This window comes from Bacillus sp. EKM501B, from assembly GCF_011800505.1.
GTDB classification, from domain to species: Bacteria; Bacillota; Bacilli; order Bacillales; family Bacillaceae_G; genus Bacillus_A; species Bacillus_A cereus.
Genome location: NZ_JAALFZ010000002.1, coordinates 400,280 through 456,427, shown reverse-complemented (window position 1 = coordinate 456,427; position 56,148 = coordinate 400,280). Strand labels below are relative to the sequence as shown.

Below are 56,148 nucleotides of genomic sequence, written 5' to 3'. Positions count from 1 at the left end.
TCAATACGACCACAAGTTGGACAAGAGATAAGTGTTGCTGCGTTAGACGCAAGACCGAATGATTTTAATAGTTCACGAGCAACTTTTACTTCTTCAACTGGATCAGCACTTAATGAAATACGTAGTGTATTTCCGATGCCTTTATTTAAGATTGCTCCAAGACCAGCAGCACTTTTTACAGTTCCGGCAAACAATGTTCCAGATTCTGTAATACCTAAATGTAATGGATAATCAAAAGCACGAGCAGCTTTCTCGTATGCTTCAATTGCTAAGTTAACATCAGAGGCTTTCATAGATACGATAATATCGTGGAAATCTAGGTCCTCTAAAATTTTAATATGATGTAGCGCGCTCTCAACCATACCATCTGCAGTTGGGTACCCGTACTTTTCTAAAATATGACGCTCTAATGAACCAGCGTTTACACCAATACGGATTGGAATACCGCGCTCTTTTGCTGCATTTACAACAGCTTCTACTTTATGGCGACGACCAATGTTACCTGGATTGATACGTACTTTATCAATGCCGCCTTCAATTGCTTTTAAAGCAAGGCGATAATCAAAATGAATATCAGCAACAAGTGGAATGTTGATTTGTTTTTTTATATCAGCAATAGCATCTGCTGCGCGTTCATCTGGAACGGCAACGCGGACGACTTGACAGCCGGCTTCTTCTAAACGCTTAATTTCAGCAACTGTTGCTTCAACATCATGTGTTTTTGTTGTTGTCATACTTTGTATAATTAATTCATTATTACCGCCGATTGTTAAATTACCGACTTTAACTGGACGTGTTTTTGTACGATGAGTCATTTCATTCACGAATAGATCGCTCTCCTTATAAAAGAAGTTTCTTATTTAGTCCCTCATATCAATGATAGTATACGTGATATAGGGCTATAGAAACCGAAGTACTCGGTTTCACTTTTACTATTGTATCAGCGCCTTTATGTAATTGACAAGGATTAAGTGATAGCTTATTGATATAAGGGGAATTTATAAGACTTTCCAATTTGTATTTTTGTAGCAGATGTACTTTTGTTTAATTGTTTAAAGTCGTCAATGACTTTTTCTATGGAAGGAATTTTTTTCTTGTTAATTTGTTCTGTAATAGAAAGAACTGTCTCACCAGTTTTTACTTCAATTGTTTTATAAGATACATCCGTTTCTTTTTCTGTTTTGTTCTCTTTATTTTGTTGAATGTCTGTGTTTTCTTTTTTAATCGTTTGAGCAGCAGTTGTTTTTTTATATGAACTTAACATCGGTAAAGTACCGATTTTTATATCGTAATAAAATATATAACCGAGAACAAGCACGAATAGGAATATACCTAATCTCTTCATATTCTTCACTCCTTTGCTAGGAATATATGCTTGTCCAAAAAAAAAATGCCTATTTAGGCATTTTTTTTTGTTCTTATTTTTCTTTCGGTTTTGGAACTTCTTTAATCGTTAAGTACAGAACAATTAAAACAACTGCGATATAGATGAATGTTGATCCAGGTACGACAATCTTACATGCATCCATAATCATAAAGAAGATTGTTGGGATTGTGTAGCTGTATGCAGTTAGTGTCCAAACTTGTTTATAGGATAGTTTACGTTGACCGCTCATAGCAGAACCGATGAACGCAAGTAAAGTCACACCTACAAAAGTGATGAATAATTGGAATAGGTACACTAAGAATCCAATAACAAATAATAAAATTGGATAAATATTATCGAATAAAGAAATAAATTCTTGTAGATCTTTTTTCTCAAGAGATGCACCTAACAAATCGTTATAAGAATACGTTTGTATTTGACCATTTCCCATAGAGACTACTTTATCTTTTAAAACAAATAAACCTGTTTTATTTTGATATTTTTCTAGGTCTGTTGAATTTGGATCAAATACGAAAAGTGCATTTCCTTCTTCTTTTTCAATAGGTTGATCAATATCGGCTTTTAGTTCGCCATTTTCAATTTTAAAATCAGGTAAATCTTTATCGATGACTTGATTTACCATGCTTACACCATCTTGGATAAAACTACCGTACAAAAAAGTTCTTGGAATAGTAGTAATTAAGCAAAGTAGCATAATATACAAAATGGTTTTACCGATTTTTTGAAAACGGAATAGCGCCATATCTTTAGGCGAGTATATGCTTTTTACGAATTGGGTAAATATGGACATAGATTCACTTCCTTTATGTATGTATAAAATCATTGTAACGTAGTAATCTAGAGAATCTCAAGATATATTATATTTACATATAGTGGAGATAACTAAATTTCTTTTATTAACTTTCTTCTTTTAAATAAGAAAAATACAATTGACACTTTTCTTTTCTATATGGTAAATTTATCTTACATTTCTTAAAGAGCATATCCGATAGGAATTCCTTTATTTGATATGTTGTTACATACATAATTGTGGACCCTTAGCTCAGCTGGTTAGAGCAGACGGCTCATAACCGTCCGGTCGTAGGTTCGAGTCCTACAGGGTCCATATCCATTTCACATGTTTATTATGTTAGCAGGAAGCTTCCTTGTAGAAGGAAGCTTTTTTTACGGAATATATGAGCATTTTAATTGAAAAGAAGTGGGAATTTTGCTACTTTAATGATAGCAAGACAATGTGATTTATTTGTTTGCACCCTATGGCAATTAGGGTAGAATGAAGTTGTATGTCACTTAAGTGGCAATACATAAACTGGGAGGAATATAACAATGGCAAAACACGAATTACCAAATTTACCTTATGCGTATGATGCTTTAGAGCCTCACTTTGACAAAGAAACAATGAACATCCATCATACAAAACATCACAACACGTACATTACAAACTTAAACGCTGCTTTAGAAGGTCATGCAGAATTAGCTGACAAAAGCGTAGAAGAATTAGTTGCAAACTTAAACGAAGTACCAGAAGCAATCCGTACAGCAGTACGTAACAATGGTGGCGGACATGCTAACCATACATTCTTCTGGACAATCCTATCTCCAAACGGCGGAGGACAACCTGTAGGTGAACTTGCAACTGCAATTGAAGCAAAATTCGGTAGCTTCGATGCATTCAAAGAAGAATTCGCAAAAGCTGGCGCAACTCGCTTCGGTTCTGGTTGGGCTTGGTTAGTAGTAAACAATGGTGAGTTAGAAGTAACAAGCACTCCAAACCAAGATTCTCCTTTAACTGAAGGTAAAACGCCAGTTATCGGTTTAGATGTTTGGGAGCATGCTTACTACTTAAACTACCAAAACCGTCGTCCAGACTACATCGGTGCATTCTGGAACGTTGTAGATTGGAACGCTGCTGAAAAACGTTACCAAGAAGCAAAATAATTGTAACAAATATAGAAAAAGCTAGGGGAGAGCCCCTAGCTTTTTTCTATGCTTTCCTTTTACATAATTGGGCTTGTCTTTGGAAGACTAGAACATGAAGTAAAGGAGAGTTGTGTATGAAATGGAAACATATAATTGGTGACGTTGAAGTGAATCGGGATTTAGTGTTATTGCTCCTTATAGGAGGTTTATACACGCTCGCAATTTCTTTATCGAATACGTTTGTAAATATTTATTTATGGAAACAAACACAAAATTATGTGAATCTTGGCTTGTATAATTTAGCCAGCGTGGTATTACAGCCTCTCACATTTCTTGTAGGGGGGAAATTAGCGAAACGTATCGATCGCTCGATTTTATTACGAATAGGGGTAGGAACGCTCGCAATTTTTTTTATCGTTGTCTTAGTAGCAGGGAAAAGTGCTTCTCAGTATATTCTATTAATGGGGGCTCTTTTAGGAGTAGGATACGGTTTTTACTGGTTGGCTTTTAACTTATTGACATTTGAAATTACAGAACCAGAAACAAGAGATTTCTTTAATGGGTTTCTTGGACTTCTTACATCCTTCTCTGGGATGATTGGACCAATAGCAGCAGGATACACAATTTCACGTATGGAGAAATGGAGTGGCTATACTGTTATATTCTTTCTTTCATTAGTTCTATTTGCAATTGCTGTCGTCTTAAGCTTCTTTTTATCTAAAAGAGAATGTGAAGGGCGTTATGAAATCGTGCAAGTATTGAAAGAACGACGGATTGATAAAAATTGGGGAAAGATTACACGAGCTCATTTTTTCCAAGGATTGAGAGAAGGGACGTTTATTTTTGTCATTTCAGTATATGTTTATTTAGCAACTAATAGTGAGTTCGCATTAGGGAAATACAGTTTAGTGAACTCTGCTGTATCCTTTGTATGTTATTACTTAGTTGCTCGTATGTTAAAGAAGGAGTGGCGAAAAAAAGCAATTTTACTTGGGGGCATTATTTTATATGCTGTCGTCTTTTTAGTTATTTTCAATGTTACATACACGAAATTACTTATTTATGCGGCATGTATTGCGATTGCATATCCTATTTTACTTGTTCCGTACGGATCAATGACATATGACGTAATTGGTAGAGCGAAAAATGCGAGAGAATGGCGTGTGGAATATGTCGTTGTTCGGGAGTTATGGTTAAACGCCGGAAGAATCTGTTCCATTTTAAGTTTTTTATGTGCTGTACTATTCTTTCCACCTGAAAAAAGTTTACCTTACTTATTATGTATTTTAGGTGCTGGACATTTTCTTATTTATTTTGCAGTTAAAAATGTCAAATATGATGAGGGAAATGCGAGTAAAACAAGTGTTGTAACGCAAGAGAACGCGCAAAACCAAACTGAACCAGAAGGTTAACTTCTCGTTTGTTTTATGCTAGAATAGAAAAAGATGTAAGACAGCAGTGAGGACACCTGTATGAGGGTGTCCCTTTCACATTACATAGCTGTTGGTAGAGGGGGTTTGTATGAGCAAGAAGCAGAAGCAAAATAAGAAAAAGACCCACGTTCCTTTTCGATTAAACGTGTTGTTTTTCTGCGTGTTTTTAATGTTCTCCGCGGTTATTGTAAGGCTCGGGTATGTACAAATTGTTCGCGGTGAAGAATATAAGAATGAAGTGGAGAAGAAAGAAAACTCAACGATAAGTAATCCTGTACCGCGTGGGAAAATATTTGACCGTTATGGGCGACCTGTAGTAGATAATGCAGCCATTCGTACTATTACATTTACAAAAATGAAGGGATCAACTGCAGAGGATCGCTTAGAAACAGCGAAAAAGCTAGCAGATTTGATTGAAGTACCGACAGATAAATTAACAGATCGCGATAAAAAAGATTATTGGCTTGCTATGCATAAAGAGGAAGCTAAAGAAAAAATTACGAATAAAGATCGTCAAGAGTTTAAAGATAAAAAAATTGATGATAAAGAATTAGACGAGCGTCAGCGAAGTCGTGTAACAGAAGAAGAGATTAATCAATTATCCGCCAAAGATCTAGAAATACTAGCGATTAAGAGTAAGATGGACGGCGGATATGCAATGACACCTCAAGTTATTAAAAAGGATGCTACAGAAAAGGAATATTCGATTATTAGTGAAAACCTAGCAGCATTACCAGGTGTAGATACGAATGTTGATTGGGAGCGAAAATATACGTACGATGATTTATTCCGAAGTGTACTTGGTGGGGTGTCGACATCTGATGAAGGCTTACCGAGAGAAAGACTAGATTACTATCTTGTTCGTGATTACAATCGAAATGACCGAGTAGGAAAAAGTTATCTTGAACAACAGTATGAAGATAGCCTGCATGGTACGAAAGCAGAAGTTAGAAATGTTACAGATAAAAACGGTAATATTTTAGAAACGATTAATGTATCAAAAGGACAAAGTGGTAATGACCTGAACTTAACAATTGATATGGAATTACAAAAGCGCGTGGAAGATATTCTTGCGAAGAATTTAATGAGGTTTAAAGGAAGTGAACCTCTTTTAGATCGCGCATTTGTTGTAATGATGAACCCAAAAAATGGTGAAGTTTTATCTATGGCGGGGAAACAATTAGTTAACGAAGATGGTCAAACGAAAGTAAATGACTTTGCATTAGGTACCATGACAAGTTCTTATCCGATGGGGTCAACTGTAAAAGGTGCAACAGTACTTACTGGATATCAAACTGGTGCGATTCAACCAGGGGCAGTACAATTGGATGAACCAATTAAATTAAAAGGTACACCTACGAAGTCGTCTTGGAAAACGATGGGATACATTAATGACCTTACAGCTTTAAAAATGTCTTCTAACGTTTATATGTTTAAAACAGCGATGAATATCGCCGGTGTTCCATATGTGAGAGGTGGTACGTTAGATATACCTCAAAAAGCATTTGATACGATGCGTTATTATTTCGGACAGTTTGGACTTGGTGTAAAAACAGGAATTGATTTACCGAATGAATCTGCTGGTCAGATGGGTAAGAGTAGTCAACCAGGTTTCTTACTAGATTTATCAATTGGACAGTATGATACGTATACACCGCTTCAATTAGCGCAATATATTTCGACGATTGCCAATGGTGGATATCGTATGCAACCACAAGTTGTAAAAGAAATTCGTCAACCGGCAGTGAAACCAGATGAAGTTGGGAAAGTTGTTCAATCTATGGAACCGAAAGTATTAAATCGTATTGATATGCCAGAATCGCAAATTAAACGTGTTCAAGAAGGATTTAGACAAGTGTATAATGATTCAGGTGGTACAGCTACAAAGTACTTTACAGGTGCAAAATATAAAGCTGCTGGGAAAACTGGTACAGCTCAAACTGTGTATGGTGGAGATAAAGAGATTGGTAGAAATGCAAAAGGTGAACGTGTGGAAACATATAACTTAACATTAGTAGGTTATGCGCCACTTGAAGATCCAGAAGTAGCATTCTCTGTTGTCGTTCCATGGGTACATGATGATAAGACTGGTATTAATGGATATATTGGTCGTGAAATTATGGACGCTTACTTTGATTTGAAAAACAAAGAAGTAAATGGTGAAGCTCCAAAAGATGATAAAGACAATAAAAACAAAGATCAAGATGATGAATAAAAAAGTTGTAAAAAAGCACACTATATGAAAAGATAGTGTGCTTTTTTTTATGGTTTATGCATATCGTGTAATAAATGTGGACAAGTATACAACATTTAAAAAACGCGGCCCTATAAATGATACTTGTATATGGTGGGATAGGGGATAAATATTTTATAGGGAAATCATCAGAGGAAATGAATAGCTACTACTGAATTAAAATTGTATCGTATGTTGATTTTTGTGGAACTTTACAAAACTTTTACAAACAATTAAAACCGAATTAATAGTTTAGCAGTATTCTTATATCTGTAATCCTGTTATTTTCGGTTACTTCTAGGAGGAAGAACACGTGAAATGGATGCGTACACCGATTAAGATTTTCGTATTATCAATATGGTTCCTCTGTTTTGAAATGTCTACTGCATTTGCTTTAAATGATAAGGGAGAAGTGAGAGTTGATGGATCCTCAACGGTTTTTCCTATTATAGAAGCAGTAGCGGAGGAATATACAAAGGTGCATCCAGACGTGAAAATTTCCATCAGTATTTCTGGAACTGGGGGAGGATTTAATCGTTTCAGTAAAGGAGAAGTAGATATAAATAATGCTTCGAGAGTAATGAAACAAGTCGAGAAAAATGAAATGAAGAAAAACTCTATTCAGTTCACACCTTTTGAGGTTGCTAACGACGGTCTTACGATTGTTGTGAATCGCCATAATACATGGGTAGACGATATGTCAGTAGACGAGTTACGACTACTTTGGAGTGAAGATGGAAGAGAGAAGCGATGGTCACAAATTCATTCAACATGGCCACGTGAACAAGTGAAGTTTTATGCACCAGGCGTAGACTCTGGTACGTATGATTATTTTCAAAATGTCATCTTACAAAATCATCGCATTGTAAAAAAAGTCTCTTTGTCTGAAGATGATCAAGTTATTATGCAAGGGGTAATGAATGATAAACATGCCATTGCTTTTGTAGGATATGCTTATTATATGGCTAATCGAGATAAGGTGAAAGCAATAAAAGTAAATGGTGTATTTCCGACGAAAGAGACCATTCAATCAGGTAAGTATAAGCCGTTATCTAGGCCGCTACTTGCTTATGTGAATAATGCATCTATCCGAAATAAAATGAATGTAGCAAACTATGTTGAGTTTATGATTCAGCATGTCGGTAACCTCGCTGAAGAGGTCGGGTATGTAAAATTACGAAAAGAAAAATACAATGAACAGCTGCGTATGTTAACAGAAATAAAAAGGTAATGTCAGGGTGGAAAGGGGTTTTCATCTTTGGCTCATAATGACAAAAGTCAAATTACATTTTCTGTACAACATTTGATTGAAAGAAATACAAAACAAAGAAAAAAAACGCAGCGAATCAATCGAATAGTGCCTTTATTACTAAAAATAATTGCTAGCGTTTCTATTGTGACGACACTTGGAATTGTTTTTACGCTCTCTAATGAAACAATCATGTTTTTTCAAAAAATATCATTATACTCCTTTTTGACGGAGAAAGAATGGTTACCATTTTTTGAAGACCCTAAATTCGGTATATTACCACTCATATGTGGAACGTTCCTTATAACTGCAATTGCTATGTTTGTAGCAATTCCTATCGGTTTAGCGTGTGCCGTATTTTTAAGCGAATATGCTTCAAATAGTGCACGGAAAATATTAAAGCCGATGTTAGAGCTATTAGCAGGTATCCCGACAATTGTATATGGTTTTTTTGCATTAACAATTGTTACGCCGCTTTTACAAAGGCTTATACCAGATTTACAGTTTTTTAATGCGATTAGTCCAGGAATCGTTATCGGATTTATGATGATGCCTACAGTTGCATCTCTATCTGAAGACGCGATGAGAGCTGTGGCGAAAGGGACGAAAGAAGCTTCATTAGCACTCGGAGCGACGCGGTTTGAAATGGTAAAACAAGTGGTGTTTCCGTCCGCTTTTACAGGGATTATGGCAGCAATTATATTAGCGGCTTCTCGTGCAATTGGTGAAACGATGATTGTTGTAATTGCAGCAGGATCCACACCGAATGTATCGCTTGATCCGACACATTCTATTCAAACGTTAACAGCCTATATTGTGCAAGTAAGTTTAGGTGATGCTCCGCATGGAACGATTACGTATTACAGCATGTATGCTGTAGGTGCAACGTTATTTTTGTTTACCTTTATTATGAACATCATTTCGCAGTCTATTATGCGCCGTTTTAGGAGGATGACATAATATGCGAATGTTGAATCATAAAAAAATACAAAAAAACATGGCATCACGCTTTTTAAAAGATCGAATTTACAAATTGTTATTTTATATAGCAATTTTATTTTCAATGGTAATTTTGTTTTTGTTACTGTTTCAAATTGTTGAAAAAGGTATAAGTTATCTTTCAATAAATTTCTTTACAAATTTCGCTTCACGTAATCCGAAAGAAGCTGGTATTGCTGCAGCTTTGTCAGGGACAATATTATTTATGAGTATTGTTATACCTGTTTCTTTTATATTTGGAGTTGGAACAGCACTTTATTTAGAGCAATATGCGAAGGAATCTCTATTTAAAAAAATAATAGAGATTAATAATCAAACGTTAGCAGGAGTACCATCCGTTGTATTTGGATTGCTTGGTTTAACTATTTTTGTATATGCTCTTCATTTAGGAGAGAGTATAGTTGCAGCAGCACTGACGATGAGTCTACTCGTTTTACCAACAGTTGTTGTGGCGAGTCAAGAAGCAATTCGATCAGTACCAAGTGTATTATTAGAGGGTTCTTACGGATTAGGTGCTACGAAGTGGCAAACGATGTATCAAATTGTATTGCCATATGCTTTCCCAGGGATTATAACGGGCTGTACGTTAGCGATATCAAGAGCAATTGGAGAAGCTGCACCACTATTAGTTATTGGGGCACTTGCGTTTGCAAATTATGTTCCATTTAGTATGTTTGATAGATTTACAGTTCTACCAATTCAAATTTTTAATTGGATGAGTAGGCCACAAGAAGAATTTCAGTATGTAGCAGCAGCTGGGATGATTGTTTTGTTAGGTTTGTTGCTATTTATTAATATATTTGTTTTATGGTTACGAAATCGAAAATAAGTTGGAAGTGGATGAAAGGGGAATTCAAATGGTAGCAACAGTAGTAAATGTACAGGTGAAAAACGAAGAGAAAATCGAGACTGCGCCAAAGAAGGTAGTATTTGATACGAAAAACTTAAATTTATGGTATGGGGAAGACCATGCTTTAAAAGATATTAATTTAAGTATTCATGAGAATGAAGTTACAGCCATTATCGGTCCAAGTGGCTGTGGTAAATCAACTTACTTAAAAACATTAAATCGCATGGTAGAATTAGTACCGATTGTTCGAACTACAGGTGTAATTGAATATAGAGAACGCAATATATTTGATAAATCATATCCAGTTGAAGAATTAAGAACGCATGTAGGAATGGTGTTCCAAAAGCCAAATCCATTTCCAAAATCTATTTATGAGAATGTAGCATACGGTCCAAAAATCCATGGTATTCGTGACAAAAAGACATTAGATGAAATTGTTGAAAAAAGTTTACGTGGAGCAGCGATTTGGGATGAGTTAAAAGATCGTTTGCACGATAATGCATACGGTTTATCTGGTGGACAGCAACAGCGTCTATGCATCGCACGCTGCTTAGCTATTGAGCCAGACGTTATTTTAATGGATGAGCCAACATCGGCATTAGACCCAATTTCAACATTAAAAGTAGAAGAATTAATTCAAGAGCTAAAGAAAGATTTTAGTATTGTTATCGTAACGCATAATATGCAACAAGCAGCGCGTATTTCAGACAAAACAGCTTTCTTCTTAAGCGGGGAAGTTGTGGAGTATACAGATACAAACAAATTATTTACGACTCCTTCAGATAAGCGTACAGAAGATTATATTACAGGTCGCTTTGGTTGATATCGTTTCAAAGCTAAGAGCAAATGCCCTCTTAACAGAGGGCATTTCTTATTTTATCTTACTGTTAATAGAGAACTAATACTTCTCCTTATCTTAAGGTTTATTACAAGCGCAAGAGGCTATGTAGGAGATTTACCCCGCTATTTGCGGGCAGTAAGACCCCCACCTTAAAATTTAGCGAAAGCAAAGAAGTTAGGGAGGGGATCTTGCTGCCTATCAAATCCCGATTGATGAGGGTTGATTAAAGTTTCACTTTTATATAATGGCACATAATATTGAGGGGGAAGAAAAATGGTAAGAGAACAGTTTCAAGGTGATTTAAAAGCGTTACAGCAAAAGGTGATCGAGCTTGGAGAATTAGCAAATGCGGCTTTATTGATGGCTATGGAAGGTCTGCATACAAGGGATGTAGAGAAAGCGTTAGAGGTCATTGATGGTGATTACCGCATGGATAATTTAGAAGAGGAAATAAACGATCTTGCGCTTATGCTCATTACGAAGCAGCAACCTGTAGCAAGTGACTTAAGAAGGATTTTTATTTCAATTAAAACAGCGACAGATTTAGAGCGTATTGCAGATCATGCTGTTAATATTGCAAAGGCTACAATTCGTCTTGGGGAAAAAGAAGTGGCTGTTAGTTTGCACAACCTGGATGAAATGTTTGCGGTTGCAAATGAGATGTTGCATTTAGCGTTAGAAGCATATGAACAAGAAAATTTAACTTTTGCGAAACAAATTGCTGAAATGGATGATTCGGTTGATGAAATATATGGAAAAGCAATTCGTGAGTTTATATCGTCGGTTCCGGAACAACCAGAAGCAATTACGCAAATTACACAATTATCATTTGTCGCGAGATATATTGAGCGTGTAGCAGATCATATTACAAATATTGCTGAAAATGTCTTTTATTTAGTAAAAGGAAAGCATTATTTATTGAATGAGTAGGAATAAAAGCAGGTGATGAGAAATCACCTGCTTTTTTTAGTCAAAACATGACAAAAAAAGCTCGTTGTTTCCTTTAGTTTATGATGATAAGATGTATCATAATGTAATGGAAAAATTAGTATATATGTTTGTCGTTAATAAGTATTATTTACCAATTTATAGTAAGCGCTTTCTTGTTGTTTGAAACATACGTTTTTATAGGTGAGAAATTTAATTATATGGTCTTCTAAATGAGGATTTGTTTAACTAATCAAGTTTATGCTGCTAGTTCATGTGGGATAGGGAATATACATATGGTATATGGAGTTACTGAACATTATATAAGTGGAGGCTGAAGTATATGAAGGGGGTTATTTTAGCTGGAGGAAAAGGAAGACGCCTTAGACCATTAACATGTAATACTCCAAAGCCGATGTTACCATTATTAGAAAAACCAGTTTTAGAATATAATATTGAGTTATTACGTCAGCATGGTATTCGTGAAATTGCAATTACTGTTCAATATATGAGTACGACCATTAAGCAATATTTTGGTGACGGTAGTAAATGGGGAGTTAACTTGTATTATTTTGAAGACTCTCCTCCGCTTGGCACAGCAGGGAGTATTAAACAAGCAGAACAATTTTTAGATGAAACATTTGTTGTGATAAGCGGGGATGCATTAACTGACTTTCAATTATCAGAAGGAATTAGGTTTCATGAACAAAAGAAAAGAATGGTAACAATGTTTGTGAAAGAAGTAGAAAATCCACTCTCATTTGGATTGGTTGTAATGAATAAAAACCAGGAGGTTACACGATATATAGAAAAGCCGGGCTGGAATGAGGTAGTATCTAATGTTGTGAATACAGGCATATATATTATGGAGCCAGAAATCTTTTCTTACATACCGCCTAGGCAATTTTTTGATTTCAGTCATGATGTGTTTCCATTATTGGCAAACAAAAATTTGTTATTCGCATATTTGTCAGAAGGTTATTGGTTAGATATCGGCACATTTAATCAATATCGACAAGCACAATTTGATTTGTTAACGAAAAAGTTACAAGTACCTATTCCTTATACAGAAGTATTACCTATGGTATGGATGGGGGAAGGGGTGACGATTGGTAAAGGGACGAAAATTCATGGCCCCTCTTTTATTGGAGAAGGAGCAAAGATTGGTACAGGAGCTGTAATTGAGCCATATTCTATTATTGGGAAAAATAGTATCGTTTCAAGTTATTCTCATCTTCAAAAAAGTATTGTTTTTGCGAATGCCCACATTGGGAAGTATTGTGAACTATTAGAAACGACAATAGGAGAGCGTACAATAGTTGAAGATGATGTTACACTGTTTCAAAAAAGTGTTGTAGCGGATCACTGTCATATCGGGAGAAGTACGGTAATTAAGCAAAAAGGAAAACTATGGCCTTATAAGGAGATTGATAGTCATTCGATAGTAGGAGCGGCTGGTATTCAAGAGAGTGAAATGAGTGCAGGGTGGTTACAAAAAAGCCGCATTGTAGGAAGAGGGAATGTTGAAATTACTCCCCAGTTTATCGTGAAGATTGCGATGGCGTATGGTTCTCTTTTTGAAAAAGGAGAAAGTATATTAATTGGAAGTCAAGAAAATATAGAAACAACCTCTTATAAAAATTTATTTTTACATGCTATTCATGGTATAGGGATTCATACGATGGAATGTAAAGAAATGAACGAGTCACTTTTTCAATATAGTGTTCATCATTTGCAATGTGCAGGTGGTGTTTTCATTCAAGTGGAGAATGAGAATGAGATTGTTATAAAGTTATACGGTCAAGCTGGCATGCCGTTAACGTATAAGCAGCAAAAAGAGATAGAACAAATATATATGTCCGAATTGTTTTATTACGTGCAGGAGAAAGAAATGGGGCGTAATAAGCTCGTTCATGTTTCTATGAATGAGTATATAGAAGTTATATTGGAGCATATTGATATCGAGAAAATACAGATGCAGAAGTTTCATCTTCTTATTAATAAGAGAAATGATACGTTGCAACATTTACTTATGCTCTTTCTGCAAAGACTTGGTTGTACAGTTACATGGATTTATGCAAGTGAACAAAAAGATCATGTGAAAGCTTTGATGAAATCAAGTAAAGCGAATATGGCTCTTATGTTTTCGGAGAAAGGAAATCATTTCGAGTTATACGATAAACATAGTAATATTTACCAAGGTACAGATTTTGAAGAGGTAGATATTCCAGATTTCTTGCTCGAATCGACAGGAAATATTTACCCAATGTCTTTGAAGTTAGGAGAATGTTATCTTCTATTTTATACGCAGGATGAAAGAAAATCGTTTCAAGTGAGGTGGAAGCGAGATATTTTATATCGGATTGGAAAATTATTCGAGCTAATAGCATTGCAAGGAAAAACGTTTCTCAGCATAGTAGAGCAATCACCTCCGCTCTATTTACTTTATGATGAAGTGGTATGTTCATGGAATGAAAAAGGGGAAATTATGAGGAAATTATTGGATGATATAGAAAGGAAGGGAGAAGGGATATTTGAAGGAGTGCAGTTCAAATATACTGAAAAAGAGTGGTCTTATATCGTTTCTGACATAAAACAACCAAAATTTTTGGTGTATTCACATGCTAGAAACCCAGTAATAGCAAGGGAAAATATGAAAAATCTTATAGAAAAAATTAGACAATATCAAAAGGTGTAGAATTTTTATTTTAAAAGTGGTATTATAGTATAGTCTGATTTAAGTTATTAGTACTGGAGGGAAATAAGAATGCGTGTGAATATTACTCTAGCATGTACAGAATGCGGAGATCGTAACTATATCTCAAAGAAAAATAAACGTAACAACGCTGAGCGTATCGAGCTTAAAAAGTATTGCAAGCGTGACAAGAAGTCTACGTTACACCGTGAAACAAAGTAAGCAGTAGGAATATTTTCCTACTGTTTCTTTTTTTATTCGATTCCTATGTTAAAAGTGATACACTATCAGCATAGAGTAAAGTGTCACTGTAAGGGGGAGAATGTGTGAAAGCAGAGAAAGTACGTTTGCGTAAACAAATAATAGAACACATGAATTCTTTATCAGAAGAACAGTATACAACTTTATCAGAACAGATTGCATTTTCGTTGTATGCGCAAAAAGAGTGGGTTGAAGCTAAAACAATTGGAATTACTCTTTCAATGGAAAATGAAGTGAATACATATCCTATTATCGAAAAAGCTTGGGAAGAAGGAAAGAAAGTTGTAGTTCCTAAGTGTAATAAAGGAACAAGAACGATGTCCTTCCGGCAAATTAATAATTTTGATCAATTAGAAACGGTGTATATGAATTTACGTGAACCGATTCCCGGGCTTACGGAAGAAGTGAATATGGATGAAATTGATCTTCAAATTGTCCCAGGCGTAGCTTATACAGAACGAGGAGAGCGAATTGGGTACGGCGGTGGCTATTATGATCGTTATCTCGTGCATTATAAAGGGAAAACGCTGTCATTAGCGTATGATTTTCAAATGGTAAAACACATTCCGGTAGAGCCATTTGATAAAAACATAGAAAAAATTATTACAGAAAAAGGAACACTGCTTACAAATAAGCTTGTATAGACAAATAAAAATTGACGAGACTTTTTCTTCTTGATTATAATAAAATATGTGAACGTTTTCTTATTATAATTTTTTATAGTAAGTGAGCATAGAGGGTGATGAAATGGTATCTATTTATGATATTCAGCAATTGCTAAAGAAATTTGGTACGATTATTTATACGGGAGATCGAATTGCAGATTTACAATTAATGCAAGATGAATTGCGTGAATTAAATCAATCACAGCTAATCGATCCACAAGACTATCAAACAGCTTTATTTTTATTGAAGCAAGAAATTCAAAAAGAGCTAAATAAGAATTAGATAAAGGTAGGTAAGCAACATGGAAGAGAAATGGTTAGTTGGTGTTGACCTTGGTGGTACAACGATTAAATTAGCATTTATTAATGTGTACGGTGAAATTTTACATAAGTGGGAAACCCCTACGAATACAGGTGAGCAAGGAAAACATATTACACTTGATGTTGCGAAAGCAATTGATAAAAAGCTAGAAGAATTAGGCGAATTGAAGAGCAAGTTAATTGGTATTGGTATGGGAGCTCCTGGTCCTGTACATGTGGCGTCTGGAATGATTTATGAAGCGGTTAATTTAGGATGGAAAAACTATCCGCTAAAAGATTTATTAGAAGTAGAAACAGGATTACCTGTTGTTATTGATAATGATGCAAACTTAGCAGCGCTTGGTGAAATGTGGAAAGGTGCTGGTGAAGGTGCAAAAGATTTAATCTGTATGACACTTGGTACGGGCGTTGGTGGTGGTGTAATCGCCAATGGTGAGATTGTACACGGCGTGAGTGGTGCTGCTGGTGAGATTGGACATATTACAGTCGTTACAGAAAATGCTTTCCCATGTAATTGCGGGAAGTCTGGTTGCTTAGAAACAGTAGCATCTGCGACAGGTATTGTACGTGTTGCTATGCAAAAAATACAAGAGACTAATAAAGAGAGCATGTTGCGTTCTATGTTAGCTGAAGAAGGACGTATTACATCAAAAGATGTCTTTGAAGCACTTGGACAAGGTGATGAATTAGCAGGTGAAGTAGTAGAAAAAGTAGCCTCTTATTTAGGATTAGCTGTAGCGAACCTTTCTAGTACATTGAACCCAGAGAAAATTGTTATTGGTGGAGGCGTGTCTAAAGCTGGAGATGCGCTATTAGAACCAATTCAACGCTATTTCGAGCAATATGCTTTCTCACGTGCTGTAAAGAGCACGAAGTTAGCTATTGCAACACTTGGTAATGATGCAGGTGTTATCGGAGGAGCTTGGCTTGTAAAAAAGCACAAATACGAAGCGAAGATGATATAAGTTGTGAAATATGAAAAGAGGAAGGGGGAACCCTTCCTCTTTTTGTGTGAAATCTCGATGAAGAATAAAGTGTAAACGAATTAAGCTGCTGGTGGATACCCGTTATATAGAACAGTCATGATCGTAAACCATCCGAAAACGAGTACAGTTGCAATTGCAAAGCCGCTCGCGAAAAAGTTTTTTTCACGAAGTGTTCTAAGCGTAGCAAATACAGCTAACAGAGTGACAAGTGTAAAAATAATAACAAGGCCCATACAATATCCTCCTCTGTCTACCCATTTCTTATTATGAGTTTTTGGAATATTTACTCTTTTATATTGTACATGTTTTAAAAATGATTGTCGAGATAGCATCCTTTCTTTTCCTCAGAGAAAGAAATGTTGTATCATTAAAAGTAAGTTTAATAACTGGAGGAGATTTTCATATGAAATGGATACAAATGCCGTTAGGCCCATTACAAACAAATGCTTATATTTTAATGAACGATCAAAAAGAGTGCATTATCTTTGACCCTGGTCATGAAGGTGAAAAGCTCGTTACATATTTACAAGAAGAACAATTAAAACCATTAGCTGTTTTATTAACACATGCTCACTTTGATCATATCGGTGCTGTTGATGCGGTAAGAGACACTTTTCATATTCCTGTGTACGTACATAAAGAAGAAGCAGATTGGTTAGGAGATGCAACTGTAAACGGCTCTCAAATTTTTATGATGAACCGCAGTATTACAGCAAAACCAGCGGATCATATTATTGATGCAGAAGGTACATTAACAATTGGATCATTTAATTTTGAAATTTTTGAGACACCAGGACATTCTCCAGGAAGTATTTCTTATTATAGTAAAGAGGCGAATGCTGTATTCTCAGGAGATGTATTGTTCCAAATGAGCATTGGAAGAACAGATTTACCTGGTGGAAGTTTCGCTGAATTAATTGGAAGTATTGAAGAGAAATTATTTGTATTACCAGATGAAACAGCGGTTTTATGTGGACATGGTCCAGAAACAAGCATTGGCTTTGAAAAAGAAAATAATCCGTTTTTACAATAAGGAGTCATTATGGGAATGGAGCTCATTTTAAGAGAATGGATGGGGAAAGAAAAGGATTATTCAATTTCATATAGTACGTATATGAACCTTGTATTGTATACAGAAGGTCATGGATATTATATGAAAGAACGTGAAAAGATTGGAAGACAAGGGGATTTTTTTACAAGTAGCAACGTATCCTCTGTGTTTGCAAAAACTTTTGCTAAACTTTTTATTCGTCTTGTTGAAAATGGTGAAGTTGCTACGAATATTTGTGAAATTGGCGGAGGAACAGGGAAGTTTGCCTATGATGTTTTACAAGAATGGAAGCAATTATCTCCAAAAACCTTTATTGATTTAAACTATTCAATGATTGAAGTGAGCCCTTTTCATAGAAAATTACAGCAGGAGCACCTTGGCTCATTTTCTAATGTATCGTACTATACCTCCTATAGTGAAATGGGAGATTCTTTCGAGGGAATTCTTTTTTCGAATGAGTTGTTTGATGCATTTCCTGTTGAAATAATTGAGAAAAGAAATGGTATGTTGTATGAAGTACGTATTACATATACAGAGGAAGGAAACCTTTCAGAAGTATGTAGGCCGTTAGATAAAAGAATTGGTCGCTATTTATTGAAATATAATATTCATATTGCTGAAGGGCAACGTTTTGAAGTACCAATTGTGATGGAGGAGTATATAAAAGAAATTGCGAAATGGTTTCAAAAAGGTATATGTATTACAGTTGATTATGGATACACAAAAGAAGAATGGATGCATCCAGCACACCGTGAAGGAAGTTTGCGAGGGTATTATCAGCATAAGCTAATACGTAACCCACTAGCGCATCCAGGTGAAATGGATCTTACTACTCATATTCATTGGGACGAGCTAAAGGAGATGTTTAGTATGCAAGGAATGAGTGCAGTATGGCATAAGAAACAATCTGAGTTCTTGTTAGCTGCAGGGATATTAGAACAGCTTACGAGCCATCAAGATACGAATCCTTTTTCTGAAACGCAAAAACAAAATCGAGCAGTTCGTTCTATGATTTTGAATGGAGGAGTAGGGAGTGCATTTGATGTTGTTATACATACAAAAGATATGCAACATTTACATTTGGATCGGTATGTAACAATATAAAAAACAAGACACAGTATATACTGTGTCTTGTTTTTTAATACGACTTATGTAGTATTATATATTTCCTCTCATGATATATATTTATATTAAAGATATGAGATGAAAAATATAGAATACGTTCTTTTTCTTCGATTATTAGTCCCTAACCTAATAATACGCGAACGAGTTGAATGATTGTTTCATTCTCTACTTTGTAATAAATTTCCAATCCTTTTCTTTCACTAGAAACGATTTTAGCGCTTTTTAATTTTGCTAAATGCTGTGAAATTGTAGATTGTGGCATGTTTAAGCCAGTATACATTGTAGAAACGTTGCTTGGACCGCGCTCGATTAATCCTTTTACGATACATAAACGAACAGGATGAGCTAGCACTTTTAATAATTCTGCATTACTTTCATATAGTTCTAATTCTTTTTGAAAGGTTTCTAACATGTTCTTTTCCACCTCCGTGTGAGCTATTATACCATACTATACATACCAAAAATTTAAAGAAAAGAAAATAGTTGTTGCAGAAAAAAAGTCCTAAAGTAAAGAAATTGTAAGAAAAGAGACCCTGATGTAAATAAAATAGGTAAATTAGCATGTTTTTGTAAAATGACATTTTTGGGTGAAAATTTCGATGCGTTTTAAAAATTGAAAGATATAGATATATTTGTAACACAATTTTATCATGATTTTCTTATTCTTTCAAATGAATATACGAAATTTTTAAAATAATATGACAAAGGAATTATAATGATATATATAGAATATAAAACAAGTTAAAAGAAAAGAAGCTGAATGTAATTCGCTTCTTTATGGTGATAATGAAATATTTGCTTACAGCTGATAAATCTTAGGATGATCAAGTCATTAGTCATTTATTCTAAAATTCATCTTTTAGCAACGTTAAAAACCTGTGATTCCATATGTTCTCATAAAAATCAATTGTCTCTTTTGCGGACATAAAAGGATTATTCAACGTAGAGGTTGTTTTCTGTACCATAAAGTTTTCGTATCCTAGTCCGTGGGCAAACTTAATCGTAGCATCCATACAGTACTCTGTTTGGGCGCCACAAAATTCAATGCAATTTACAGATAATTGATCTAAAATTTCTTTTAAGTTTGTTTTATAAAATGAATTTGCATGTGTTTTTCTTACAAAAAAATCTTGTTCTTGAACATCTAGATCGGTATGAATAGCCCAAAGTTCTTTCTCGGGTACTAAATCATCATCACAATGTTGAACAAAAAGGATTGGTTTATTTAATTTTCTGTATGAATAAATTCTTTTATTTACTTTTGTTAGTAAGTTCTGTAAATCAAATAAATGCTCCTCGCTATAACATACGCCATTTTGTAAATCGATAACGATTAAAATATCTGAACAAATATCCATTATTTTCACCCCTTTTTATTTCTTAATATATCAATTAATCCATTATTTAGAAATAGATGATATACTTTTATTTTTTTATGGACTATAAGAAAAGAAGAAATTCAAATGAATATAACTAAAACGCAGAAAAAGAAGATATGAAAACCTAATCTCATATCTTCTTTTTCTCTATGCATTTACAGGTTCTTCTACATAAGAAAGGGCATTTTCAAAATCGGATATTAAATCGTTAACATTTTCAAGACCGACTGATAACCGAAGTAATGAATTAGAGATTCCTCTTTCATCACGAGCTTCTTGCGACAGTGCTGCATGTGACATTTTTGCTGGATAAGAAAGAATTGACTCTACAGCTCCTAAACTAACTGCAAAAACAGGTAATTTTACTTTTGATAAAAATTGGCGGAGTGCATCTTCTGACTGCAAAGTAAACGATAAGACCGCTCCAGCTGATGTTGCTTGAGATTGTTGAATATCAAATCCGAGATGTGTTTGTAATCCCGGATAATAGACATTTTGTACTTTAGCGTGCTCTTGTAAATAATGTGCGATTTTATTGGCATTTTTAGCTGAATGCTCGAGGCGTACGTGCAATGTTTTTAGACCGCGAAGTACGAGAGAACAATCTTGAGGTCCTAAAATAGCACCGAATGCATTTTGTAAAAATCCAAGCTTTTGAGCGAGTTCTGCATCTTTTACTACTGCTAATCCTGCAGTAACATCACTATGACCAGCAATAAATTTTGTAGCACTATGAAGAACGACATCAGCTCCAAGTTCAAGTGGTTTTTGGAATAGTGGTGTCAAAAATGTATTATCAACAAAAGTAAGAGCGCCAATAGATTTTGCGAGTTTAGAAACCTCGCGAATATCTGTCACTTTTAAAAGTGGGTTAGAAGGTGTTTCTACATAAAAGAGCTTTGTATTTGGTTTCATGTTTTGTTTTATTTCTTCTAAATTGGTCATATCAACAAATGTATGTGAAACACCGTAACGGGAGAGTACCTCAGTTATCACTCGGTAAGTGCCTCCGTACACATCTTCTGAAATGAGTACGTGATCACCTTGTGAAAGAAGGAGGAATGCAGTGGAAATCGCTGCAATGCCTGATGCAAAGGCGAATCCTTTTGTTCCGCCTTCTAATAAAGCAATGATATCTTCAAGAGCTTCACGAGTTGGATTTCCTGACCTGCTATAGTCATATTTTCCGAACGTATCTACATCAAACTGGTGAAAAGTTGATGTGTTATAAATAGGAACGTTCACAGCGCCTGTTTGCGAGTCATGTTTATATTGGTTGTGTAGTAAGAGTGTATCTATAGAATAGCTCATATTCTTACACCTTCTTTTACGAGTTTAATGGCTTGCTTTAAGTCTTGAATTAAATCGTTACTATTTTCAATGCCAACTGAGAATCGAAGAAGACGATTGCATACGCCGTTTGCTGTTCTAATTTCTTCAGGAATATCAGCATGTGTTTGCGTTGCTGGATAAGTCATTAAACTTTCTACACCACCAAGACTTTCGGCAAATGTAATTAAGGATAAAGATTGTAAGAATGGATTAATCCAAGCTTCATCTTTAAGGCGGAATGAAATCATGCCGCCTCTTCCTGGATAAAATACATCTGTCACCCCGTCTTCATCATTTAAATACGCAACAACTGCTTTCGCATTTTCTTCATGTTGTCTCATGCGAAGCGCTAACGTTTTCATACCGCGAATTAATAACCATGAGTCAAATGGGCTTAAAACTGCACCTGATGCATTATGATAATGAGCGATTTCCTCGCAAAGTTCCTTTCCTTTTGCAACGACAAGCCCGCTTAGTACATCGTTATGTCCCCCTAAATATTTCGTTGCGCTATGAAGTACAATGTCAGCACCTTCTGTTAATGGTTGCTGTATATAAGGTGTGTAGAATGTGTTGTCTACAATAAGAAGTAGTCCGTGCCTTTTCGCTACAGTTGCGACAGCAGCAATATCAGTAACTTGCATTAATGGATTAGTTGGAGTTTCTATGAAAATAGCCTTCGTTTCAGTTGTGATAGCTTGCTCAATTTGTTTAATAGACTGTGTATTTACGTATCTACATCGAACATTCCACTTTTTTTCATGCTCAGAAAATAATCGATACGTTCCCCCGTATAAATCTTCAGATACAATAAGTTCGTCTCCAGAGCGGAATAGAGAAAGGACGAGGAGAACAGCCGCCATCCCTGAACTACAGGCATAACCTTGTTCGCCATATTCTAAGTCTGCAATCGCCTGTTCTAAAAGACCGCGAGTTGGATTGCCAGTTCGTGAATAGTCAAAGCCAGTAGATTTACCAATTCCTTCGTGGCGATAAGCGGTTGAGAAATAAACTGGTGGATTAACCGTTCCAGTTGTAGTTTCACTACGATTTCCGATTTGTGCTAGTTTTGTTTCGATTGTTGACATGTGAAAATTCCTCCTTTTTAAATTGAAACATTAAGTGAATATAAAATAAAAAAAGCCTTCTAAGAAGAAGGCTTTCGGTTTGAATAGAGTCTTCTTCTCATCTGTCAAATCTTTCACAATTTGCTGGAATTAGCACCTTATTAACAAAATGTTAATGGTTGCTGAGGCGTCACAGGGCCAGTCCCTCTACCTCTCTAGATAAGAATGTTCGTATGAAATTTTTATTATGTTTTTAACTTTACAATAAAAGATAATTGAATTGCAACTTTATTTTAAATAATTTTTATTTTTCCGCAAGTGTCATTGACTTTTAATTTTGTGCATGCTAAATTTATTAAAAAATTAACAAACATTGTTAAAAGGGGAACGCATTTCCTTTTAGCTACATAAATAAAATAATAAAGACAACTCTTATTGAGAGCGGTGGAGGGAAAGGCCCTGTGAAACCCGGCAACCTTCAAACGAAATGTTTGAAACGGTGCTAATACCTGCAAAACGAATGTTTTGCATAATAAGAGGAGGAACAATTATGTCCCCCTCTTCAAAGTGAAGAGGGGGTTTTTATATTGATAGAAATGAGGGAGATTCGTGAAATTACTAGATTTATTATCAAAAGGAATTGTAATAGGTGATGGTGCGGTTGGAACGTTATTGCATTCACATGGTTTGCAAAGTAGCTTTGAAGAATTGAACGTATCTGATCCAGATCTAATTATATCCATTCATAAACAATATGTAGCTGCTGGAGCAGATGTAATTCAAACGAATACGTATGGAGCAAATGAGGCGAAATTACGTATGTATGGTTTAGAAAATCAAGTTACAAAAATTAATAGAGCGGCAGTGAAATTGGCGAAAGCATCTGTGACAGATAAAAATGCAATTTTAGGAACAATTGGTGGTATGAAACATATCGGAGCTGTTACAACGACTGATATGGAAAGGGAGTTTATATTACTTGAACAGGCGGGGGCTTTACTAGAAGAACAGGTTGATGGATTACTATTAGAAACTTTTTATGATGAATTTGAATTACTTCATGCTGTTAAAGTGTTGCGTAAGCAAACGAATATTCCGATTGTTGCGCAATTAGCGTTACATGAAGCAGGTGCGACTCAAAATGGAAATGATGTCAATGAAATATTAAAGCAGTTTATAGATTACGGTGCAAATGTTGTTGGATTGAATTGTCAACTGGGGCCGCTTCATATGACGGAAGCTTTCAAAATGATATCGATTCCGCAAAATGGCTATTTATCAGCATACCCAAATGCAGGTCTCCCGAATTATGTAGAGGGACGTTACGTATATGAGGGAAGTCCAGCTTATTTTGAAGCAATGACACCGAAATTTATTGAGCAAGGTATTCGGTTATTGGGTGGCTGTTGTGGTACGACTCCAGAACATATTCAAAGTATGAAGCGCGCTGTTGCGAATATTACCCCTGTAATAGAAAAAGAAACGATTCAAAGGCCAAAAGTCGTTCATACGCATGAGAAACGTTCGAAGGCTCACGTCACTCTAGCAGAGAAAGCAAAAAAACAAACGACAGTTGTAGTGGAATTAGATCCACCGAAAACGTTAGATACACAGCGTTTTTTTGAAGGAGCAAGAGCGTTAAAAAGAGCGGGAGCAGATGCTATTACTCTAGCAGATAATTCATTAGCATCGCCTCGTGTCTCTAATATGGCGATGGGTGCGTTATTAACGAAGCATGATATCCCAGTATTGACGCATTTAACGTGTAGAGATCATAACGTCATTGGACTACAATCTCATTTGTTAGGTTTATCGGCGTTAGGGATGGAAGAAGTGTTAGCTTTAACTGGTGATCCAGCGCGCGTTGGTGATTTTCCCGGTGCCACTTCTGTATATGATTTATCCTCTATTGAGCTTATTAAAATGATTAAAGAAATGAACGATGGACGTTCAATTTTAGGGAAATCAATTGGACCGGCGACAAGGTTTTCTGTAGGCGGCGCATTTAATCCTCACGTGAGGCACTTAAAAGCAGCGGTTAAGCGAATGGAACGAAAAATAGATGCTGGAGCGGAGTATTTTTTAACTCAGCCAATTTACGATATCAAGTTAATTGAAGAAGTGTATGAAGCGACAAAGCATTTGGAACAACCTATTTTTATTGGAATTATGCCGTTAGTAAGTAAGCGGAATGCAGATTTTCTTCATTTTGAGGTGCCGGGTATTACTCTTCCTGAAGAAATAAGAGAGAGAATGGATGGACATGAAACGAAAGAGGCAGCAATTGAGGAAGGGATTCGCATTTCACAAGAATTGGTCGACGCAGCGATGAAATATTTTAATGGTATTTATCTTATTACACCATTTTTAAAGTATGAAATTACAGAACATCTTGTTAAATATGTAAGAGAAAAGCAAGAAGTGAAAGAAGGTATTAATTGATGAAGTGTATAGAAGAAAAATTGAAAAATAGCATTTTAATATTAGATGGTGCAATGGGGACAATGATTCAGCAAGAGGATTTAACTGCTGAAGATTTCGGAGGAGAAGAGTACGAGGGCTGTAATGAATATTTAGTGGAAACAAGACCAGACGTTATTTTAAAGATTCATAAAGCTTATATTGAAGCTGGAGCGGATATTATTGAAACAAATACATTTGGGGCAACGAATATTGTACTAAGTGATTATGAGCTGTCTCATTTAGATGAAGAACTAAATGAAAAGGCAGCACTTTTGGCGAAGCAAGCTGTTAAAGAAAGCGGGAATGAAGTATATGTTGCGGGAGCGATGGGACCAACAACGAAAGCAATTAGTGTTACTGGTGGTGTGACTTTTGAAGAATTGATTGAGGCTTATACAAGGCAGGCACGAGGATTATTAAAAGGAGAAGTTGATGTATTACTCGTTGAGACGAGTCAAGATATGCGTAACGTGAAAGCAGCTTATATTGGAATTCAAGCTGCTTTTGAAGAACTGAAAAAAACGGTTCCTATTATGATTTCAGGTACGATTGAGCCAATGGGAACGACTCTGGCTGGGCAAACAATTGAAGCTTTTTATTTATCAGTAGAACATATGAAACCATTATCTGTTGGGTTAAACTGTGCGACTGGTCCGGAGTTTATGAGGGACCATATTCGTTCACTATCTGATTTATCGGAGTGTTACATTTCTTGTTATCCAAATGCAGGTCTTCCTGATGAAGATGGACATTACCATGAATCTCCATCTTCTCTTGCTGAAAAGGTGAAGCGATTTGCTGAAGAAGGGTGGGTTAATATTATTGGTGGTTGTTGTGGCACGACACCAGAACATATAAAAGCAATGAAATCCGCGCTAGCATCTCTTAAGCCTCGTGACCATCATGAGAGAGAAGGACATGGAATTAGTGGATTAGAAGCACTGCAATATGATGAGTCTATGAGACCGTTATTTGTAGGTGAAAGAACGAATGTTATTGGGTCACGTAAATTTAAACGATTAGTAGCAGAAGGGAAATTTGAAGAGGCTGCTGAAGTGGCAAGAGCGCAAGTGAAGAAAAATGCTCATATTATTGATATTTGTATGGCAGATCCTGATCGCGATGAAATAGAAGATATGGAAAACTTCTTAGCAGAAGTTACGAAAGTTTTAAAAGTACCGATTATGATTGATTCAACAGATGAAAATGTGATGGAGCGAGCTCTTACTTATATTCAAGGAAAAGCTGTTATTAATTCAATTAATTTAGAAGATGGAGAAGAACGATTTAAAAAAGTGACACCGCTTCTTCAGAAGTATGGTGCTGCTATAGTTGTAGGAACAATTGATGAAGACGGTATGGCGGTTAGTGCGGAGCGAAAGATAGAAATTGCGAAAAGAAGCTATGAATTACTTACAAAGAAGTATGGGATACGCCCGTCAGATATTATTTTTGATGCACTTGTGTTTCCGGTAGGGACAGGTGATGAAGAATATATTGGTTCAGCAGCAGCGACTATAGAAGGAATTCGCCTTATTAAAGAAGCGTTACCAGAGTGTTTAACGATTTTAGGGGTAAGTAACATATCATTTGGTTTACCACCGGCTGGACGTGAGGTATTAAATTCAGTCTTTTTATATCATGCTACGAAAGCAGGGTTAGATTACGCGATTGTGAATACGGAAAAATTAGAACGCTATGCGTCGATTCCAGAGGAAGAAAAACGCCTTGCAGATGCACTACTGTTTGAAACGACGAAAGAGACGTTAGAAGAATTTACAAACTTTTACCGAGTTGCTAAAAAGAAAGATATCGTTGTGCAAGAAACGTTAACGCTTGATGAAAGACTAGCAAATTATATTGTAGAAGGTACGAAACAAGGATTACACGAGGATTTAAGTCTTGCGCTTGAAGAAGGAAGAAAACCTCTTGATATTATTAACGGTCCGCTTATGACAGGGATGGATGAGGTAGGACGACTATTTAATAATAATGAACTTATTGTTGCTGAAGTATTGCAAAGTGCTGAAAGTATGAAAGCTGCTGTAAGCTATTTAGAGCCACATATGGAATCTAGTGATAGTGCGAAAAAAGGGAAAGTATTATTAGCAACTGTAAAAGGTGACGTGCATGATATTGGGAAAAATCTCGTTGAAATTATTTTAGCAAATAACGGATATGAGATTATTAATTTAGGAATTAATGTACGTTCGGATCGAATTGTTCAAGAAGTACAAGAAAAGAAGCCGGATATTATAGGCCTTTCCGGTTTATTAGTAAAATCAGCGCAACAAATGGTAACGACTGCTGAAGATTTAAAAGCAGCAAATATTGATGTTCCCATTGTTGTAGGTGGTGCAGCGTTAACGAGAAAGTTTACAGATAATCGGATTTCACCATCATATAAAGGGCTCGTTTGTTATGCGAGTGATGCGATGACGGGGCTCGATATTATTAATAAGCTTCAAAAAGAAGAAGAGCGTGAGAAGATGAAACAGGATAAAAAAGAACGTCATCTTCATATCGTAAAAAAAGAGGAGAAGAAAGTAGAAATTCCAGCAGTAATTGAGCCATTACCGAAGGCTGAAGTTATCGTGCCTGATTCAACAAAACGAATTGTATTACGCGATATTCCGGCCCTTCATCTCGCTCCATTTTTAAATAGACAAATGCTACTTGGGCATCACCTTGGATTAAAAGGAAATGTGAAGAAGCTTTTGAAAGAGGGAGATAAGAGAGCACATGAATTAAATGATTTAATAGATGAATTATTGCAGGAAGGACAATCTTGGTTAAAGCCGAAAGCAGTGTATCAATTTTTCCCAGCGCAAAGCGACGGACAAAACATTGTAATATATGATCCAGAAGATCATACGCGTGTTATAGAGCGTTTCACATTCCCTAGACAAGGAAAGGCTCCCTATCGTACTTTAGGTGATTATTTGCGCCCAATAGGAGATGAGATGGACTATGTTGCTTTCTTATCTGTTACGGTTGGGGAAGGAGTTCGGGACATTGCTGAAGAGTGGAAGGCGAAAGGTGATTACTTACGTAGTCATGCCATTCAATCGTTAGCGCTTGAATTAGCGGAAGGACTTGCTGAAAAAACACATATGCTCATTCGTGACCGCTGGGGCATTCCGGACTCACCTGAACTGACGATGGAAGAACGTTTCCGTACGAAATATAGAGGAATACGAGTGTCATTTGGTTATCCGGCGTGTCCAGAACTTGCAGATCAAGAAAAGCTATTTCGCTTAATTCATCCAGAGGAAATAGGTATTTCATTAACAGAAGGATTCATGATGGAGCCAGAAGCGTCCGTAACGGCTATGGTATTTTCTCACCCTGAGGCAAGATATTTTAGTGTATTATAGTCTAGAAGGGGGAGACGTATGAAGAAAATAGTCTTTACAGGTGGCGGTTCGGCAGGACATGTAACACCTAATTTAGCCATTATCCCATATTTACAGGAAGACAACTGGGATATCTCTTATATTGGTTCTCATCAAGGTATTGAGAAAACGATTATAGAAAAGGAAGGCATTCCCTACTATAGTATTTCGAGTGGAAAGCTACGTCGTTATTTTGATTTGAAAAATATAAAAGATCCTTTTCTTGTAATGAAGGGTGTTATGGATGCGTATGTAAGGATTCGAAAACTAAAACCAGATGTAATTTTTTCAAAAGGCGGTTTCGTATCTGTACCAGTCGTAATTGGAGGATGGCTAAATAGAGTACCAGTTTTATTACATGAATCTGATATGACACCAGGACTAGCAAATAAAATTGCGCTTCGTTTTGCTTCGAAAATATTTGTTACATTTGAAGAAGCAGCGAAACATTTACCGAAAGAAAAAGTAATATATACGGGATCTCCTGTACGTGAAGAAGTGCTGAAGGGAAATCGTGAAAAAGGTTTAGCGTTTTTAGGTTTTTCACGTAAAAAGCCAGTTATTACGATTATGGGAGGCAGCTTGGGCGCGAAAAAAATTAATGATACGGCTCGAGAAGCATTACCAGAACTTCTTAAAAAATATCAAATTGTTCACCTTTGCGGAAAAGGTAACCTTGATGAAAGTTTACAAAATAAAGAAGGATATAGACAATTTGAATATGTACATGGAGAACTGCCAGATATATTAGCGGTAACAGATTTTGTTATTTCACGCGCGGGCTCCAACGCAATTTTTGAATTTTTAACATTACAAAAGCCGATGGTTTTAATTCCATTATCGAAATTTGCAAGCCGTGGAGATCAAATATTAAATGCAGAGTCCTTTGAAAGGCAAGGGTATGCCTCCGTATTATATGAAGAAGATGTAACTGTAAAATCTCTTATAAAGTATGTCGAAGAATTGAATCAAAATAATGAGAAGTATAAAACAGCACTAAAAAAATATAATGGAAAAGAAGCAATTAAAACAATCATTCAAAATATTTCAGAGGCATGATGAAACAATCATGCCTCTTTTAGTAGGGTGAAAGATTCCAAGAATTGATATTTTTATGTTACAATAAAGTGAAACTTTAATCAGTTGGGTTCATCCCACATCTAACTTCTTTACTGTTACTAAATTTTGAGGAGGTAGTCTTACTGCCCTCAAATAGCGGGATAACAAATGGGTTAATAGGGAAATTCCAATTAATGAGGCGTGAAAATACGAATGGATTAGGAGTGACTGTGTTGGAGCTAAGTCTCTATGAAAATACTGCACTTATTATATGCTTTGTGTTGTACGTTGGTAGTGTTATTGTTTATATTTCAAGGAAATTTTCGCAAGAAAGAGAGCTTGAAAAGTCAGAGATAACAGCTGAACTAGAAATGTTAGCTGATGAAAGTTATAAAAAACAAAAAATAAAAGAAGACCATGAAGCATCCCATCATTTAAACGCAAATAAGTTTTAAAGATGGGGATTTTTTTTGAAGTTGTTCTTTATTATAGCTATAACAAATAACGCTAAAAAGGAGTTTCCCCATACACAATGAAGGAGTGTATATAAATGAATTTTTATATCGCCTCAGGTTTCCAAAATAAACATCTTGTACATTCCGTAGCAAATGAACTGAAACATGCAGGATGGCACCATACATATGATTGGACCAAAAACGAAAGAGCAGCGAATGAAGAACAATTAAGAGAAATTGGTCAGGCAGAACGAAATGCTGTAAAAGAAGCGGATGTATTTTTACTTATATTAGATGGCGGAAACGGGAGCCATACAGAGTTTGGAATGGCGATTGCACTAGAGAAAACGATATATGTATATCATGCAGGAAACCCGCTCCAAACAACGTTCTATCACTTGCCAGAAATAAATATTTTTGAAGGAGATGTAGCTGAGTTTGCATCTTTTGTTATGAATCATGTGAAATAATAGTAACTACCTAAAAGGTTATAAAAGTGATCTTTTGGGTACAGTGATGATAAGAAACGTATATAAAGGAGTACATAATATGAAATTAGAAAATGGATGGGAAACGAGCTTTTTAGAAGTCGTACAAAATAGTGAATTTAAGAGAGAGGCACTTCTTAGTCAATTGCTTTGTCAGGATAGTGAAGAAGTAGAAGAGCTTGTGGATGATTACGGCTACGAAGAACTTGTTGAACGTGAACATGATGATGAGTTAGCTGAAATCTTAGGAGAAGAACTTTTTAGTGAGATAGAACGCCAAGTATTCTTATCTTCAAACCCAGAAGAAAAACTTATTTCATTCGTCAATGGATTAGGTTTTCATGTGCTAGATTGGATCGTTCTTCTTGAAACAGAATTTGGCATTGATAGTGCAAACTTTACATCAGATGCTGTGAAGGTGTTAGAAAAGCGTTTCAGACAGTTTCCATACATAGAGGACAAGACAATTTTTGATATGACATTTGGAGAATCAATGGATGTATTAGAATCTGTTACAGGATTACAACTAAAGGAAAAGATGAACGTATAATGAAAAAAGAACGTGATTGGATCACGTTCTTTTTTTACATAATAATAATTTTATCATCTAGTTTTGTCTGCCCGGTAAGAAGTGCGTTTAAATATTCCACTTTTCTTATACAAGCTTGTATATGTCTTTCAATCTCTTGTAACTCTGCTTGGTGATGCGTTTCAATTGGATGAATTTGTACGTTGAATTTTTCAAATTGACTACTATATGTTATTTCTGCATAGCCGCTCATAATATCGGTTTCGTTATGAAATAAAAATTGCTTCGTTTTGTCACAGAATGATACATCCTGAAAGCCATATACTTTTAGTGCTTCAATTACTTTTTTAATCATTTTTGTATTCATTTTTTAACCCTCTTTACGAAGTTCTACTTATATATTATAACATAAAAAATTACATAGAAAGCGCTTCCAAGTGTATTTTATTATAAACTTTACGTTTCAATCACAAAAATGAAACAAAGAAAAAATAATTGTAAAGAAGGAAGGACTCTTTTATTGTTTCGTCATATATATAGAGAAATAGTGCAATGAAAGGAAATTTTCCGAGGTGGAGATCGTATTTCCAATTTGAGCGCAGTAAAAGAGGTGAGAATTTTGAACTTTGATATTGTAGGACAAAAAGCATATATAAAAGATGGACCGCATCGGAACCGAATTGGAATTGTAAAGAAAAACGAGACAAAATTAGCATCGCAGTTTGCTATTGTAATTGGAGAACAAATCATTGATGTAGAGCTAAAGGATATCGTGTTAGTTGGAGTAGACGTAGGACAATTTCATAAATGGTGCGAACAAAATGGTTATTTGTGAAAAGGACGGGCTGTGAGATAATGAAATATATTTGAGGAAAGAGGATATGTTATCATATTCTCTTTTTCTATGTTTCAGGAGGCGAAAATGAAATATAAAGAACAGGAGTTTACGTTGGAGTTAAAAGAGAACATTCAATGTATGGAGAAGGAAATAGAGCGAATATCACTTAAACTGCATAAAGAGTATGCGCATTTATACATAGAAAAACACATGGAATTAGATATGGGATTTGCAAGAGAAAAAGAGAATCCCTTTGAGGTGGGTTATTATTCATCAGTTGCCATAGCTATATTAGATGAAGAAAAAGGATGATTGAATTTCACTATATTCCAATTTGGAAATGCGAAAGAATCTTTTTAGGAATGTCAATTCAATCAAACATTTTTGGGAGTAAGAAAGTAGGGGAACTTGTTGATGAATCTTGTTATGAGATTGAGGAGGAGTTAAAAGAGCAACTAGAAGAATACTTGGAGTAAGAATTCTCAAGATAAAATCTATAAAGAGGGAACGGAATAAAAAAGACGCTAACAATTGTATGTTAGCGTCTTTTTTTCATTATGAAGCAATTTCACCAGTTTTTGTATCATCTTGATTGTACGTATCTTGATCTAATTCACCAAGCCATTTACTTGAAATAAGACCTGCTGTCATAGAACCACTTACGTTAAGAGCTGTACGCCCCATATCGATTAATGGCTCAACCGAGATAACTAGAGCAACAATACCGATTGGTAAGTTCATTGTAGATAGTACGATTAAAGCTGCGAATGTTGCGCCGCCACCAACTCCGGCAACACCGAATGAGCTAATAGCGATAACAGCGATTAAAGTTAAAATAAATTGTGGTTGTAATGGATCAATTCCTACAGTTGGAGCGACCATCATTGCAAGCATTGCTGGATAAATACCTGCGCAACCGTTTTGTCCGATAGATACCCCAAATGAAGCTGCGAAGTTTGCAATTCCTTCGGAAATACCAAGCTTTTCTTTTTGAGCTTCAATATTTAATGGCATCGCACCAGCACTAGAGCGAGATGTGAATGCAAAAGTTAGTACAGGGAACACTTTTTTCAAATATTGAATTGGATTTAAACCAGACAATGCAATTAATAATAAGTGAATGATAAACATTACGATAAGTGCTACGTAAGAGGCTAACACGAAGTTACCAAGTTTTAAAATAGCATTTATATCGCTACCAGCAACTGTTTTTGCCATAAGAGCTAATACGCCGTATGGAGTAAGGCGTAAAATTAATGTTACCATACGCATTACGATTGCATATACAGCATCAAGCATTTTCTTAAATAGTTCTGCTTGTTCTGGATATTTTCGTTTTACACCTATAAAGGCAATGCCGATAAAGGCTGCAAATATTACGACAGAAATTGTTGATGTTGGACGAGCGCCTGTTAAATCAAGAAACGGATTTGTAGGCAATAGCTCTAATAATTTATCTGGAATTGTTGTCTTTTCAATAGAAGTAAATCTTTCTTCAACTAGTTTCAGACGAGCAGATTCTGCATCACCTTGTTGTAGGCCTGTTGCAGATACATCAAATCCTGCACTTGCAGCGATACCGACAGCTGCAGCGATTCCTGTAGTAAGAATTAAAATTCCGATAATAAGACCACTGATTTTACCAAGGTTTTTCGTTAACTGTAATTTTGTAAAGGCTGAAATAATAGATACTAAAATAAGTGGCATAACGATCATTTGAAGTAATTTCACATAACCGTTACCGATTAAGCCAAACCAAGTATTTGATTCAATAATTACTTTAGAAGTTGGTTCATAAATAAATTGTAATATAAGACCGAATATAATTCCGACTCCTAAAGCAGTAAATACACGTTTATTAAAAGATACATGCTTACGTTGCATATAATATAATACGCCAACTAAAATGAGCATGACTGCAACGTTAATTCCGACAAGCAGTGTATTCATGTTGATTCCCCCTAATTCCAATCTGTTATATAGAATATAAGGCAATAAAACCTATAAGTCAACTAGGAAATTCCGGAATTAAAAAAAGATGGCAAAATGCCATCTTTTAATGTCCAGCCCCAGGGACAAGTAAAAACGTCGTGTAGTATGTAAATCCTATGAAGAAAACAGTTAAATATGCCCCAAATACGTATATATACATACGCTCTGTTAATTTTAAATAGCTTAAAAGTACGAAGAAACCTGTTTGTCCTAAAAATAGTAGTGCGGTCTGTTGCATATCCCCTACGTAAAACATAACCGAGAAAATTCCAGTCCAAAAGCCGAGAACGCGAAACATGCGCTCCATGCCATCTCCCTCCTTTTCTAAAAAAAGTAAACCTCACCTCATTATAGTTTATTTTTCTTACTATTGTAAATATTCATTCATATAAAAAGAAGCCAATTATTATTGGCTTCTTTTTATATGAGAAATTAAATTGTTAGTTTATAATTACAAGATTTACATCCATCTAATAGACTATCATTTCGAGTTAATTCCATGTTAGGGAATAGGATTTCAAAAATTCCTTTCATCATATCTCCGTGCATGTTACAAATTTCAGTTGGATGATGAACAGCAACTTCTTTAAATGGACAATTGTGTACATCATAGAAAATTTTTGTTCCATCTGCACTTAATTCAAATGCAGGTGATAAGCCAGCTGTTGAGAAAGCTTCTTTTGCAATTTGAACTTTTTGTTCCACTGTTAAAGCATCTTCACTCACATTTAAACGTTGCATATGTTGTTGCATTAATTCAGCTCCGAATTGTTTTCCTGTTTCGTATAGCGCTTTCTCACCAGCAGCGCCAAGGCTAAGTAAAGAATTAAATGCGATTCTTGCTAATAATTGATAATCACGGAATGGAAATTGTAATTGGATAACATCTTCAGATAAGACATATAATCTGCTCGGTCTTCCGCCTTTTCCAGTTTTCTTCGTTTCCGATTTTAGCATATGAACATCTTCTAATTTAGATAAATGTAAACGCGCTACGTTTGGATGAATATCGAATTCATCTGCAATTTCTTGTACCGTTACGTAACTATGTTTTTGCGAAATATATTTATAAATGTAATAACGAGTTGGGTCAGATAATACACCTGTAATTTTTAAAGCTTGTTCCATGAGGATCTCCACCTTTATCACTTTATCCAAGATAATAACATTATAATACAGATAAACATGAGTATAGGTAATTTCAGACAATAATTCGGAAATTGTTCATAATTTCACAAACATATTTTTCCTTTTTCCTCTATTGAAAATACAAAAGTCCAAATTTTTATTGCGCATGTTTTCATGCTATATACATAGTGAGGAGGGAAAAGTGATGAATGGGATTGAAATTTTCGCGAATACAATTTTAAAAGAAGCGTGTAGGGTACAAGCGTCAGATTTACATATTGTGCCCCGGCAGAAGGATGTAGCAGTGCAACTACGTATAGGAAAAGATTTAATGACGAGACAGTGTATTGAAAAGGAGTTTGGAGAAAAACTTGTCTCACATTTCAAATTTTTAGCATCTATGGACATAGGAGAGAAACGGAAGCCACAGAATGGTTCGTTGTATTTGCAAATTGATGGACAAGAAGTGTATTTACGCCTTTCAACACTTCCAACAGTATATCAAGAAAGTCTTGTTATTCGCCTTCATTTACAAGCATCTGTTCAGCCCTTATCACATCTTTCGTTATTTCCAAGTACGGCAGCAAAACTACTCTCGTTTTTACGCTATTCACAGGGGCTACTCGTGTTTACTGGACCAACTGGATCTGGGAAGACGACGACAATGTATGCATTATTAGAAGTAATTAGAAAAAAGAAAACACGTCGCATCATTACACTTGAAGATCCGGTTGAAAAAAGAAGTGACGATGTATTACAAATTCAAATAAATGAAAAAGCGGGTCTCACATATGAAGCAGGATTAAAGGCTATTTTACGTCATGATCCAGATATTATTTTAGTCGGTGAAATCCGGGATGAGGAAACAGCAAAAATAGCTATAAGAGCAAGTTTGACAGGACATTTAGTAATGACAACGCTGCATACGAATGATGCGAAAGGAGCGATCATTCGTTTCATGGATTATGGTATAACGAGGCAAGAGATTGAACAGTCTTTATTGGCTGTAGCTGCACAGCGACTTGTCGAATTGAAGTGTCCGTTTTGCAGAGGAAAGTGCTCAACTTTATGTAAATCAATGAGGCAAGTAAGGCAAGCAAGCATTTATGAGCTGTTATATGGATATGAGTTAAAACAAGCACTTAAAGAAGCAGATGGAGAATGTGTTACTTACAAACATGAGACTTTAGAATCGTCAATACGAAAAGGATATGCTTTAGGTTTTTTAGAAGAAGATGTTTATGTTTAAGAAAACTTGGAGTTTAAGTGATCAAGTAGTATTGTTGAAACGTTTAGGAGAATTATTAGAAAAAGGCTACTCTCTTTTACAAGCATTAGAATTTTTACAGTTTCAATTACCTGTAGAAAAGAAAGTACAATTGCAGCGCATGATTGAGGGATTAAAAGATGGGAAAAGTCTACACGATTCTTTTCATCAGTTAAAGTTTCATCAGGACATGTTAAGTTATCTATTTTATGCCGAGCAACATGGTGATATTTCTTTTGCTTTGCAACAAGGAAGTGCACTTCTTTATAAGAAAGATAAGTATAGGAAAGACATGATGAAAATAATGCAGTATCCTATGTTCTTGATGTTTTTTCTACTAATCATGCTTTTTATTTTTAACCTCATTTTATTACCTCAGGTTGAAATGGTTTATAGTTCGTTCGGTTCTAATACACCACTACTTACAGAACAAATTTTAAGTGCAATAAAACTGCTACCATACATTATTTTAACCGCTATTTTAACTGTTATTATTGGATGTAGTTTATACATGTTGTATTTTAGGAAACTTCCACATATTAGACAGGTAAAAATCATGCTTCGTATTCCTCTCATCAAAACATTTCTTATTTTAAAGCATTCACATTATTTTGCTACTCAGTTGAGTGGTTTATTAAATGGTGGACTATCAGTATGCGAAGCTTTAACAATAATGATGGAGCAAAGATATCATCCGTTCTTTCAATATGAAGCGAATCGGATTGAAAGACAATTAATTGGAGGAGAACAGTTACAATCTATCATTGCTAAAAGTGGGTATTACGAGAAAGAACTTTCTTATGTTATTACGCATGGACAAGCAAATGGCAATTTAGGGATTGAATTAGGTGACTATAGCGATCTTATTATGGAAAAGATGGAACGAAAAATTAAACATATGTTAGTTATCATTCAGCCTATTTTATTTACATGTATTGGAGGAATCGTTGTCCTTATGTATTTAGCGATGATTATGCCGATGTTTCAAATGATGAATTCTATTTAGGGGGCATTTGTATGCAGAATGAGGAAGGATTTACTCTGTTAGAGATGCTATTAGTAATGGTTGTCATAACTATATTATTACTATTAATTATTCCAAATGTAGTTACACAGCGTTCATCGGTCCAAGGAAAAGGGTGTGCAGCTTACGTGAAATCTATAGAAGCGCAAATACAAGTATATCAATTACAACATAATAAAATTCCATCGTTAAAAGAACTGGCAGATGAAAAGTATATTACAACTGATAAGTGTCCGAATGGCGAATCTATTCATATATCAGATGATGGCACAGTATCAATTAGGGCATTGTGAAACAACAAGGGTTTACTTTTTTAGAAATGTTACTCGTTTTATTTGTTATTTCTGTATTAAGTATAGTTACGTATTTTAGTGTTCATTCCTTATACGAGCGACAAAAAGTTGAACAATTTTTGAGACAGTTTTCAAATGATATTTTGTATATGCAGCAATTAGCGATAAACCATCAAAAGCACTACACATTACGTTGGCATAAAGATAGAAATATGTATGCTATAAAAGAGTCAGGTACAAAGTATTATATCGTCAAGCGAGAGTATGAAGAAGATATACAAATTGATTTGCATACGTTTCCAAATCCGATGACATATAACCCAAGTGGAAATATTAATAGAGGTGGTACGATTATAATTTCGTATAGAAATTATAAATATGAAATTGTATTTCAGCTTGGAAGAGGGAGATTTACGTATCGTGAAATGTCAAAAAGGATCCATAATGGCTGAAATGATTGTATCGTTAAGTGTTTTAATGATGGCTGTATCGTTACTACTACCGCAAACAGTATTAGTTATGCAAGAAAGAAAAAATATACAAATTCGTTATAAGGCAACTGGATTATTAAAAAAAGAAGCAGCTATATATATGTATGGAAATGAAGAAAAGCGAATAATAGAAAAGAATATAAATGGAATTGTGTATTACACATATTGGGGAGGCAATGAAGTTTGTACCATGTGGAAAGATGTGAAAGACAGAATGATGGAACAATGCTTTTATGTAGGAGAAAAAATAAATTAGAATTTGGTTTTTCATTAATAGAAATGATTGTATGTCTGTTTCTATTATCAATATTTTTTTTGCTCTTTCCCCGCCTACATTTCATTGAAATGGAAAATAAACAGTCGAAAGGGTTAAATGATTGGGAGTGGGATGTGTATTTAGGGCAAATGCAATTGGAGTTTCGTGAAGTATCATCTGGAGAACAGCTAGCATTTGAAAATGGAGAAAGTATTTTACAATTCCGATCGCGTAATGGGAGTGAAGTATCGTATGAAAAAGAGAATAGTCGTCTTATAAGAAAGGTAAATAGGCGCGGGAGGGAAGTTGTTTTACAAAATATTGGAACGGTTTCTTACAAACTAACACCTCATGTACTCATTATAAATGTGAAAGATACTAGTGGGAAAATATATGAAGGTGTAGTTATGCGATATAGCGAAATAGGAATAAACGTATGAGAAAGCAAAAGGGATTTACAATGCCTGGAACGATTATCTTTCTTATTTTATTAACTTCTTTTTTTATATACGAAACAAATATGTTGTTTACAGATAAAAATTTTTATATAGGAATAGAACAAAAATTTTTATTGGATGAATTACTTAACCGATCTATTACAGATATAAAAAAAGACTTACAGCAAAAAGAAAAAGAAGGTACATTTTTCTTTCAGTATGAAAAGGGAGAAGCGAGTGGAAATTATGTCTTTGAAAATGATTTAATTCTCGTTGCTTTGCAGTGTACACTCAAACAGGAAGCTTTCTATACGGTGAGTTTTCGGTATAGAAAAAAGGATGGGAAAATAGTCGATTGGATAGAAGGATAATATGTAAAATATATATATAGATAAACCAGGATTTCCTATTGTAAATTGAATTGATTTTTTAGAAGAAATGGATAAATATAATGATTAAAAGTTTAAATTTTCTCAAAAAAGAGAAAGGTAGAAAGAATATGATATATTCATGCTATCCAATCATTATTTTTAGGGAGAATAGGGAAATGACAAACAACAATCAAATAGGTGAAAATAAGGAACAAACTATTTTTGATCATAAAGGAAATACGATTATGACAGAAGATAGAGAAATACACATTATTTCAAAATTCGAAGAACCTCTTATTGTCGTATTAGCAAATGTACTAAGTGATGAAGAGTGTGATGAATTAATTGAAATGTCTAAAAATAAAATGAAACGTTCTAAAGTTGGTTCAGCACGTGATGTAAATGATATTCGAACAAGTAGCGGTGCATTTTTGGAAGACAATGAACTTACTTCAAAGATTGAAAAACGAATTTCATCTATCATGAATGTTCCTGCGTCGCATGGTGAAGGATTGCACATTTTAAATTATGAAGTGGATCAACAATATAAAGCACACTATGATTATTTTGCGGAACATAGTAGATCAGCTGCTAACAATCGTATTAGTACGCTTGTAATGTATTTAAATGATGTAGAAGAAGGCGGAGAAACGTACTTCCCGAAATTAAATCTTTCTGTACACCCTAGAAAGGGAATGGCAGTATACTTTGAGTATTTTTATCAAGATCAATCAATAAATGAGCTTACGTTACACGGAGGGGCACCTGTAACGAAAGGTGAGAAATGGATTGCAACGCAGTGGGTGAGAAGAGGCACTTATAAGTAAAAGCGAGTGTTACGTTTTGTTCTTCATAGTATAAGAACAAAACGTTTTTTTATTAAACAAAGTAGCATCTTTCGTTATAATAACAATTAATAAATGACGATTGAGAGGACAAGAAATGAAATCTATATACATAACCGGCTACATGGGAGCAGGGAAAACAACAATTGGAAAAGCGTTAAGTAAAGAACTTCAAATGGATGTTGTAGATACTGATCAAAAAATCGAAGAGAAGCAAGAGAAGGCAATTCGAAAAATTTTTGCCGAAGAAGGCGAAATGGCTTTTCGGGAATATGAAAGCGAAATGTTACGTGCGCTACCAGTCCATAATGTTATTATTACAACTGGTGGGGGAATTATTGAACGAGCGGAAAATCGCAAGTGGATGAAAGAGAACGGAACTGTCGTGTATTTATATTGTGATCCGCATGTAATTGCAGAAAGGCTTCGTGAAGATACGACACGTCCACTATTTCAAAAGAAAGATATAGATGCATTCGTAAAGAAATTTGAATCACGCCGAGCTTATTATGAAGAGGCTCATATTCATATCGATACGACAAATAAGTCTGTAAAGCAAATTATGAATGAATTAAAGGAAAAGATTAATGTATAAAAAAGTGGACATACTAATCAAGTAGAGGTGATGATAATATGTCTACTAATGATTATGTTCGCTTTGTGACGCAGCAGTTTGTGTCGTATATGGATGCTCCAAAAGAAGATCGAAAACAAAAGAAAGAACAACGCCGTGCTGAAAAAGAGCCATTTATGAATAAGTGGTTTGGTGTTATGCCGCTGAGTGCTGCTTTGTTTTACCGAAATGTAAAAAGTAAAAGAAAAAAATCAAGTTAAATTTTAGTCATATGTTTAGCAAACCCAAAATCCCCTAGTGTCGTATTACACTAGGGGATTTTTATTTACTGCACGGATTCTTGTTCTTCCGTAACGGCATGTATTTTATTATTTACCCAAACAAATCCAATTCCGATACAAATGGAAATGCCCCATCCAACAGCGGTCATAATCGCTCTCATTTCACCATAGCCATCTACACCGAAAACAGAGATGAAATAAATTTTTAAGAAGCTTTTTAATATGAATTGTAGACCGAAAAATAGCGTTAAATATTGTAGTGCTGGATAAATACGACTATCACGATAAAGCTCACGACTTTTATCACGGTCATGGCCTTGCAGTGCGGCAATATCTGCTGCGAAATATAACATAAGTGGTTTCTTTATAAAAATTGTACATATGACGATAATACCGAGTACGATGTGATAATATGCATCATTCCACAACATTCGTTCAGCTGACCCAGATAATAAATCTACCGTTGTATTAGAAATGAGTGTAATTAAAATAAAGAACCCTGTCACGTTAAACTGTTTTTCTTTTTTAAAGGTATACAGTGTATAAATAATCCCCGGAACAGAGGAAAGTAACATCGCGTAATAAGGATCGATATAAGGTTTTGCAAATTTCCAAATGAGGAATGGGATTACGAGATAAAAGACAAGATCTAATATAGCTTTTTTATTTTGATTCATACAAAGCCTCCTTAAGTCATACATATATTTTATAATATAATTTCTGAAAATTGTATAAGGTTTAATGGGAAAAGAAAAAATATATCAATTTTCGAGGGGGAGTAGATTGAAAAAAATTGCCCCTAGCGTAGTAAGTTTTTTTAGTATATAATAAAGGAAACGCTTTCATTTTTAATTTGTTCACAAAATGGACGGAAAATCACATATTTACTATCGATATGTTGCTTTATAATGAAACTAATTAAATATACATGCATACAATATTGTGAAATAAATAACATAAATAATCTATATAAATGTAAACGTTATCAAAAGAGAGAGGTGGAGACAATGAGTAAATTTTTCTTCAATCATAATCCAGCAACAGTAGAGGATGGAAGGCTTGTTAAATATGCTGAAATTATTTATGGAGAAGGTGGCCGTTCTGTATTAGAAAATTTAATGGTGAAGGCATCTATCAGATTGCGTGATCGTTATCCGAATAAATCTGACGAGCAGATCTCGAACCTAGTAAATAAAGGCATCCATGATATGTTTCAAAAATATGTGAGCGAGTAAGAGTGGCCAATGGCTGCTCTTATTTTTTTGTATAAGGATTGTAACTCTAGCTGAAAATAAACATGTATTCTGAAAAACGTAAAAAGGAGTGGGAAAGATGAGCAATGGAATTGGACGTTCGAAAGAAAATCTTCCAACTGATGCAAATCATGTGAGCGCGAAGGATCGTGCGTATCAAAAACGCATGGCAAAGCAAAAACAACAAGAGCATAATGAGGATAGAGAATAACTCGAAATAAAGCTCCTTCTAAAGCAGAAGGAGCTTTATTTTGATAGAAAATGATTCGCGGTAACATAAAAGAGTCCACCGTTAATAATTTGCACTGTAATACGTGGTTCATACTGTTCTTGCAGAGCTTGTTTTTCAATTTCATAGCTCTCAGGAAGTTCGTCACTTTCTTCATAAAAACGGTTTAAAAGGTCTAAATCATGATTCCAACGCACTCTTGCTTCTTTTGCCCACGTATGGTCATCTTCTGCAATTATATTTTTTAAAGCGTCTTCTATGCGTTGTAAACCACTTTGAGGTTTAATGATGGGCGAGAGCGTAAAACAAAAATCAGGTATTTTTGGTGTAAGTTTAATGTTTGTTAATGTTTCATGAAAGTTTGCCATCATTGTTCCAGAAATGAGATGAATACCAATCGAGTGAAGGATGTCTTTTTTTCGATCACATTGATAGGAAACTTTTATATTAATACCGAGCCAAGGGTGGAGCGGTGTATGTGTTGCCCCATTATGTCTTACATCCTCATATAAACGTATGTATGAGCCTAATTCTTTTGTCGTTTGGAAAATTTGATGTAGACGTGGTGAACCGTAGTGAATAAGCTCACCATCATTTTCTTCATTTTCTGGATTTGTAATAAGAGTAAGGCGCATCGGATTCGGTACGCCTCCTGTTTTCTCAAGATAGTGCCAATAAAAAGGGCGATTCATTAATAATTTATCCATCTCAATTGTTAACTGTACATCTAATAAATGGGGAGAACGTTCTAAAATTTCACAGTTATTCGCCTCAAAGAAATTGTATAAGTAATTATGAATTTCATGTTGCTGCATAGCCTTGCACCTCAGCTTCATTTCGTTTCGCAAAGTCGATAATAGATGTTAAGTTTTCCATCTTAATTCTAATTTCACCTTCGCTTTTTGATTGCGCGAAAATTTCTTGAATGTGCGCGTCGATGTTTTTCATATTAATTCTCGTTAAAATTTCATCGAGTTCACCAATAACACGCTCGAATAAGTTGATTTTTTCATATAACAGTTTCAGAATATGTTCTTCAACAGTATGCTTTGTAGCTAAGTTATAAATATGAACATCATTTTTTTGACCGAGACGGTGAATACGTCCGATTCTTTGCTCAAGACGCATTGGATTCCATGGCAAATCATAATTGATCATATGGCTACAAAACTGTAAGTTAATCCCTTCACCACCAGCTTCAGTTGCAATTAATACTTGTGCGTGGTTTTGGAAAAGCTCCTTCATCCAATCTTTCTTCCCGCGTTTAAACCCGCCGCGGAATGGAACGGAAGAAATACCGTGTTGTTGTAAAAACCATTGTAAGTACATTTGTGACGCTCGATATTCTGTGAAGATAACGACTTTATCGTCAATTTCTTTTATAAGCTCAAGAGCTTTATTTGCTTTTGAGTTGAAAGGAATATGATTAATTTTGTCCATTAGCACATCGATATGTGGATCTTTTATATAATGTTCGTTTTCTTTCTGTCTTTTTTCTACATGCTTTTTCAATGAATAGTAAACAGCCTCACGACTACTACACGCTTCCCGTTTTAAAGTTAACGATGAGAAAGCAGATGTGAAGGCGTCTTGTCCTCGCCAATTTTCGATATCATTATATAGAGCTTGTTCTTGTTCATTAAACTCAACAAAAATTGTACGTACATGTCTCTTCGGCCAATCGATACCGGTATTATGTCGTCTATTTCGCACCATTACTTTATTAATGAGAGCTTTTAAGTCTTCATCTGATTCGGCTGAGCGATTTTTGGAAGCGTAATATTCTTCAAAGTTGGATTGATTGCCTAAATGTCCTGGCTTTAATAAAGAAACAAGGTTAAAAATTTCATCAATCTTATTTTGAACAGGAGTAGCGGTTAGTAATAAACAAAACTTCTTTTTTAATCGTTGTGCAAATTCATAGTTTTTTGTTTTATTATTTTTCAGTTTATGTGCTTCATCGATAATAATAAGGTCATATTCCAAGTTCAACACGATATCGCGATGTGGTGAACGTTTCGCAGTATCAATTGATGATACGATTACGTCAGCTTGTTCCCATGAGTAGCTTTTCTTTTGTGCTACAGCGGGAATGAAAAACTTTGTATTCAGTTCGTATGCCCATTGTGATACGAGAGAAGCTGGGACAAGTATAAGTACCTTTTTCACAAGCCCGCGGACCATATATTCTTTCAAAATAAGTCCAGCTTCGATTGTTTTTCCAAGGCCTACTTCATCTGCTAGAATCGCTTTACCGTTCATTTGTTCAATCACATTTTGAGCGACTTCTAATTGATGCGGAAGCGGTGTGAAATGGGATAAATGTTTCGGTGCTTGTAGTCCATCAAAAGTAGGAACAAGTAACGATTTTTCTGTTTCATAAGCTAAGTGATATAAATCCCAGTTTGTCCAAGGACCATCTTCGTCAATTCTATTTAAAAAATTGTTTTGCCATGTCCGATCTACGGAAATATCGACATTCATTACAACTCTCCCACCTTTTATAAACTAAAGTAATTATTTTTTAATGTATGATGATTTGCCTTAAAAGAAGGCATAATTATCGTTATTAAAGGCTATATGATAGACAATAATAAAGTATTAAATCTCAAAAGCTGTATTTATTGTGTTTTAACATAAAAAATTCTAAATTATTTTTTATGCTAGAATATTGATGAAATATAGCGAATGATGTTAGGATAATGGTGTGAAATGTGTGGAATCTTTCGTATTTTATCCAAGAAAGTGATTTTTTATTTACGCTTTCATAAAAAAATATAATGAGATTCCGTATATCCTATCTTTTCAGAATGAAAATGTTTAGAAAAGGGAAGCAACTTTTATTGATTTGTCAAAGCATAAGGGGGAGAGAGCATGATTACATTACAACGTACACCGTTATTTGATGTATACGCGAAGTATGGTGGAAAAACAATCGACTTTGGTGGTTGGGAATTACCAGTTCAATTTTCAAGCATTAAAGAAGAACACGAAGCTGTACGTACAGCTGCAGGTTTGTTCGATGTGTCTCATATGGGAGAAGTTGAAGTAAAAGGTGTAGATAGTTTAGCATTTTTACAACGTGTTGTTACAAATGACGTATCTACCTTAAAGGTAGGGGGCGCACAATATACAGCTATGTGCTACGAAAATGGTGGTACAGTAGATGATTTATTAATCTACAAACGTGGTGAAGAAGACTATTTATTAGTAATCAATGCATCAAATATCGAGAAAGATTACGAATGGTTAGCAAGTCATGTAATTGGCGATGCGACAGTAGTCAATGTTTCTAGTGAAGTTGCACAGCTTGCAATTCAAGGACCAAAAGCAGAAGGCATTTTACAAAAAGTTGTGTCAGAAGATTTGAAAGAAATTAAGTTCTTTAAATTTAAAAACGATATTCTTGTAGATGGAATTCCAGCACTTGTATCTCGTACAGGTTACACAGGTGAAGATGGATTCGAAATTTACTGTAAGAGTGAAGATGCTGCAAAACTTTGGGAGAAACTTCTTGAAGTTGGAGCAGAAGAGGGCTTAAAAGCATGTGGTTTAGGTGCTCGTGATACACTTCGATTCGAAGCAACATTACCACTTTATGGACAAGAATTATCAAAAGATATTACACCGATTGAGGCTGGAATTGGCTTTGCGGTAAAAACAAATAAAGAAGCAGACTTCTTTGGAAAAGCAACGTTAAAAGAGCAAAAAGAAAACGGTGCGCCTCGTAAATTAGTCGGCATCGAAGTAATCGAACGTGGAATTCCTCGTACGCATTACCCTGTATTTATTGGTGAAGAAAAAATTGGGGAAGTAACGAGTGGTACACAATCTCCAACGTTAAAGAAAAGCATTGGTTTAGCACTAATTGATGTAAAATACGCAGCAGTTGATACAGAAGTAGAAATTGAAATTCGTAATAAACGCGTCAAAGCAGTAGTTGTTCCAACACCATTTTACAAACGTTCAAAGTAACGGGGAGAGGGGTAGATTTCATGTTGCATCGTTATCTTCCAATGACAGAAGAAGACAAAAAAGAAATGTTACAAACGATCGGCGTTCAAACAATCGATGAATTATTCTCTGATATTCCAGAGAGTGTTCGTTTTAAAGGGGATTTAAAAATTAAAGAAGCAAAATCAGAGCCAGAGCTTTTAAAAGAGCTATCTCAAATGGCTAGTAAAAATGCTAACTTAAAAGAATACGCTTCTTTCTTAGGAGCAGGCGTATACGATCATTATGCTCCAGTAATTGTAGATCATGTTATTTCTCGCTCAGAATTTTATACAGCTTACACACCATACCAACCGGAAATTTCACAAGGGGAATTACAAGCAATCTTTGAATTCCAAACAATGATTTGTGAATTAACAGGAATGGATGTAGCAAACTCTTCTATGTATGACGGGGGGACAGCTTTAGCTGAAGCGGCAATGTTAGCAGCTGGCCATACTCGCAAAAAGAAAATTCTTGTATCTAGCGCGGTTCATCCAGAATCAAGAGCAGTACTTGAAACGTATGCAAAAGGTCAAAATCTTGAAGTTGTTGAAATTAATCATAAAGATGGTGTAACAGATTTAGACGTATTACAAAGTGAAGTAGATGATACAGTTGCTTGTGTAATCGTTCAATATCCAAACTTCTTCGGACAAGTTGAAAAATTAGCTGATATTGAAAAAATCGTTCATCAACAAAAATCATTATTTATCGTTTCTTCAAATCCATTATCATTAGGCGCATTAACACCACCAGGGAAATTTGGTGCTGATATTGTAATCGGTGATGCACAACCATTCGGTATTCCAACGCAGTTTGGTGGACCGCACTGTGGTTACTTTGCAACAACGAAAGCATTTATGCGTAAAATTCCAGGACGTCTTGTTGGACAAACTGTAGATTCAGATGGTAAACGTGGATTTGTATTAACGTTACAAGCACGTGAACAGCATATTCGTCGTGATAAAGCGACATCTAACATTTGTTCAAACCAAGCGTTAAATGCATTAGCAGCTTCTGTTGCAATGACGGCACTTGGCAAACAAGGTGTGAAAGAAATGGCACGTCAAAACATTTCTAAAGCACAATATGCAAAACGTCAATTTGAAACGAAAGGCTTCACAGTAACATTTGCTGGACCATTCTTCAATGAGTTTGTTGTAGATTGCAAACGTCCAGTGAAAGAAGTAAACGATGCATTATTACAAAAGAATATTATCGGTGGTTACGATCTAGGCCGTGATTATAAAGAGCATGAAAACCATATGCTTGTAGCAGTAACTGAGCTTCGTACAAAAGAGGAAATTGACACACTTGTAAACGAAATGGGGGCTATCCAATGAAGAACCAAGACCAAGCACTTATCTTTGAAGTGAGTAAAGAAGGACGCATAGGATATAGCTTACCCAAATTAGATGTAGAAGAAGTGAAACTAGAAGATGTGTTTGAGAGCGATTATATTCGAGTAGAAGATGCAGAGCTACCAGAAGTATCTGAACTTGATATTATGCGCCACTATACAGCACTTTCAAACCGTAACCACGGTGTGGATTCTGGATTCTATCCACTTGGATCTTGTACGATGAAATATAATCCGAAAATTAATGAGAGTGTAGCTCGTTTCGCAGGATTTGCAAATATTCATCCGTTGCAAGATGAAAAGACAGTACAAGGTGCAATGGAATTAATGTACGACTTACAAGAGCATTTAATTGAAATTACAGGTATGGATACTGTTACTTTACAACCAGCAGCTGGTGCACACGGAGAATGGACAGGTTTAATGTTAATTCGTGCATACCATGAAGCGAATGGTGACTTTAACCGTACGAAAGTAATTGTGCCTGACTCTGCTCACGGAACGAACCCAGCATCTGCAACTGTAGCTGGTTTTGAAACAATTACAGTAAAATCAAATGAAAATGGCCTTGTTGACTTAGAAGACTTAAAACGTGTTGTAAACGAAGAAACAGCAGCACTTATGTTAACAAACCCTAATACATTAGGTTTATTCGAAGAAAATATTTTAGAAATGGCAGAAATCGTCCATAATGCAGGCGGTAAATTATACTATGATGGTGCAAACTTAAATGCGGTATTAAGCCAAGCACGCCCAGGAGATATGGGATTTGACGTTGTGCATTTAAACCTTCATAAAACATTTACAGGTCCTCACGGCGGTGGTGGCCCAGGTTCTGGTCCAGTAGGTGTGAAAGCTGATTTAATTCCGTACTTACCAAAACCGATTTTAGAGAAAACCGAAAATGGTTATCACTTCAACTACGACCGTCCAGAAGCAATTGGTCGTGTGAAACCATTCTATGGTAACTTCGGAATTAACGTTCGTGCATACACGTATATTCGCTCTATGGGTCCAGATGGATTGCGTGCAGTAACTGAGTATGCGGTATTAAATGCGAACTATATGATGAGAAGATTAGCGCCATTCTACGATCTTCCATTCGATAGACATTGTAAACATGAATTTGTATTATCAGGTCGTCGTCAAAAGAAACTTGGTGTACGTACATTAGATATTGCAAAACGTCTGCTTGATTTCGGTTATCATCCACCAACAATTTACTTCCCATTAAATGTGGAAGAATGTATTATGATTGAGCCGACAGAAACAGAATCAAAAGAAACATTAGATGGTTTCATTGATAAGATGATTCAAATCGCTAAAGAAGTAGAAGAAAATCCAGAAGTTGTACAAGAAGCACCGCATACGACAGTCATTAAACGTTTAGACGAAACGATGGCTGCACGTAAACCAGTTTTACGTTATGCGAAGCCAGCTCCTGTACAAGTTTGATTAAAATAACAAAAGAAGAACTCGCTGAGGCGGGTTCTTTTTTTGTATGGATAATTTGTCCCGCATTAACGGACAGTAAACTCTCAACTCAAAACTTAGCTGGTGCAAAGAAGCCAGGTTGGAGATAAACTGTCCGTAAATGCCCGATTGGTTCAACTAATAATCAGTGGGAATGAACAAAAATCCCCACTGATTAAAGTTTCACTTTATGCAGAAATAGTGAAGAAAATGTTAAAAAAATATGTTTTTTGTTTCCTAATGGTGTAAAGGTGTAGTTTTATAGGTAGTTTTGTTGAAAAAGTCGGTTTGATAAAAGTATTTATTTTTGTTAGAATTTTATTGAAATTAAGAAGATGTGATGAGGCAAAGATTACTCATTTTTATGTATATGTGAAAAAACGAACAAGACGGGGGTGAAATTTTGGGATATCGATGTTATAGAATGGTATACCATTTAGAAAATGGAGAAACAATTAAAGATGTAAAAGAATTTTGCTATCGAGACCAAGGGAAAGTGTTAGAAAGAGTAGCAAATCGTGTAATGGATAATAGAGAAGTGACGGCGATTGATAAACAAGGAACAATCATTTCAATAGCATGTGAGGACATTGTAAAGGTGGAACTTGATTACATAACAGAAAGTTAACCTTGAGTCATATCGAATTATTCGATAAAATAAACTGTTGAATGGTGAAGTGAGAAGAGAGGAGTTTATCATGGGTAGTACAAGACACTTTTATATGTTTATCTTAGCGTTTGTTCTTGTTGTGGCATTAACGATTTACTTAATCGTTGACAGCAGCTGGTACAACACAGTTCATCCGGCATTCCTTCTGTTTATGTATATAGGAATTGCAGTAGTAAGTTTCGGAATGAGAGACGAGATGTTAGATCGCTTTGAAAAGTGATACATATACGAAAGACCAACAGGAAAATGTTGGTCTTTTTTTCTTGCCAAAAATAGGATGGTGTGTATATACTGTATATATAAGGTATACACAGTATATACACAAACTGGAGGAAAACATGAATATTATTATTTCGAATTCTTCCCAAGACCCTATTTATGTGCAAATAAGAAAACAATTAAGCCAGCTTATTTTAAATGGCGGTTTAAAGGGTGGAGATCAATTACCGTCTATTCGTAGCTTAGCGAAGGAATTACAAATTAGTGTCATTACAACGAAGCGTGCATACGAGGAGCTTGAAAAAGAAGGATATATAGAAACTGTTGCTGGGAAGGGGACTTATGTTTCACGTAAAAATAATGAACTATTAAAAGAACAAAGGCTTCGCCTATTGGAAAGTAAAGCGGAAGAGATTGTGAATGAAAGTAAAGCGTTGCAGCTTTCACTTGAAGAATTACAGCAGATGATTGCGTTTTTATATAAGGGGGAATGAGAGAGATGTTAGAGTTAAAAAACGTTTGTAAAAGTTATGAAGGTTTCGCAGTGAAAAATATAAGTTTTACGTTACCACGCGGATATATTATGGGGTTTGTCGGACCGAATGGGGCCGGGAAAAGTACGACGATCAAAATGATTATGAATTTAATTAAAAAAGATAACGGAGATATAAAAATTTTTGGCAAGGACAATAAGAAAGCTGAAAAGGAAATAAAACAAAATATCGGCTTTGTATATGATGAAAATCATTATTACGAAGATTTAACGTGTGAACAAATGAAGCGTATTATTGCACCGTTATATAAAAAGTGGGACGAAGAGCAGTATCAATCGTATATGCATAGATTACAAGTTCCAAAGTATAAAAAAATTAAAGAATTATCAAAAGGAATGAAAATGAAATTTGCGATTGCAATCGCACTTTCGCACCACGCAGAGTTTATTATTATGGACGAACCGACAGCAGGGTTAGATCCAGTTGTTCGAAGTGAATTACTTGATATGTTGCAAGAAATTGTAATGGAAGATGAAGTATCCGTATTATTCTCAACGCACATTACAACAGATTTAGAGCGCATTGCAGATTATGTTACGTTCATCAATGATGGAGAAATTATATTTACTGGTGAAAAAGAAGACTTAATGGAGAACTACGTAATCGTAAAAGGAAGTAATGATTTATTAGATCGAGAAGGAAAAGAACTATTTGTTGGATTACGAAAAAGTAAGTTTGGTTTTGAAGGTTTAGCGAAGGATAAACAAGGAATTATCGATTGGTTTGGAAATGAGGTTGTACTAGAAAAGCCTACATTAGATGACATTATCGTTTACACTGCGAAAGGGAGAGGTGCCTATGCGTCAGCTAATCTATAAAGATTTGTTCTTTTTTCGGGTTATGTGGTTAGTGTATTTTATTATGCCTCTTGTTTTCTTTGGATTAGATCCAGATGGTGAATTGTTATTTCCAATGAGTTGCTTACTCATAACGATATCATCTTCTATGATACTAATAGCGATGGATGAAAAAAATAAAAGTGATGTTATTATAAATAGTTTACCTGTTGGACGAAAGGATATCATTATTGCTAGATATATTTCGGGTGTAATATTTATTGTAGGTGGCATGATTTCTACTACGCTAGTTGTTTTTCTTATAAGAGGTATCGCTGTCATTGGTGATATTGGAGCTTATCATCCCAATTTGTATATTGAAATTCCTTGGTATGTAGTAGTCAGAGGTGCTGTATATTCTTTAGTTTATATTACAGCATTATTCCCGAGTTATTATGGGACAAAATCAAAAGTAGTACGTGGAATATTTACAGGTGGAGCCGCTGGAATAGGTGTTATTGTTGGAATGTTTATTGGTGACGGAGAAAGTGTTACGGCATCATTCATTAATTGGATTATGAATCCATTACATTTTGGCATATTTATAGTTGGATTAATCACACTAGCTAGTGTCTATATCGTTTCTATGCTTCTTACAATTAAAATTTATGAAACGCGTGATTTATAGAGAGGAGAATTCATGTGCAACAGTTGATTTTGAAGGAGTTTTTTTTACAGAAGAAGATGTTTCCTTTCTACTTTTTAATCCCTATTTTATCTATTTTTAAGAATTCCGTCGAACCAATGGGGATTGCAATAGGAGTATTTATAACATGTAGTACGATTATATATATTTCTTTTTATTATGACGAGAAAAGTAAAGCAGAAAAAGTATTAGTGAGTTTGCCTATAACGAGAAAAGAGATAATTATAGCTAAATATATTTCAAGCACATTATTTATTATGGCTGGTTTGAGTGTAACTTTTATAGTCGTAATATTAGGGAATATTTTATTGAACAGAGATATAGTTATGCCTGGATATGCAATATTTTCAGCAATAGTAGCAACTTTGATTTATTGTGCAGTAACGATACCGACTAATTACATTGGGGGATATAAAGTTATTACTGTCTTGAATTTGATTATGCTTTTTCCTTTAATGGGTATGATTGGTCTTATGTGCAATATTTTTGGTGATAAAACAATTATGTTAAAAGTACTTCACTCTCAAGAGGCTACACAAGCAATGGGTGTTCTTGGTATCGGAGTATTAGTGAGTATATTCGTATCCATGTTCCTCTCAATGAAAATGTTTCAGGAGGCAGAGTTATAGAAGGGACATTTTCATATTAGGAGGTGTAATACATGATCAAGCAACTAATTTTAAAAGATTTCATCATTCAATGGAAATTTTTAATTTGGTACATACTGTATCCTGTTTTCTTTTATATGGCCTTAACAGATACGGAAAATTTATTCATCATTATGTCAGTAATTATTACAATTGGGGCAACAGTAAAAACATTTGAAGCAGATAGTAAAAATGAGAGTGAAGTTATAGTAAATAGTTTACCAATATTGAGAAAACAAATTGTGTATGCGAAATATATAGTAGCAATTATTATTCTTTTTATAAGTGTAACGGTCAGCTGTTTCACGATGGGAATGAAGAATGGGATTAACCTATTTGAATTTATTGAAACGACATTGCTTGCTAGTATTAGCTTTATTTTAGTGTATTTAAGCTTTGTTCTACCAATATCTTTTTGGTTAGGATATAAAAAAACTATTCTTATTACAATAGTAATATTCATGGCGCCGATTGTTATTTTAGAAACTTTGTTTCAAATCAACTTGGAACAAATTCAATTATATAATACCTTGTTATTCATTGGTTCAATATGTATGCTCATAGCATCTATCTTCGTTTCAGTGAAATTGTATGAGAAGAGAGAATTTTAAAAGGTGCCCTATAAAAGGCACCTTCTTCAATAACGACAATACGAGAGCAGTAGTTTATAAAAAGAAACGCTATTTGGCACATCTTTCGGAGTATGTAATATAAAGCTGAAAACGATGATGAGAATAAGAAATAGGAAAAATAAAAATAGGATTTGCTTATGTATAGAATTTTGCATATTATCCACTCCTTTTTTTGGGTAGTATGTCCAAAAGAAAGGAATGTATGAAAAAAATTGGAGGGGGAACAATGGGGAAACGAAAATTGTTATTTGAAATAGGAGTATTATTTTTGTCAATAGGTCTTTTGTTATCAAATTTTTATTCAGACATACCATCACCGTTTCCTAATTTGCATAAAGGAATTGGTATAAGTATTGTTATAATTGGTCTGTTTTGTCTTATCACATCTAACTTCTACAGAAAGTCTGAATGAATATAAAAAAGGACAGTTACTCTTTTTCAGAAGTACTGTCCTTTTTAAATAACTTATTCCATAGTTTGGCGATACTCCATATAATGACGATTGCAATGGAGGCGATAATGGACCAAACAATCGATATAATTTCAAGTGTCATGTTAGGAAGGAATGTGAGAATGGATAATACTTTATGAAACAATGATTCTATTATATGAAAACTTATTTGTAATAGAATGACGATACAAAGTGTGATCTATGCTAATATTTTCTTTCCTTGTTCTTTCCACATGACATTCACCTCACGTTAGCTTAATAGTTTTAAGCCAACAGCGCCGCATAAAATGCAGCTTAAGAAAGCAAGACGACGCCAATCCGCTGATTCTCGGAAAATGAGAATGCCTAGAAGTGCACTTCCAGCAGTTCCGATTCCAGTCCAAATTGCGTAAGCAGTTCCCATCGGTAATGTGTTCATCGCAAGAGATAAGAAGAAGAAGCTTACGCCGAAGTTAGCGATTAAAATAACTTTTGGTGCCCAGCCTTTCTTTTCAGTGGCTACTTTCATAAAGAGTACACCAATAATTTCACAAATACCAGCTAGAATTAAAAATACCCAAGCCATTTTATGCGGCCTCCTTCGCTTCTTTTTCTTCTGTTACTCGTTTTAAACCAATTACTCCGAAGAAGATTAAACCGATTAATAAAACTTTTACGATAGAGAAAGGTTCTCCGAAGATGAAAATCTCTGTAAGAACGATTCCACCAGCTCCGATTCCTGTAAAGACTGCGTATACAGTGCCGACAGGTAAATCTTTATAAGCTCTAAATAATAAGACGAAACTAATTGTAATTAATAGAGCAACACCAGCCCATTCAAGTGGTGCCTCTGCTTTTTTTAGTCCAATCACCCAAAAGATTTCAATAATACCAGCGATGATTACATAAATCCATGCCATATGTCATTTCTCCTTCCTACCAGTCGTTAGGTAAAGGGCTTAAAAACGACGCATTGCAAAGGGCAATCCGTCAGTTTGAAAGTCCGCGCCAAAATACTTTCCAAGAAGCGTCTAAACGTGTCTCAAAACGATTTAAACCTGCGTATAATAGTTCAACCATAAGACCGTCGAGTAAGCATAGAAAAGCCTCTAAGGCGTCTTTTACTTCAATGTTATGCAGCTCATCTTGTTCGCTTGCTCTTTTAAATACAGGGAATAAAAGTTTTCCGACGTTTTCAATGTGTACATTTGCTTTATTAATAATTTGTTCGCGAAATGCATCAGGCGGAAAATAAGAAGTTCGTAACCAAAACATTGATTCTTCACTTTCACCAAATCGTTTTGCATACCCTTTTAATAATTTTAAAAGCAATTCTTCAGTGGACGAATTGGAAAAGCTTTCGATATCGCCTGTGAAGCTCTGCAAATCTTTTTGAAGAGCAGATTCTAAGCATATGAAATATAGCTCTTCTTTTCCTTTAAAGTGTGCGTAAATCGATGGTTTTTTAATCCCAACTTCTTGAGCAATATTTGCCAATGAAGTTCCTTCATAGCCGTAGCGTGCGAAATGAGAAAGTGCTACAGCTTTAATGCGGTTTGCTGTCATTTTCATCCCCTACCTACCGTTCGTTAGGTTCATTATATGAGATGAAAAATATAATGTCAATAGGTGAAGAGCTGAAAAAGAGCGTTATAGGTAACGCTCTTTTTAGACAGTCTCTCGCTCAATTAAATGGAATGAAAGTTCTTTTGCACTGCCGACAATTTGCTCGCTTTGGATCTGCTTATGGAATAAAGAAAAAGCATGTGAGCCCATTGCGAGACCGGGATGTTCAATTGTGGAAATTTCTAATGCCTTTGAAATTTCATGATTATCAAATCCAAGGATAGCAAGGTCTTCAGGTACTCGAATACCATGTTTTCGAGCCTCTGTTAATAAACCAGCTGCAACTTGATCGTTCGCTGTGAAAATAGCAGTTGGACGATTTTTCATATTTAAAATACGATGGAGTATTTGTGCTCCGTCCTGCATTGTATAGCATTGGTGGAAAATCCATTCAGGATGCAACGTTTTCCCTTCGTTACGAAGTGTATCGGCGAACGCTTTTTCGCGCTCCATGGAATTTACACTTGTTTTTCTTGCTAAACAAATTCCGATTTTTTCATGGCCTCTACTTAGTAAATAGGCAGTACCGAGACGGAAACCTTCATAATGATCTACGTAGATGGATGAAATGAGGGGATGCTTCATTTTTTCACATGAAATAATAGGGGCAAATTTTGCAAAAGGTTCGATTTGTTCCCAAGAGCTCGTTCGGGAGCAAATAATCATCCCA

The 56,148-nt window shown here is 35.2% G+C and carries 66 protein-coding genes, 1 tRNA gene, 1 pseudogene and 2 riboswitches (2 of these 70 only partly in view); of the genes and pseudogenes, 47 read left to right on the top strand and 21 right to left on the bottom strand.

The features are described 5' to 3' along the window. The 3 genes from ispG to yqgB form a co-directional block, all read right to left on the bottom strand. On the bottom strand, nt 1-815 hold the 5' portion of the coding sequence (gene ispG, locus HFD78_RS07165) for a flavodoxin-dependent (E)-4-hydroxy-3-methylbut-2-enyl-diphosphate synthase (protein WP_153577907.1). It extends 289 nt beyond the left edge of the window; 815 of the gene's 1,104 nt are visible here — the first part of the coding sequence; it begins with the start codon at nt 813-815; its stop codon lies beyond the left edge, outside the window. 164 nt (nt 816-979) lie between these two features. Then, nucleotides 980-1,345, bottom strand: coding sequence for a protein YqfZ (yqfZ, locus tag HFD78_RS07160; RefSeq protein ID WP_033668350.1), 366 nt, complete (start codon nt 1,343-1,345; stop codon nt 980-982). 73 nt (nt 1,346-1,418) lie between these two features. Further along, nucleotides 1,419-2,177 (bottom strand): protein YqgB, encoded by a 759-nt coding sequence (yqgB, locus tag HFD78_RS07155; RefSeq protein WP_000021899.1) that lies wholly within the window; start codon nt 2,175-2,177, stop codon nt 1,419-1,421. 241 nt (nt 2,178-2,418) lie between these two features. On the opposite strand from yqgB, the gene HFD78_RS07150 reads away from it, so the two are divergent. The 14 genes from HFD78_RS07150 to glcK all read left to right on the top strand — a co-directional run bounded on the left by HFD78_RS07150 (nt 2,419) and on the right by glcK (nt 16,746). Next, nucleotides 2,419-2,492 (top strand) — tRNA-Ile (locus HFD78_RS07150). A gap of 221 nt (nt 2,493-2,713) precedes the next feature. Continuing rightward, a complete protein-coding gene (sodA, locus tag HFD78_RS07145; protein WP_001052031.1) occupies nt 2,714-3,325 on the top strand; it encodes a superoxide dismutase [Mn] in 612 nt (203 codons plus the stop codon). 116 nt (nt 3,326-3,441) lie between these two features. Next, the gene (locus tag HFD78_RS07140) at nt 3,442-4,719 is read left to right on the top strand and encodes an MFS transporter (protein WP_000871385.1); all 1,278 of its coding nucleotides are present in this window, start codon (nt 3,442-3,444) and stop codon (nt 4,717-4,719) included. Between the two features lie 109 nt (nt 4,720-4,828). After that, nucleotides 4,829-6,955 carry a peptidoglycan D,D-transpeptidase FtsI family protein gene (locus HFD78_RS07135; protein ID WP_000038982.1) on the top strand — a complete coding sequence of 709 codons (2,127 nt, stop codon included), beginning with the start codon at nt 4,829-4,831 and terminating at the stop codon, nt 6,953-6,955. Nucleotides 6,956-7,286: 331 nt separating this feature from the next. Next, nucleotides 7,287-8,204, top strand: coding sequence for a PstS family phosphate ABC transporter substrate-binding protein (locus HFD78_RS07130; RefSeq protein WP_000871817.1), 918 nt, complete (start codon nt 7,287-7,289; stop codon nt 8,202-8,204). Between the two features lie 27 nt (nt 8,205-8,231). Next, nucleotides 8,232-9,182 (top strand): phosphate ABC transporter permease subunit PstC, encoded by a 951-nt coding sequence (gene pstC / locus HFD78_RS07125; RefSeq protein WP_000940912.1) that lies wholly within the window; start codon nt 8,232-8,234, stop codon nt 9,180-9,182. A 1-nt stretch (nt 9,183) separates the two neighbouring features. Then, nucleotides 9,184-10,050 (top strand): phosphate ABC transporter permease PstA, encoded by an 867-nt coding sequence (pstA, locus tag HFD78_RS07120; RefSeq protein WP_001242564.1) that lies wholly within the window; start codon nt 9,184-9,186, stop codon nt 10,048-10,050. A 28-nt stretch (nt 10,051-10,078) separates the two neighbouring features. Next, on the top strand, nt 10,079-10,894 hold the full coding sequence (pstB, locus tag HFD78_RS07115; RefSeq protein ID WP_000226681.1) for a phosphate ABC transporter ATP-binding protein: 816 nt from the start codon (nt 10,079-10,081) through the stop codon (nt 10,892-10,894). Nucleotides 10,895-11,185: 291 nt separating this feature from the next. Further along, the gene (gene phoU / locus HFD78_RS07110) at nt 11,186-11,842 is read left to right on the top strand and encodes a phosphate signaling complex protein PhoU (RefSeq protein ID WP_000251243.1); all 657 of its coding nucleotides are present in this window, start codon (nt 11,186-11,188) and stop codon (nt 11,840-11,842) included. A 340-nt stretch (nt 11,843-12,182) separates the two neighbouring features. After that, the gene (locus HFD78_RS07105) at nt 12,183-14,537 is read left to right on the top strand and encodes a sugar phosphate nucleotidyltransferase (protein ID WP_191968058.1); all 2,355 of its coding nucleotides are present in this window, start codon (nt 12,183-12,185) and stop codon (nt 14,535-14,537) included. Between the two features lie 69 nt (nt 14,538-14,606). Beyond that, the gene (rpmG, locus tag HFD78_RS07100; RefSeq protein WP_001265616.1) at nt 14,607-14,756 is read left to right on the top strand and encodes a 50S ribosomal protein L33; all 150 of its coding nucleotides are present in this window, start codon (nt 14,607-14,609) and stop codon (nt 14,754-14,756) included. A gap of 104 nt (nt 14,757-14,860) precedes the next feature. Then, a complete protein-coding gene (locus HFD78_RS07095; protein WP_000642751.1) occupies nt 14,861-15,439 on the top strand; it encodes a 5-formyltetrahydrofolate cyclo-ligase in 579 nt (192 codons plus the stop codon). A gap of 103 nt (nt 15,440-15,542) precedes the next feature. Further along, complete coding sequence (locus HFD78_RS07090; protein ID WP_000253699.1) at nt 15,543-15,743, top strand: YqgQ family protein; 201 nt, start codon at nt 15,543-15,545, stop codon at nt 15,741-15,743. A 19-nt stretch (nt 15,744-15,762) separates the two neighbouring features. Further along, the gene (gene glcK / locus HFD78_RS07085; RefSeq protein ID WP_191968057.1) at nt 15,763-16,746 is read left to right on the top strand and encodes a glucokinase; all 984 of its coding nucleotides are present in this window, start codon (nt 15,763-15,765) and stop codon (nt 16,744-16,746) included. An 80-nt stretch (nt 16,747-16,826) separates the two neighbouring features. Here glcK and HFD78_RS07080 read toward each other — a convergent pair whose 3' ends face one another. Beyond that, nucleotides 16,827-17,000 (bottom strand): DUF2759 domain-containing protein, encoded by a 174-nt coding sequence (locus HFD78_RS07080; RefSeq protein ID WP_000524852.1) that lies wholly within the window; start codon nt 16,998-17,000, stop codon nt 16,827-16,829. Nucleotides 17,001-17,170: 170 nt separating this feature from the next. Between HFD78_RS07080 and HFD78_RS07075 the strand changes: the two genes are divergently transcribed. Beyond that, nucleotides 17,171-17,800, top strand: a complete 630-nt coding sequence (locus HFD78_RS07075) for an MBL fold metallo-hydrolase (protein ID WP_000871233.1) — start codon at nt 17,171-17,173, stop codon at nt 17,798-17,800. 9 nt (nt 17,801-17,809) lie between these two features. Continuing rightward, nucleotides 17,810-18,922, top strand: coding sequence for a class I SAM-dependent methyltransferase (locus tag HFD78_RS07070; protein WP_000525156.1), 1,113 nt, complete (start codon nt 17,810-17,812; stop codon nt 18,920-18,922). 142 nt (nt 18,923-19,064) lie between these two features. Here HFD78_RS07070 and HFD78_RS07065 read toward each other — a convergent pair whose 3' ends face one another. The 4 genes from HFD78_RS07065 to metI all read right to left on the bottom strand — a co-directional run bounded on the left by HFD78_RS07065 (nt 19,065) and on the right by metI (nt 22,742). Next, nucleotides 19,065-19,355: an ArsR/SmtB family transcription factor gene (locus HFD78_RS07065; protein ID WP_000894377.1), complete on the bottom strand. Its 291-nt coding sequence runs from the start codon at nt 19,353-19,355 to the stop codon at nt 19,065-19,067. Nucleotides 19,356-19,788: 433 nt separating this feature from the next. After that, nucleotides 19,789-20,301: a cysteine hydrolase family protein gene (locus HFD78_RS07060; RefSeq protein ID WP_000350341.1), complete on the bottom strand. Its 513-nt coding sequence runs from the start codon at nt 20,299-20,301 to the stop codon at nt 19,789-19,791. Between the two features lie 168 nt (nt 20,302-20,469). Further along, nucleotides 20,470-21,633, bottom strand: a complete 1,164-nt coding sequence (gene metC / locus HFD78_RS07055) for a cystathionine beta-lyase (RefSeq protein WP_000122301.1) — start codon at nt 21,631-21,633, stop codon at nt 20,470-20,472. Then, nucleotides 21,630-22,742 (bottom strand): cystathionine gamma-synthase/O-acetylhomoserine thiolyase, encoded by a 1,113-nt coding sequence (metI, locus tag HFD78_RS07050; RefSeq protein ID WP_000103889.1) that lies wholly within the window; start codon nt 22,740-22,742, stop codon nt 21,630-21,632. The genes metC and metI overlap by 4 nt, the downstream gene beginning before the upstream one ends. Nucleotides 22,743-22,836: 94 nt before the next feature. Beyond that, nucleotides 22,837-22,947, bottom strand: a riboswitch (SAM riboswitch). Between the two features lie 203 nt (nt 22,948-23,150). Further along, a riboswitch (SAM riboswitch) is annotated at nt 23,151-23,260 on the top strand. Nucleotides 23,261-23,330: 70 nt separating this feature from the next. Here metI and HFD78_RS07045 point away from each other — a divergent pair. The 6 genes from HFD78_RS07045 to HFD78_RS07020 all read left to right on the top strand — a co-directional run bounded on the left by HFD78_RS07045 (nt 23,331) and on the right by HFD78_RS07020 (nt 31,131). Continuing rightward, on the top strand, nt 23,331-25,163 hold the full coding sequence (locus HFD78_RS07045) for a bifunctional homocysteine S-methyltransferase/methylenetetrahydrofolate reductase (RefSeq protein ID WP_191968056.1): 1,833 nt from the start codon (nt 23,331-23,333) through the stop codon (nt 25,161-25,163). Beyond that, nucleotides 25,163-28,561 carry a methionine synthase gene (gene metH, locus HFD78_RS07040; protein ID WP_044584861.1) on the top strand — a complete coding sequence of 1,133 codons (3,399 nt, stop codon included), beginning with the start codon at nt 25,163-25,165 and terminating at the stop codon, nt 28,559-28,561. Before HFD78_RS07045 ends, metH begins: the two co-directional genes overlap by 1 nt. A gap of 18 nt (nt 28,562-28,579) precedes the next feature. Beyond that, nucleotides 28,580-29,638, top strand: coding sequence for an undecaprenyldiphospho-muramoylpentapeptide beta-N-acetylglucosaminyltransferase (gene murG, locus HFD78_RS07035; protein WP_000724777.1), 1,059 nt, complete (start codon nt 28,580-28,582; stop codon nt 29,636-29,638). A 194-nt stretch (nt 29,639-29,832) separates the two neighbouring features. After that, the gene (locus HFD78_RS07030) at nt 29,833-30,093 is read left to right on the top strand and encodes a DUF3966 domain-containing protein (RefSeq protein WP_001250699.1); all 261 of its coding nucleotides are present in this window, start codon (nt 29,833-29,835) and stop codon (nt 30,091-30,093) included. 95 nt (nt 30,094-30,188) lie between these two features. Beyond that, a complete protein-coding gene (locus tag HFD78_RS07025; protein ID WP_001012333.1) occupies nt 30,189-30,563 on the top strand; it encodes a nucleoside 2-deoxyribosyltransferase in 375 nt (124 codons plus the stop codon). A gap of 79 nt (nt 30,564-30,642) precedes the next feature. Then, the gene (locus tag HFD78_RS07020; RefSeq protein WP_139847816.1) at nt 30,643-31,131 is read left to right on the top strand and encodes a hypothetical protein; all 489 of its coding nucleotides are present in this window, start codon (nt 30,643-30,645) and stop codon (nt 31,129-31,131) included. 34 nt (nt 31,132-31,165) lie between these two features. Here the strand turns inward: HFD78_RS07020 and HFD78_RS07015 are convergent, their stop codons facing one another. Continuing rightward, the gene (locus tag HFD78_RS07015; RefSeq protein WP_001093237.1) at nt 31,166-31,477 is read right to left on the bottom strand and encodes a hypothetical protein; all 312 of its coding nucleotides are present in this window, start codon (nt 31,475-31,477) and stop codon (nt 31,166-31,168) included. A gap of 252 nt (nt 31,478-31,729) precedes the next feature. On the opposite strand from HFD78_RS07015, the gene HFD78_RS07010 reads away from it, so the two are divergent. Both HFD78_RS07010 and HFD78_RS29400 read left to right on the top strand, forming a co-directional pair. Beyond that, the gene (locus tag HFD78_RS07010) at nt 31,730-31,945 is read left to right on the top strand and encodes a DUF3912 family protein (RefSeq protein ID WP_001008326.1); all 216 of its coding nucleotides are present in this window, start codon (nt 31,730-31,732) and stop codon (nt 31,943-31,945) included. An 87-nt stretch (nt 31,946-32,032) separates the two neighbouring features. Further along, nucleotides 32,033-32,424: pseudogene (locus HFD78_RS29400) on the top strand (hypothetical protein). 79 nt (nt 32,425-32,503) lie between these two features. Here the strand turns inward: HFD78_RS29400 and HFD78_RS06995 are convergent. The 3 genes from HFD78_RS06995 to HFD78_RS06985 form a co-directional block, all read right to left on the bottom strand. Continuing rightward, nucleotides 32,504-33,898, bottom strand: a complete 1,395-nt coding sequence (locus HFD78_RS06995) for an L-cystine transporter (protein WP_001094336.1) — start codon at nt 33,896-33,898, stop codon at nt 32,504-32,506. A gap of 106 nt (nt 33,899-34,004) precedes the next feature. Continuing rightward, on the bottom strand, nt 34,005-34,247 hold the full coding sequence (locus HFD78_RS06990; protein ID WP_000440721.1) for a DUF2626 domain-containing protein: 243 nt from the start codon (nt 34,245-34,247) through the stop codon (nt 34,005-34,007). Nucleotides 34,248-34,372: 125 nt separating this feature from the next. Next, a complete protein-coding gene (locus HFD78_RS06985) occupies nt 34,373-35,068 on the bottom strand; it encodes a helix-turn-helix transcriptional regulator (RefSeq protein ID WP_000434125.1) in 696 nt (231 codons plus the stop codon). A 205-nt stretch (nt 35,069-35,273) separates the two neighbouring features. Between HFD78_RS06985 and comGA the strand changes: the two genes are divergently transcribed. The 10 genes from comGA to HFD78_RS06935 all read left to right on the top strand — a co-directional run bounded on the left by comGA (nt 35,274) and on the right by HFD78_RS06935 (nt 40,886). Beyond that, entirely contained in the window at nt 35,274-36,317 is a 1,044-nt protein-coding gene (gene comGA, locus HFD78_RS06980) for a competence type IV pilus ATPase ComGA (protein WP_098204813.1), read from the top strand. Beyond that, on the top strand, nt 36,310-37,341 hold the full coding sequence (comGB, locus tag HFD78_RS06975; protein ID WP_000475184.1) for a competence type IV pilus assembly protein ComGB: 1,032 nt from the start codon (nt 36,310-36,312) through the stop codon (nt 37,339-37,341). Before comGA ends, comGB begins: the two co-directional genes overlap by 8 nt. An 11-nt stretch (nt 37,342-37,352) precedes the next feature. Further along, a complete protein-coding gene (gene comGC / locus HFD78_RS06970) occupies nt 37,353-37,652 on the top strand; it encodes a competence type IV pilus major pilin ComGC (protein ID WP_001178686.1) in 300 nt (99 codons plus the stop codon). Next, complete coding sequence (gene comGD / locus HFD78_RS06965) at nt 37,649-38,104, top strand: competence type IV pilus minor pilin ComGD (RefSeq protein ID WP_000813142.1); 456 nt, start codon at nt 37,649-37,651, stop codon at nt 38,102-38,104. The genes comGC and comGD overlap by 4 nt, the downstream gene beginning before the upstream one ends. Further along, nucleotides 38,097-38,399, top strand: a complete 303-nt coding sequence (locus HFD78_RS06960) for a hypothetical protein (protein WP_000829473.1) — start codon at nt 38,097-38,099, stop codon at nt 38,397-38,399. Before comGD ends, HFD78_RS06960 begins: the two co-directional genes overlap by 8 nt. Further along, nucleotides 38,369-38,839, top strand: coding sequence for a competence type IV pilus minor pilin ComGF (comGF, locus tag HFD78_RS06955; protein WP_000923099.1), 471 nt, complete (start codon nt 38,369-38,371; stop codon nt 38,837-38,839). Before HFD78_RS06960 ends, comGF begins: the two co-directional genes overlap by 31 nt. Beyond that, complete coding sequence (gene comGG / locus HFD78_RS06950; RefSeq protein ID WP_001231273.1) at nt 38,836-39,207, top strand: competence type IV pilus minor pilin ComGG; 372 nt, start codon at nt 38,836-38,838, stop codon at nt 39,205-39,207. The genes comGF and comGG overlap by 4 nt, the downstream gene beginning before the upstream one ends. A 176-nt stretch (nt 39,208-39,383) precedes the next feature. Continuing rightward, complete coding sequence (locus HFD78_RS06945) at nt 39,384-40,034, top strand: 2OG-Fe(II) oxygenase (protein WP_118043307.1); 651 nt, start codon at nt 39,384-39,386, stop codon at nt 40,032-40,034. A 115-nt stretch (nt 40,035-40,149) separates the two neighbouring features. Next, on the top strand, nt 40,150-40,647 hold the full coding sequence (locus HFD78_RS06940) for a shikimate kinase (RefSeq protein WP_000836650.1): 498 nt from the start codon (nt 40,150-40,152) through the stop codon (nt 40,645-40,647). Between the two features lie 38 nt (nt 40,648-40,685). Next, complete coding sequence (locus tag HFD78_RS06935) at nt 40,686-40,886, top strand: YqzE family protein (RefSeq protein ID WP_000106083.1); 201 nt, start codon at nt 40,686-40,688, stop codon at nt 40,884-40,886. 65 nt (nt 40,887-40,951) lie between these two features. Here HFD78_RS06935 and HFD78_RS06930 read toward each other — a convergent pair whose 3' ends face one another. Both HFD78_RS06930 and HFD78_RS06925 read right to left on the bottom strand, forming a co-directional pair. After that, entirely contained in the window at nt 40,952-41,584 is a 633-nt protein-coding gene (locus HFD78_RS06930) for a VC0807 family protein (protein ID WP_001073111.1), read from the bottom strand. Between the two features lie 140 nt (nt 41,585-41,724). Then, entirely contained in the window at nt 41,725-41,841 is a 117-nt protein-coding gene (locus HFD78_RS06925; protein ID WP_001987222.1) for a hypothetical protein, read from the bottom strand. A gap of 73 nt (nt 41,842-41,914) precedes the next feature. Between HFD78_RS06925 and HFD78_RS06920 the strand changes: the two genes are divergently transcribed. Both HFD78_RS06920 and HFD78_RS29790 read left to right on the top strand, forming a co-directional pair. Further along, entirely contained in the window at nt 41,915-42,142 is a 228-nt protein-coding gene (locus HFD78_RS06920) for a hypothetical protein (protein WP_000032702.1), read from the top strand. Between the two features lie 97 nt (nt 42,143-42,239). Then, the gene (locus HFD78_RS29790) at nt 42,240-42,371 is read left to right on the top strand and encodes a hypothetical protein (protein ID WP_098022444.1); all 132 of its coding nucleotides are present in this window, start codon (nt 42,240-42,242) and stop codon (nt 42,369-42,371) included. 35 nt (nt 42,372-42,406) lie between these two features. On the opposite strand, the gene HFD78_RS06915 is transcribed toward HFD78_RS29790, so the two are convergent. Both HFD78_RS06915 and HFD78_RS06910 read right to left on the bottom strand, forming a co-directional pair. Beyond that, nucleotides 42,407-43,204 (bottom strand): YqhG family protein, encoded by a 798-nt coding sequence (locus HFD78_RS06915; RefSeq protein WP_001183964.1) that lies wholly within the window; start codon nt 43,202-43,204, stop codon nt 42,407-42,409. Next, complete coding sequence (locus HFD78_RS06910) at nt 43,191-44,873, bottom strand: DEAD/DEAH box helicase (RefSeq protein ID WP_001100037.1); 1,683 nt, start codon at nt 44,871-44,873, stop codon at nt 43,191-43,193. The genes HFD78_RS06915 and HFD78_RS06910 overlap by 14 nt, the downstream gene beginning before the upstream one ends. Nucleotides 44,874-45,263: 390 nt before the next feature. Here HFD78_RS06910 and gcvT point away from each other — a divergent pair, with 390 nt between their 5' ends. The 11 genes from gcvT to HFD78_RS06855 all read left to right on the top strand — a co-directional run bounded on the left by gcvT (nt 45,264) and on the right by HFD78_RS06855 (nt 53,834). Further along, nucleotides 45,264-46,364, top strand: a complete 1,101-nt coding sequence (gene gcvT / locus HFD78_RS06905) for a glycine cleavage system aminomethyltransferase GcvT (protein WP_000631769.1) — start codon at nt 45,264-45,266, stop codon at nt 46,362-46,364. Between the two features lie 20 nt (nt 46,365-46,384). Continuing rightward, nucleotides 46,385-47,728 (top strand): aminomethyl-transferring glycine dehydrogenase subunit 1, encoded by a 1,344-nt coding sequence (gene gcvPA, locus HFD78_RS06900; RefSeq protein ID WP_044584858.1) that lies wholly within the window; start codon nt 46,385-46,387, stop codon nt 47,726-47,728. After that, nucleotides 47,725-49,200 carry an aminomethyl-transferring glycine dehydrogenase subunit 2 gene (gene gcvPB, locus HFD78_RS06895; protein ID WP_000795702.1) on the top strand — a complete coding sequence of 492 codons (1,476 nt, stop codon included), beginning with the start codon at nt 47,725-47,727 and terminating at the stop codon, nt 49,198-49,200. The genes gcvPA and gcvPB overlap by 4 nt, the downstream gene beginning before the upstream one ends. A 442-nt stretch (nt 49,201-49,642) precedes the next feature. Further along, complete coding sequence (locus HFD78_RS06890; RefSeq protein ID WP_000262496.1) at nt 49,643-49,846, top strand: DUF3929 family protein; 204 nt, start codon at nt 49,643-49,645, stop codon at nt 49,844-49,846. Nucleotides 49,847-49,916: 70 nt separating this feature from the next. Further along, nucleotides 49,917-50,108, top strand: a complete 192-nt coding sequence (locus HFD78_RS06885) for a hypothetical protein (protein ID WP_000535933.1) — start codon at nt 49,917-49,919, stop codon at nt 50,106-50,108. Between the two features lie 118 nt (nt 50,109-50,226). Then, entirely contained in the window at nt 50,227-50,601 is a 375-nt protein-coding gene (locus HFD78_RS06880; RefSeq protein ID WP_001021353.1) for a GntR family transcriptional regulator, read from the top strand. 5 nt (nt 50,602-50,606) lie between these two features. Then, complete coding sequence (locus HFD78_RS06875; protein WP_000891307.1) at nt 50,607-51,479, top strand: ABC transporter ATP-binding protein; 873 nt, start codon at nt 50,607-50,609, stop codon at nt 51,477-51,479. Further along, complete coding sequence (locus tag HFD78_RS06870; RefSeq protein ID WP_001249426.1) at nt 51,460-52,125, top strand: ABC-2 transporter permease; 666 nt, start codon at nt 51,460-51,462, stop codon at nt 52,123-52,125. Before HFD78_RS06875 ends, HFD78_RS06870 begins: the two co-directional genes overlap by 20 nt. Nucleotides 52,126-52,139: 14 nt before the next feature. Beyond that, nucleotides 52,140-52,772 carry an ABC-2 transporter permease gene (locus tag HFD78_RS06865; RefSeq protein ID WP_001186564.1) on the top strand — a complete coding sequence of 211 codons (633 nt, stop codon included), beginning with the start codon at nt 52,140-52,142 and terminating at the stop codon, nt 52,770-52,772. A gap of 32 nt (nt 52,773-52,804) precedes the next feature. Continuing rightward, nucleotides 52,805-53,401, top strand: a complete 597-nt coding sequence (locus HFD78_RS06860; RefSeq protein WP_000595346.1) for an ABC-2 transporter permease — start codon at nt 52,805-52,807, stop codon at nt 53,399-53,401. A 247-nt stretch (nt 53,402-53,648) separates the two neighbouring features. Continuing rightward, a complete protein-coding gene (locus tag HFD78_RS06855) occupies nt 53,649-53,834 on the top strand; it encodes a hypothetical protein (RefSeq protein WP_000518066.1) in 186 nt (61 codons plus the stop codon). A 16-nt stretch (nt 53,835-53,850) separates the two neighbouring features. Here the strand turns inward: HFD78_RS06855 and HFD78_RS06850 are convergent, their stop codons facing one another. The 5 genes from HFD78_RS06850 to HFD78_RS06830 form a co-directional block, all read right to left on the bottom strand. After that, a complete protein-coding gene (locus HFD78_RS06850; protein WP_238797726.1) occupies nt 53,851-54,072 on the bottom strand; it encodes a DUF3975 family protein in 222 nt (73 codons plus the stop codon). Between the two features lie 51 nt (nt 54,073-54,123). Beyond that, nucleotides 54,124-54,438 carry a DMT family transporter gene (locus HFD78_RS06845; RefSeq protein WP_000312623.1) on the bottom strand — a complete coding sequence of 105 codons (315 nt, stop codon included), beginning with the start codon at nt 54,436-54,438 and terminating at the stop codon, nt 54,124-54,126. 1 nt (nt 54,439) lies between these two features. After that, the gene (locus HFD78_RS06840; protein WP_000312339.1) at nt 54,440-54,772 is read right to left on the bottom strand and encodes a DMT family transporter; all 333 of its coding nucleotides are present in this window, start codon (nt 54,770-54,772) and stop codon (nt 54,440-54,442) included. 70 nt (nt 54,773-54,842) lie between these two features. Beyond that, entirely contained in the window at nt 54,843-55,424 is a 582-nt protein-coding gene (locus HFD78_RS06835) for a TetR/AcrR family transcriptional regulator (RefSeq protein WP_002005730.1), read from the bottom strand. A gap of 96 nt (nt 55,425-55,520) precedes the next feature. After that, nucleotides 55,521-56,148: the 3' portion of a LacI family DNA-binding transcriptional regulator gene (locus HFD78_RS06830; protein WP_001273982.1), read on the bottom strand. The gene runs 350 nt beyond the window's last position; 628 of the gene's 978 nt are visible here — the last part of the coding sequence; the start codon falls outside the window, past its right edge — the gene reads right to left on this strand; its stop codon occupies nt 55,521-55,523.

What these genes read in the sequence shown, in the direction of transcription:
- yqfZ (WP_033668350.1), bottom strand. Translation starts at nt 1,345, where the DNA reads ATGAAGAGATTAGGTATATTCCTATTCGTGCTTGTTCTCGGTTATATA.
- HFD78_RS06985 (WP_000434125.1), bottom strand. Translation starts at nt 35,068, where the DNA reads ATGGAACAAGCTTTAAAAATTACAGGTGTATTATCTGACCCAACTCGT.
- HFD78_RS07030 (WP_001250699.1), top strand. Translation starts at nt 29,833, where the DNA reads ATGAGGCGTGAAAATACGAATGGATTAGGAGTGACTGTGTTGGAGCTA.
- HFD78_RS07065 (WP_000894377.1), bottom strand. Translation starts at nt 19,355, where the DNA reads ATGTTAGAAACCTTTCAAAAAGAATTAGAACTATATGAAAGTAATGCA.
- metH (WP_044584861.1), top strand. Translation starts at nt 25,163, where the DNA reads ATGAAGTGTATAGAAGAAAAATTGAAAAATAGCATTTTAATATTAGAT.
- HFD78_RS06935 (WP_000106083.1), top strand. Translation starts at nt 40,686, where the DNA reads ATGTCTACTAATGATTATGTTCGCTTTGTGACGCAGCAGTTTGTGTCG.
- HFD78_RS07025 (WP_001012333.1), top strand. Translation starts at nt 30,189, where the DNA reads ATGAATTTTTATATCGCCTCAGGTTTCCAAAATAAACATCTTGTACAT.
- sodA (WP_001052031.1), top strand. Translation starts at nt 2,714, where the DNA reads ATGGCAAAACACGAATTACCAAATTTACCTTATGCGTATGATGCTTTA.
- comGG (WP_001231273.1), top strand. Translation starts at nt 38,836, where the DNA reads ATGAGAAAGCAAAAGGGATTTACAATGCCTGGAACGATTATCTTTCTT.
- gcvT (WP_000631769.1), top strand. Translation starts at nt 45,264, where the DNA reads ATGATTACATTACAACGTACACCGTTATTTGATGTATACGCGAAGTAT.
- HFD78_RS06990 (WP_000440721.1), bottom strand. Translation starts at nt 34,247, where the DNA reads ATGGAGCGCATGTTTCGCGTTCTCGGCTTTTGGACTGGAATTTTCTCG.
- HFD78_RS07135 (WP_000038982.1), top strand. Translation starts at nt 4,829, where the DNA reads ATGAGCAAGAAGCAGAAGCAAAATAAGAAAAAGACCCACGTTCCTTTT.
- comGC (WP_001178686.1), top strand. Translation starts at nt 37,353, where the DNA reads ATGCAGAATGAGGAAGGATTTACTCTGTTAGAGATGCTATTAGTAATG.
- HFD78_RS06875 (WP_000891307.1), top strand. Translation starts at nt 50,607, where the DNA reads ATGTTAGAGTTAAAAAACGTTTGTAAAAGTTATGAAGGTTTCGCAGTG.
- HFD78_RS06855 (WP_000518066.1), top strand. Translation starts at nt 53,649, where the DNA reads ATGGGGAAACGAAAATTGTTATTTGAAATAGGAGTATTATTTTTGTCA.
- HFD78_RS06840 (WP_000312339.1), bottom strand. Translation starts at nt 54,772, where the DNA reads ATGGCATGGATTTATGTAATCATCGCTGGTATTATTGAAATCTTTTGG.
- HFD78_RS06885 (WP_000535933.1), top strand. Translation starts at nt 49,917, where the DNA reads ATGGGTAGTACAAGACACTTTTATATGTTTATCTTAGCGTTTGTTCTT.
- HFD78_RS06845 (WP_000312623.1), bottom strand. Translation starts at nt 54,438, where the DNA reads ATGGCTTGGGTATTTTTAATTCTAGCTGGTATTTGTGAAATTATTGGT.
- HFD78_RS07015 (WP_001093237.1), bottom strand. Translation starts at nt 31,477, where the DNA reads ATGAATACAAAAATGATTAAAAAAGTAATTGAAGCACTAAAAGTATAT.
- HFD78_RS06925 (WP_001987222.1), bottom strand. Translation starts at nt 41,841, where the DNA reads ATGCATGTATATTTAATTAGTTTCATTATAAAGCAACATATCGATAGT.
- HFD78_RS07080 (WP_000524852.1), bottom strand. Translation starts at nt 17,000, where the DNA reads ATGGGCCTTGTTATTATTTTTACACTTGTCACTCTGTTAGCTGTATTT.
- HFD78_RS07105 (WP_191968058.1), top strand. Translation starts at nt 12,183, where the DNA reads ATGAAGGGGGTTATTTTAGCTGGAGGAAAAGGAAGACGCCTTAGACCA.
- gcvPB (WP_000795702.1), top strand. Translation starts at nt 47,725, where the DNA reads ATGAAGAACCAAGACCAAGCACTTATCTTTGAAGTGAGTAAAGAAGGA.
- pstB (WP_000226681.1), top strand. Translation starts at nt 10,079, where the DNA reads ATGGTAGCAACAGTAGTAAATGTACAGGTGAAAAACGAAGAGAAAATC.
- HFD78_RS06920 (WP_000032702.1), top strand. Translation starts at nt 41,915, where the DNA reads ATGAGTAAATTTTTCTTCAATCATAATCCAGCAACAGTAGAGGATGGA.
- HFD78_RS06915 (WP_001183964.1), bottom strand. Translation starts at nt 43,204, where the DNA reads ATGCAGCAACATGAAATTCATAATTACTTATACAATTTCTTTGAGGCG.
- HFD78_RS06860 (WP_000595346.1), top strand. Translation starts at nt 52,805, where the DNA reads ATGATCAAGCAACTAATTTTAAAAGATTTCATCATTCAATGGAAATTT.
- HFD78_RS07020 (WP_139847816.1), top strand. Translation starts at nt 30,643, where the DNA reads ATGAAATTAGAAAATGGATGGGAAACGAGCTTTTTAGAAGTCGTACAA.
- HFD78_RS07075 (WP_000871233.1), top strand. Translation starts at nt 17,171, where the DNA reads ATGAAATGGATACAAATGCCGTTAGGCCCATTACAAACAAATGCTTAT.
- murG (WP_000724777.1), top strand. Translation starts at nt 28,580, where the DNA reads ATGAAGAAAATAGTCTTTACAGGTGGCGGTTCGGCAGGACATGTAACA.
- HFD78_RS06930 (WP_001073111.1), bottom strand. Translation starts at nt 41,584, where the DNA reads ATGAATCAAAATAAAAAAGCTATATTAGATCTTGTCTTTTATCTCGTA.
- HFD78_RS06945 (WP_118043307.1), top strand. Translation starts at nt 39,384, where the DNA reads ATGACAAACAACAATCAAATAGGTGAAAATAAGGAACAAACTATTTTT.
- pstA (WP_001242564.1), top strand. Translation starts at nt 9,184, where the DNA reads ATGCGAATGTTGAATCATAAAAAAATACAAAAAAACATGGCATCACGC.
- gcvPA (WP_044584858.1), top strand. Translation starts at nt 46,385, where the DNA reads ATGTTGCATCGTTATCTTCCAATGACAGAAGAAGACAAAAAAGAAATG.
- comGF (WP_000923099.1), top strand. Translation starts at nt 38,369, where the DNA reads ATGCTTTTATGTAGGAGAAAAAATAAATTAGAATTTGGTTTTTCATTA.
- metC (WP_000122301.1), bottom strand. Translation starts at nt 21,633, where the DNA reads ATGAGCTATTCTATAGATACACTCTTACTACACAACCAATATAAACAT.
- HFD78_RS07070 (WP_000525156.1), top strand. Translation starts at nt 17,810, where the DNA reads ATGGGAATGGAGCTCATTTTAAGAGAATGGATGGGGAAAGAAAAGGAT.
- yqgB (WP_000021899.1), bottom strand. Translation starts at nt 2,177, where the DNA reads ATGTCCATATTTACCCAATTCGTAAAAAGCATATACTCGCCTAAAGAT.
- HFD78_RS06910 (WP_001100037.1), bottom strand. Translation starts at nt 44,873, where the DNA reads ATGAATGTCGATATTTCCGTAGATCGGACATGGCAAAACAATTTTTTA.
- HFD78_RS07090 (WP_000253699.1), top strand. Translation starts at nt 15,543, where the DNA reads ATGGTATCTATTTATGATATTCAGCAATTGCTAAAGAAATTTGGTACG.
- comGB (WP_000475184.1), top strand. Translation starts at nt 36,310, where the DNA reads ATGTTTAAGAAAACTTGGAGTTTAAGTGATCAAGTAGTATTGTTGAAA.
- rpmG (WP_001265616.1), top strand. Translation starts at nt 14,607, where the DNA reads ATGCGTGTGAATATTACTCTAGCATGTACAGAATGCGGAGATCGTAAC.
- HFD78_RS06960 (WP_000829473.1), top strand. Translation starts at nt 38,097, where the DNA reads ATGGCTGAAATGATTGTATCGTTAAGTGTTTTAATGATGGCTGTATCG.
- HFD78_RS06870 (WP_001249426.1), top strand. Translation starts at nt 51,460, where the DNA reads ATGCGTCAGCTAATCTATAAAGATTTGTTCTTTTTTCGGGTTATGTGG.
- HFD78_RS07060 (WP_000350341.1), bottom strand. Translation starts at nt 20,301, where the DNA reads ATGGATATTTGTTCAGATATTTTAATCGTTATCGATTTACAAAATGGC.
- HFD78_RS06995 (WP_001094336.1), bottom strand. Translation starts at nt 33,898, where the DNA reads ATGAATACACTGCTTGTCGGAATTAACGTTGCAGTCATGCTCATTTTA.
- phoU (WP_000251243.1), top strand. Translation starts at nt 11,186, where the DNA reads ATGGTAAGAGAACAGTTTCAAGGTGATTTAAAAGCGTTACAGCAAAAG.
- HFD78_RS06940 (WP_000836650.1), top strand. Translation starts at nt 40,150, where the DNA reads ATGAAATCTATATACATAACCGGCTACATGGGAGCAGGGAAAACAACA.
- glcK (WP_191968057.1), top strand. Translation starts at nt 15,763, where the DNA reads ATGGAAGAGAAATGGTTAGTTGGTGTTGACCTTGGTGGTACAACGATT.
- HFD78_RS06835 (WP_002005730.1), bottom strand. Translation starts at nt 55,424, where the DNA reads ATGAAAATGACAGCAAACCGCATTAAAGCTGTAGCACTTTCTCATTTC.
- HFD78_RS07140 (WP_000871385.1), top strand. Translation starts at nt 3,442, where the DNA reads ATGAAATGGAAACATATAATTGGTGACGTTGAAGTGAATCGGGATTTA.
- metI (WP_000103889.1), bottom strand. Translation starts at nt 22,742, where the DNA reads ATGTCAACAATCGAAACAAAACTAGCACAAATCGGAAATCGTAGTGAA.
- comGA (WP_098204813.1), top strand. Translation starts at nt 35,274, where the DNA reads ATGAATGGGATTGAAATTTTCGCGAATACAATTTTAAAAGAAGCGTGT.
- HFD78_RS06880 (WP_001021353.1), top strand. Translation starts at nt 50,227, where the DNA reads ATGAATATTATTATTTCGAATTCTTCCCAAGACCCTATTTATGTGCAA.
- HFD78_RS29790 (WP_098022444.1), top strand. Translation starts at nt 42,240, where the DNA reads ATGAGCAATGGAATTGGACGTTCGAAAGAAAATCTTCCAACTGATGCA.
- HFD78_RS06890 (WP_000262496.1), top strand. Translation starts at nt 49,643, where the DNA reads ATGGTATACCATTTAGAAAATGGAGAAACAATTAAAGATGTAAAAGAA.